This window comes from Streptomyces jumonjinensis (assembly GCF_009600885.1).
In the GTDB taxonomy this organism is placed as follows: domain Bacteria; phylum Actinomycetota; class Actinomycetes; order Streptomycetales; family Streptomycetaceae; genus Streptomyces; species Streptomyces jumonjinensis.
In genome coordinates this window covers 26,275-83,636 of sequence record NZ_VCLA01000140.1, presented here as the reverse complement: position 1 = coordinate 83,636, position 57,362 = coordinate 26,275, and the positions used below count along the sequence as shown (strand labels likewise).

48 protein-coding genes, 2 tRNA genes and 2 pseudogenes are annotated in these 57,362 nt (G+C 70.4%); 35 read left to right on the top strand and 17 right to left on the bottom strand.

Translation table 11 applies throughout. The features are described from left to right. Positions 1–146: 146 nt before the first annotated feature. The 3 genes from FF041_RS17000 to FF041_RS16990 form a co-directional block, all read right to left on the bottom strand. Positions 147–1,565: an FGGY-family carbohydrate kinase gene (locus FF041_RS17000; protein WP_153523584.1), complete on the bottom strand. Its 1,419-nt coding sequence runs from the start codon at positions 1,563–1,565 to the stop codon at positions 147–149. A gap of 111 nt (positions 1,566–1,676) precedes the next feature. After that, complete coding sequence (locus tag FF041_RS16995) at positions 1,677–2,690, bottom strand: 2-hydroxyacid dehydrogenase (protein WP_153523583.1); 1,014 nt, start codon at positions 2,688–2,690, stop codon at positions 1,677–1,679. A gap of 45 nt (positions 2,691–2,735) precedes the next feature. Then, positions 2,736–3,041: a hypothetical protein gene (locus tag FF041_RS16990; RefSeq protein WP_153523582.1), complete on the bottom strand. Its 306-nt coding sequence runs from the start codon at positions 3,039–3,041 to the stop codon at positions 2,736–2,738. Positions 3,042–3,160: 119 nt separating this feature from the next. Here FF041_RS16990 and FF041_RS16985 point away from each other — a divergent pair, with 119 nt between their 5' ends. Both FF041_RS16985 and FF041_RS16980 read left to right on the top strand, forming a co-directional pair. Beyond that, complete coding sequence (locus tag FF041_RS16985; protein WP_153523581.1) at positions 3,161–4,579, top strand: FGGY-family carbohydrate kinase; 1,419 nt, start codon at positions 3,161–3,163, stop codon at positions 4,577–4,579. Further along, positions 4,576–5,199, top strand: coding sequence for a histidine phosphatase family protein (locus FF041_RS16980; RefSeq protein ID WP_153523580.1), 624 nt, complete (start codon positions 4,576–4,578; stop codon positions 5,197–5,199). Before FF041_RS16985 ends, FF041_RS16980 begins: the two co-directional genes overlap by 4 nt. Before the next feature lie 80 nt (positions 5,200–5,279). Here FF041_RS16980 and FF041_RS16975 read toward each other — a convergent pair whose 3' ends face one another. Next, a complete protein-coding gene (locus FF041_RS16975) occupies positions 5,280–6,722 on the bottom strand; it encodes an amino acid permease (RefSeq protein WP_153523579.1) in 1,443 nt (480 codons plus the stop codon). A 384-nt stretch (positions 6,723–7,106) separates the two neighbouring features. On the opposite strand from FF041_RS16975, the gene FF041_RS16970 reads away from it, so the two are divergent. Continuing rightward, positions 7,107–7,691 carry a biotin transporter BioY gene (locus FF041_RS16970; RefSeq protein ID WP_153483295.1) on the top strand — a complete coding sequence of 195 codons (585 nt, stop codon included), beginning with the start codon at positions 7,107–7,109 and terminating at the stop codon, positions 7,689–7,691. 88 nt (positions 7,692–7,779) lie between these two features. On the opposite strand, the gene FF041_RS16965 is transcribed toward FF041_RS16970, so the two are convergent. Continuing rightward, entirely contained in the window at positions 7,780–9,225 is a 1,446-nt protein-coding gene (locus FF041_RS16965) for an amino acid permease (protein ID WP_153523578.1), read from the bottom strand. A gap of 93 nt (positions 9,226–9,318) precedes the next feature. On the opposite strand from FF041_RS16965, the gene FF041_RS16960 reads away from it, so the two are divergent. Both FF041_RS16960 and FF041_RS16955 read left to right on the top strand, forming a co-directional pair. After that, positions 9,319–9,807 (top strand): ribose-5-phosphate isomerase, encoded by a 489-nt coding sequence (locus FF041_RS16960; protein WP_153523577.1) that lies wholly within the window; start codon positions 9,319–9,321, stop codon positions 9,805–9,807. 409 nt (positions 9,808–10,216) lie between these two features. After that, a complete protein-coding gene (locus tag FF041_RS16955) occupies positions 10,217–11,026 on the top strand; it encodes an Fpg/Nei family DNA glycosylase (protein ID WP_323391963.1) in 810 nt (269 codons plus the stop codon). A 58-nt stretch (positions 11,027–11,084) separates the two neighbouring features. On the opposite strand, the gene FF041_RS16950 is transcribed toward FF041_RS16955, so the two are convergent. From FF041_RS16950 to FF041_RS16940, 3 genes are all read right to left on the bottom strand, one after another. Beyond that, entirely contained in the window at positions 11,085–12,077 is a 993-nt protein-coding gene (locus FF041_RS16950) for a terpene synthase family protein (RefSeq protein WP_153523576.1), read from the bottom strand. Continuing rightward, positions 12,074–13,105, bottom strand: a complete 1,032-nt coding sequence (locus FF041_RS16945; RefSeq protein ID WP_153523575.1) for a terpene synthase family protein — start codon at positions 13,103–13,105, stop codon at positions 12,074–12,076. The genes FF041_RS16950 and FF041_RS16945 overlap by 4 nt, the downstream gene beginning before the upstream one ends. A gap of 248 nt (positions 13,106–13,353) precedes the next feature. Further along, positions 13,354–14,583 (bottom strand): GNAT family N-acetyltransferase, encoded by a 1,230-nt coding sequence (locus tag FF041_RS16940; RefSeq protein ID WP_153523574.1) that lies wholly within the window; start codon positions 14,581–14,583, stop codon positions 13,354–13,356. 211 nt (positions 14,584–14,794) lie between these two features. Here FF041_RS16940 and FF041_RS16935 point away from each other — a divergent pair, with 211 nt between their 5' ends. From FF041_RS16935 to FF041_RS16925, 3 genes are all read left to right on the top strand, one after another. Continuing rightward, positions 14,795–15,937: a PP2C family protein-serine/threonine phosphatase gene (locus FF041_RS16935; protein WP_153523573.1), complete on the top strand. Its 1,143-nt coding sequence runs from the start codon at positions 14,795–14,797 to the stop codon at positions 15,935–15,937. Between the two features lie 243 nt (positions 15,938–16,180). Then, positions 16,181–17,089, top strand: coding sequence for a radical SAM/SPASM domain-containing protein (locus tag FF041_RS16930; RefSeq protein WP_153523572.1), 909 nt, complete (start codon positions 16,181–16,183; stop codon positions 17,087–17,089). Between the two features lie 19 nt (positions 17,090–17,108). Continuing rightward, positions 17,109–17,903 (top strand): protein kinase, encoded by a 795-nt coding sequence (locus tag FF041_RS16925; RefSeq protein WP_153523571.1) that lies wholly within the window; start codon positions 17,109–17,111, stop codon positions 17,901–17,903. A 165-nt stretch (positions 17,904–18,068) separates the two neighbouring features. Here FF041_RS16925 and FF041_RS16920 read toward each other — a convergent pair whose 3' ends face one another. Beyond that, a complete protein-coding gene (locus FF041_RS16920) occupies positions 18,069–18,770 on the bottom strand; it encodes a DUF998 domain-containing protein (RefSeq protein WP_153523570.1) in 702 nt (233 codons plus the stop codon). Positions 18,771–18,948: 178 nt separating this feature from the next. Between FF041_RS16920 and FF041_RS16915 the strand changes: the two genes are divergently transcribed. Both FF041_RS16915 and FF041_RS16910 read left to right on the top strand, forming a co-directional pair. After that, positions 18,949–19,278, top strand: coding sequence for a YciI family protein (locus FF041_RS16915; RefSeq protein ID WP_153523569.1), 330 nt, complete (start codon positions 18,949–18,951; stop codon positions 19,276–19,278). After that, a complete protein-coding gene (locus FF041_RS16910; protein ID WP_323391962.1) occupies positions 19,275–21,248 on the top strand; it encodes a DUF6596 domain-containing protein in 1,974 nt (657 codons plus the stop codon). The genes FF041_RS16915 and FF041_RS16910 overlap by 4 nt, the downstream gene beginning before the upstream one ends. 165 nt (positions 21,249–21,413) lie before the next feature. Here FF041_RS16910 and FF041_RS16905 read toward each other — a convergent pair. The 3 genes and pseudogenes from FF041_RS16905 to FF041_RS16895 all read right to left on the bottom strand — a co-directional run. Then, positions 21,414–21,719, bottom strand: a pseudogene (locus FF041_RS16905) (peptidase inhibitor family I36 protein); the annotation flags it as partial. Between the two features lie 136 nt (positions 21,720–21,855). Next, a complete protein-coding gene (locus tag FF041_RS16900) occupies positions 21,856–22,062 on the bottom strand; it encodes a DUF397 domain-containing protein (protein WP_153523568.1) in 207 nt (68 codons plus the stop codon). Beyond that, complete coding sequence (locus FF041_RS16895; RefSeq protein ID WP_323391961.1) at positions 22,022–22,870, bottom strand: helix-turn-helix domain-containing protein; 849 nt, start codon at positions 22,868–22,870, stop codon at positions 22,022–22,024. Before FF041_RS16895 ends, FF041_RS16900 begins: the two co-directional genes overlap by 41 nt. Positions 22,871–23,027: 157 nt before the next feature. On the opposite strand from FF041_RS16895, the gene FF041_RS16890 reads away from it, so the two are divergent. Further along, a complete protein-coding gene (locus FF041_RS16890) occupies positions 23,028–23,414 on the top strand; it encodes an ATP-binding protein (RefSeq protein ID WP_153523566.1) in 387 nt (128 codons plus the stop codon). A 54-nt stretch (positions 23,415–23,468) separates the two neighbouring features. Here the strand turns inward: FF041_RS16890 and FF041_RS16885 are convergent, their stop codons facing one another. Then, complete coding sequence (locus FF041_RS16885) at positions 23,469–24,626, bottom strand: cation:proton antiporter (RefSeq protein WP_153523565.1); 1,158 nt, start codon at positions 24,624–24,626, stop codon at positions 23,469–23,471. A gap of 119 nt (positions 24,627–24,745) precedes the next feature. Here FF041_RS16885 and FF041_RS16880 point away from each other — a divergent pair, with 119 nt between their 5' ends. Then, complete coding sequence (locus FF041_RS16880; protein WP_323391960.1) at positions 24,746–25,030, top strand: DUF4158 domain-containing protein; 285 nt, start codon at positions 24,746–24,748, stop codon at positions 25,028–25,030. Between the two features lie 115 nt (positions 25,031–25,145). On the opposite strand, the gene FF041_RS16875 is transcribed toward FF041_RS16880, so the two are convergent. Further along, the gene (locus FF041_RS16875; protein WP_153523564.1) at positions 25,146–25,433 is read right to left on the bottom strand and encodes a hypothetical protein; all 288 of its coding nucleotides are present in this window, start codon (positions 25,431–25,433) and stop codon (positions 25,146–25,148) included. A gap of 354 nt (positions 25,434–25,787) precedes the next feature. On the opposite strand from FF041_RS16875, the gene FF041_RS16870 reads away from it, so the two are divergent. The 3 genes from FF041_RS16870 (at position 25,788) to FF041_RS16860 (ending at position 29,671) form a co-directional block, all read left to right on the top strand. Next, a complete protein-coding gene (locus FF041_RS16870) occupies positions 25,788–26,612 on the top strand; it encodes an ABC transporter ATP-binding protein (RefSeq protein WP_153523605.1) in 825 nt (274 codons plus the stop codon). After that, a complete protein-coding gene (locus FF041_RS16865) occupies positions 26,612–29,080 on the top strand; it encodes an ABC transporter permease (RefSeq protein ID WP_153523563.1) in 2,469 nt (822 codons plus the stop codon). Before FF041_RS16870 ends, FF041_RS16865 begins: the two co-directional genes overlap by 1 nt. Positions 29,081–29,224: 144 nt before the next feature. Further along, positions 29,225–29,671, top strand: a complete 447-nt coding sequence (locus FF041_RS16860) for an HD domain-containing protein (protein ID WP_153523562.1) — start codon at positions 29,225–29,227, stop codon at positions 29,669–29,671. A 3-nt stretch (positions 29,672–29,674) separates the two neighbouring features. On the opposite strand, the gene FF041_RS16855 is transcribed toward FF041_RS16860, so the two are convergent. After that, entirely contained in the window at positions 29,675–30,781 is a 1,107-nt protein-coding gene (locus FF041_RS16855) for an acyltransferase family protein (protein ID WP_153523561.1), read from the bottom strand. Positions 30,782–31,500: 719 nt separating this feature from the next. On the opposite strand from FF041_RS16855, the gene FF041_RS16850 reads away from it, so the two are divergent. After that, positions 31,501–31,695: a hypothetical protein gene (locus FF041_RS16850; protein WP_194292061.1), complete on the top strand. Its 195-nt coding sequence runs from the start codon at positions 31,501–31,503 to the stop codon at positions 31,693–31,695. Between the two features lie 116 nt (positions 31,696–31,811). On the opposite strand, the gene FF041_RS16845 is transcribed toward FF041_RS16850, so the two are convergent. Then, a tRNA-Gly gene (locus tag FF041_RS16845) sits at positions 31,812–31,882 on the bottom strand. Positions 31,883–32,052: 170 nt separating this feature from the next. On the opposite strand from FF041_RS16845, the gene FF041_RS16840 reads away from it, so the two are divergent. From FF041_RS16840 to clpX, 5 genes are all read left to right on the top strand, one after another. Beyond that, positions 32,053–32,129, top strand: a tRNA-Pro gene (locus FF041_RS16840). Between the two features lie 202 nt (positions 32,130–32,331). Next, positions 32,332–33,738, top strand: coding sequence for a trigger factor (gene tig / locus FF041_RS16835; RefSeq protein ID WP_323391959.1), 1,407 nt, complete (start codon positions 32,332–32,334; stop codon positions 33,736–33,738). A gap of 387 nt (positions 33,739–34,125) precedes the next feature. Beyond that, complete coding sequence (locus FF041_RS16830) at positions 34,126–34,728, top strand: ATP-dependent Clp protease proteolytic subunit (protein WP_153483356.1); 603 nt, start codon at positions 34,126–34,128, stop codon at positions 34,726–34,728. Positions 34,729–34,884: 156 nt separating this feature from the next. Further along, positions 34,885–35,544, top strand: a complete 660-nt coding sequence (locus tag FF041_RS16825; RefSeq protein ID WP_153483324.1) for an ATP-dependent Clp protease proteolytic subunit — start codon at positions 34,885–34,887, stop codon at positions 35,542–35,544. A gap of 169 nt (positions 35,545–35,713) precedes the next feature. After that, positions 35,714–36,997 carry an ATP-dependent Clp protease ATP-binding subunit ClpX gene (gene clpX, locus FF041_RS16820; protein ID WP_323371611.1) on the top strand — a complete coding sequence of 428 codons (1,284 nt, stop codon included), beginning with the start codon at positions 35,714–35,716 and terminating at the stop codon, positions 36,995–36,997. Between the two features lie 80 nt (positions 36,998–37,077). Here the strand turns inward: clpX and FF041_RS16815 are convergent, their stop codons facing one another. After that, the gene (locus FF041_RS16815; protein ID WP_153523559.1) at positions 37,078–38,163 is read right to left on the bottom strand and encodes a hypothetical protein; all 1,086 of its coding nucleotides are present in this window, start codon (positions 38,161–38,163) and stop codon (positions 37,078–37,080) included. Positions 38,164–38,299: 136 nt separating this feature from the next. On the opposite strand from FF041_RS16815, the gene FF041_RS16810 reads away from it, so the two are divergent. The 14 genes and pseudogenes from FF041_RS16810 to FF041_RS39060 form a co-directional block, all read left to right on the top strand. Then, positions 38,300–40,921, top strand: coding sequence for a valine--tRNA ligase (locus FF041_RS16810; protein ID WP_323391958.1), 2,622 nt, complete (start codon positions 38,300–38,302; stop codon positions 40,919–40,921). Positions 40,922–41,131: 210 nt separating this feature from the next. Continuing rightward, positions 41,132–42,313, top strand: coding sequence for a sensor histidine kinase (locus FF041_RS16805; protein ID WP_153523558.1), 1,182 nt, complete (start codon positions 41,132–41,134; stop codon positions 42,311–42,313). A 42-nt stretch (positions 42,314–42,355) separates the two neighbouring features. Then, a complete protein-coding gene (gene folC, locus FF041_RS16800) occupies positions 42,356–43,867 on the top strand; it encodes a bifunctional tetrahydrofolate synthase/dihydrofolate synthase (RefSeq protein ID WP_323391957.1) in 1,512 nt (503 codons plus the stop codon). A 1-nt stretch (position 43,868) separates the two neighbouring features. Further along, positions 43,869–44,213, top strand: coding sequence for a DUF4233 domain-containing protein (locus tag FF041_RS16795; RefSeq protein WP_153523557.1), 345 nt, complete (start codon positions 43,869–43,871; stop codon positions 44,211–44,213). 212 nt (positions 44,214–44,425) lie between these two features. Further along, positions 44,426–44,839 carry a nucleoside-diphosphate kinase gene (ndk, locus tag FF041_RS16790; protein ID WP_153523556.1) on the top strand — a complete coding sequence of 138 codons (414 nt, stop codon included), beginning with the start codon at positions 44,426–44,428 and terminating at the stop codon, positions 44,837–44,839. Positions 44,840–45,091: 252 nt separating this feature from the next. Next, entirely contained in the window at positions 45,092–46,111 is a 1,020-nt protein-coding gene (locus FF041_RS16785; protein WP_153523603.1) for a rod shape-determining protein, read from the top strand. A gap of 170 nt (positions 46,112–46,281) precedes the next feature. After that, on the top strand, positions 46,282–47,340 hold the full coding sequence (gene mreC / locus FF041_RS16780; protein WP_323391956.1) for a rod shape-determining protein MreC: 1,059 nt from the start codon (positions 46,282–46,284) through the stop codon (positions 47,338–47,340). Between the two features lie 13 nt (positions 47,341–47,353). Then, positions 47,354–48,019: a rod shape-determining protein MreD gene (mreD, locus tag FF041_RS16775; RefSeq protein WP_153523555.1), complete on the top strand. Its 666-nt coding sequence runs from the start codon at positions 47,354–47,356 to the stop codon at positions 48,017–48,019. 117 nt (positions 48,020–48,136) lie between these two features. Beyond that, complete coding sequence (mrdA, locus tag FF041_RS16770; RefSeq protein ID WP_153523554.1) at positions 48,137–50,365, top strand: penicillin-binding protein 2; 2,229 nt, start codon at positions 48,137–48,139, stop codon at positions 50,363–50,365. A gap of 3 nt (positions 50,366–50,368) precedes the next feature. Further along, positions 50,369–51,571: a rod shape-determining protein RodA gene (gene rodA, locus FF041_RS16765; protein WP_153483334.1), complete on the top strand. Its 1,203-nt coding sequence runs from the start codon at positions 50,369–50,371 to the stop codon at positions 51,569–51,571. 136 nt (positions 51,572–51,707) lie between these two features. Further along, positions 51,708–53,222, top strand: a complete 1,515-nt coding sequence (locus tag FF041_RS16760) for a CYTH and CHAD domain-containing protein (protein WP_153523553.1) — start codon at positions 51,708–51,710, stop codon at positions 53,220–53,222. A 127-nt stretch (positions 53,223–53,349) separates the two neighbouring features. Further along, positions 53,350–55,278: a TIGR03960 family B12-binding radical SAM protein gene (locus FF041_RS16755; protein ID WP_153523552.1), complete on the top strand. Its 1,929-nt coding sequence runs from the start codon at positions 53,350–53,352 to the stop codon at positions 55,276–55,278. A 437-nt stretch (positions 55,279–55,715) separates the two neighbouring features. Next, positions 55,716–56,471 carry a TIGR03936 family radical SAM-associated protein gene (locus tag FF041_RS16750; protein ID WP_323391955.1) on the top strand — a complete coding sequence of 252 codons (756 nt, stop codon included), beginning with the start codon at positions 55,716–55,718 and terminating at the stop codon, positions 56,469–56,471. Between the two features lie 270 nt (positions 56,472–56,741). Then, a pseudogene (locus FF041_RS39060) lies at positions 56,742–57,362 on the top strand (ribonuclease E/G); the annotation flags it as partial.

The following is a 57,362-nucleotide window of genomic DNA, read 5'->3' as shown; positions in this document are numbered from 1 at the left end:
GGCGCGGCGGCCGGGACCCGTACCGTGCTGGGCTGGACCCGGGCCGTACGTGCCCCGGGCCGCGCGGGATCTCCGGCCGCGCGGTCCCGGGACATGCCGGGCCCAGGACCGCGCCGGGCCCCCGGGCGTACACCCCCCGGGAGCGGTCAGGTCGCGCGGGCCCGGGAGCGGGCCGCCGCCAGGCGCTCCAGATGGTCGTCGTACGCCTTGGCGTAGAACTCCGCCCGCTCGGCGTCCGGCTCCACCACCGACGTGGGCTCCGTCCACACGGCCGTCTCCAGCTCCACCCCGAAGCGCTCCGCCGCCGCCAGCACCGCGCCCCGCGCCCCCACCTCGCCCTCGACGATCCGCAGCGGCCTCCCCAGCACATCCGCGAACAGCCGCATCCACGCGGGAGACCGTGTCCCGCCGCCGCAGATCGCCAGCGACCCCGTGAGCCCGGCCGCCTCCAGACAGTGCCGCGCCGCGAAACCGATGCCCTCGCACGTGGCCCGGATCAGATCCGCCTTGGTGGACTCCAGCGAGACCCCGCTCAGCTCCGCCCGCAGCCGGGGCTCCACAAACGGCGCGCGCTCGCCCGACGAGGCGAAATAGGGCAGCACCCGCACCCCGTGCGCGCCCGGCGGAGTGGCCTCAAGGAGCCCGTTCACCTCCGTATGCGCCACGCCCGTGGTGTTCAGCACCCAGTCCAGCGCCGCCGTGCCCACCATCGCGGGCATGGCCCGCAGCCAGTGCCCCGGGCGGTCCGTGGAGATGTGCAGCCCCGCCGCCTCACCGGCCAGATCGAGCTCGTCGACGGCCACCAGCGCCGCCAGACAGGTGCCGACGATCAACAGCCCGTCGCCCGGCGCGGTGACCCCCGCGCCCAGCGCGCAGGCCGGCAGATCGTAGGGCCCGTTCGCGATCCGCGTCCCCGACTCCGGCAGCTCGCCCACCGCCACCGGATCGCTGATCGGGGGCAGCAGCCGCCGCCGGTGCGAAAGCCCCAGCGTCAGCAGCACCTCGTCCGCGTACGCCCGGGTGCGCGGGTCCAGGAACGGCATCGACGCGTCCGACACATCCGTCGCCCGGATGCCGGTCAGCCGCTGGAACACCATGTCCTTGCAGTAGACGGCGGCCGACGCCGCGTCCAGGGCCGCGGGCTCGTGCCGGTCCAGCCAGGCCAGCACCGGCCCGGGACAGCCGGGGAACATCGCGCTCCCGGAGCGCCGGAAGACCGAGTCCACCACGCCCGACGACTGCCACTCGTCGACCAGTTCATGCGCCCGGCCGTCCATCCAGGAGATCGCCGCCCGCACCGGCCGGCCCTGGTCGTCGACCAGCCAGACCCCGTCCCCCTGCCCCGTCAGACCGATCAGCTCCACCGGATCGTCGAGGACCGCCGTCAGCGAGGTGAGCACCTCCTCCACCGCGCCGTACACCTCCTCCATGTCCTGCTCGGCGTGACCGCCGTGGAGGGAGAGCGAGACCGGCCGCGACTCGACCCCCAGCGGGCGGCCCCGCTCGTCGAAAGCCGCCGCTTTGACCATGGACGTACCTGCGTCGATCCCGATGTATGTCGCCATCGTCAGCGCTCCTGTCGGGCAGAAGGGGCAGTGCGGAAGGTGCAGTGCAGAAGAGTCAGTGCAGAAGAGTCAGTGCAGAAGAGTCAGTGCAGAAGGGTCGGTACAGAAGGGTCAGTTCAGGGTGTGGGCGAGCGGCTCGCTGCGGGCATAGCGGGCCACCTCGGCCGCCGCGATCTGCGCCGCCTTGCGGGCCACCGCCCGGCTCGCGCCCGCGATATGCGGAGTGAGCACCAGATTCGGCGTGGACAGCAGCCGCGACCCCTCGGGCAGCGGCTCCTCGGCATAGGTGTCCAGCGCCGCCGCCGCCAGCCGCCCGCTGTCCAGCGCGTCGCAGAGCGCCTCCGTGTCCAGCAGCCCGCCGCGCGCCGCGTTCACCAGCACCGCGCCGTGCGGCAGCAGCTCCAGCTCGCGCGCCCCGATCAGCCCCCGGGTCTCCGGGGTCAGCCGGGCGTGCAGCGTCAGCACCCGGGAGCGGGTGAGCAGCGCGTCCAGCGACCCGGCGCGCATCCCGAGCACATCGCCGCGCACATACGGGTCGTACACCTCCACCTCCGCGCCGAAGGCGGTCAGCACCCGTGCGACCCGGCTGCCGACCGCGCCGTAGCCGACCAGCCCGACCGGGGTGTCCTCCAGTTCGAGCCCGCTGTGCTCATACGTGTAGTACGAGCCGTCCCAGTCCCCTTCCAGCGCCAGCGAGTGATGGGCCTCGGGAATACGGCGCAGCGCCGACAGCATCAGCCCGATGGTGAACTCGGCGGTCGACGCGGCGTTGCGCCCCGGCGCGAAACAGACCCGTACCCCCCGGGCCCTGGCCGCCTCGGCGTTGACGTTGACCGGGCCGCCCCGGCAGACGGCGATCATCCGCAGCGCGGGGGATGCCTCCAGCACCCGCTCCGTGAACGGGGCCATCTGGGTGACACAGACCTCCACCCCGTCCAGCGCCTTGATCAGCGCGTCCTCGGAGTCGCTCGCCTCCGCCACCTCGGCGACCGGGCCGAAGGGCTCCAGCGGCCAGGGCAGAGTGAGCTCGGTCAGCTCCAGCGAGGTGTCGGCGAGGGCTCGCCGCAGGGCCTCGGCGATCAGGGAGTTGCGGACGAAGTGGTCGCCGGCAGCCAGGACTTTCATTTCGGTTCCTCCGCGTGATCGTCGGCCTGTGGGCCGGGGCGGGGCCTACATCCGGCCCACCGCACAGACCTGATGGGGGATCTTGTGCTCATCGAGTTCGCGCACGGCCCCGACCGGTGCGCCGTCGCCGTCGCCGTCGCTCGCGGCGACCGGACCGGAGCGGGAGAGTCGCGGCACAGCACGGGCGGACGGGGCGGAAAGGGTGCGCATGACGGATATGTGCAGCGGATCGTAGCCGCCGCCCGGCGTCATCGGGCGGATGCCGCGCTCGGCGACGAGCGGAGTCAGCGCGCCGGGGAAGCCGGCGGTCGTCCCCGGCCGGGTGACCGGCCGCGCCCCGGGTCCTCGCATGGCACCAGAGCTTGTGACAGAGACGGTGGCCCGTCAATCCTCCGCGCACGGGTTTCTCCCGCCGGAAGATGAGAACGTCTCAGAGGAGGCCGCGAGCGGCGTGCCCGGGAGGAGCCGGTATGTGGATGGGGATCGATCTGGGCACCCAGAGCGTCCGCGCGGTGGTCGCCGCCGACGACGGCGCGATCCTCGGCAGCGGCTCCGCGCCGCTGACCGGCCGCCGTGACGGCAAGCGCCATGAACAGCTCCCCGCGGACTGGTGGACCGCCGTCCGCGAGGCGGTGCGCGGAGCCCTGGGCGACGGCCACCGCCCCCGGGCCCTCGCGATCTGCGCCACCTCCGGCACGGTCCTGCTCACCGACGACCGTGGCCGGGAGCTGACCCCGGCGGTGATGTACGACGACGGCCGCGCGCCCGGCCGGGGCACGGGCCGCGCCCGCCTCCTTCTCGACGCGTACGGCCCTGGGCGGATCACCCACCAGGCCGATCTGATCGCCGCCCGGCTGGCGGGCCGGCCGCTGCCCACCGACTCCAGCCACGCCCTCAAGACGGGATACGACCCGGAGCGCGGGGAGTTCGCCGACCCCGGGCTGCCCGGGCTGCCCGAAGTGGTCCGCCCCGGAACGGTCATCGGCGAGGTGAGCCGCGCCGCCGGGGAGGAGACGGGCCTCCCCGCCGGGACCGCGATTGTGGCCGGGATGACCGACGGCTGCGCCGCCCAGATCGCCTCCGGCTCGCTCACCGTCGGCTCCTGGAATTCGGTGCTCGGCACCACGCTCGTTCTCAAAGGGGTCACGGCGACCCCGCTGCGCGACCCGTCCGGAGTGGTCTACAGCCATCTCTCCCCGGACGGCGACTGGCTCCCCGGCGGGGCCTCCAACGTCGGCGGCGGCGCGCTGCGCACGGCCTTCCCCGACGCCGACCCGGCCGCCCTCGACGCCCTCGCGGCGGACCGTGACTCGGCCGACCGTGGGGCCGCCGACGGTGGGGCCGCCGACCGCGCGGCGGCGGACCGCGCGGCCGTGGCCCCGGTGGCGTATCCGCTCGGCGCGCGGGGCGAGCGCTTCCCCTTCCTCGCCCCGGACGCGACCGCGTTCGTCCTCGGCACCCCGGCGTCCGACGCCGAGCACTGGGCGGCCCTCCTCCAGGGCGTCGCGCTGACCGAACGCCTCTGCCTGGACTATCTCGATCTGCTGGGCGCGACCGTGGACGGCCCGCTGACCTTCACCGGCGGCGCGGTCCGCAGCGCCTACTGGACCGCTCTGCGGGCGGAGATCCTGGGCCGCCCGATCCGCGTCCCCGAGTACAGCGAACCGGCCCTGGGAATGGCCGTGCTGGCGGCGTACGGGGCGGGCGCGGCCCCCACGCTGGCCGCGGCGGCCGAACGGATGGTCCGGCTGAGCCGCACGGTCCACCCGGCGCGTACCGGCCGCTTCACCGGCCCGTACCTCACACTGGTCGGCGAACTGGAGCGCCGCGGCTGGCTGCCGTCCGAGACCGCCGCGCACGCCCGCGCCCGCACGGAGAGGGACCGATGAGCGCGACACTGCTGCTGGCCCGGCACGGCCAGACCGTCTGGCACGCGGAGAACCGTTACGCGGGGGTCAGCGATGTTCCCCTCACCGAGGAGGGCCGCGCCCAGGCCCGGCGGCTGGGGGAGTGGGCCGGGGCCCATCCGGTGGACGCGATCTGGACCTCGACGCTCTCCCGCGCGATCGAGACGGCGGAGCCCGCGGGCACGGCGCTGGGGCTCCGCCCGCACCGCGACCACGAGCTGCGCGAGTGCGACTTCGGCGTGGTGGAGGGCCGCACCCTCGCCGAGTTCGCCGCCGAGTCCCCCGAGGCGGCCGGAGCCTTCCGGGCCGACCCGGTGGCCCATCCCTTCCCCGGCGCGGAGGACCCGGCGGCGGCGGCGTCCCGGGGCGCGTCCGCCCTCCGCCGCATCGCCGCCGCCCACGACGGCGAACGCGTCCTGGTGGTGGCGCACAACACGTTGCTCCGGCTGGTCCTGTGCGAGCTGCTGGCCATCCCGCTGGGGAACTACCGCCGGGTCTTCCCCCGGCTGCGGAACACGGCCGTCACCGAGCTCCGCCTCACCCCCGCGAGCTGTGCGCTGCTCTCCCTCAACCTCCCGACGGACACGCCGGGGACGGGCTGATCGGGGCGGCGGGAGCCTGGGCGGCTGAGGTCGGGGGCCCGTCCGAATCAGCCGGCCCCCGACCACAGAAGCCCGGGCGACTACCGGTCCTTCTCCGCCCCGGCTCCGTCCTTCTCCGCTCCGGCGCGGGCGAGCACCTGCCGTACGTACCCCACCAGACAGAGCGCCAGCGTCAGCCCGCCGGAGTAGAGGAGCTGCGTACGGGTGTCGTCCTCCCGTGCCATCAGCACGAAGACCGTCGCCATCCCCGCCAGCGCCACCCAGGTCAGCCCCGGGTACAGCCACATCTTCACCACCAGCCGCGAGGGGTCCTCACGCTCGGTCCGCCGCCGCAGGATCAGCTGCGAGACGCCCACGAAGAACCACACGACCAGGATGATCGCGCCGATCATGTTGAGCAGCCACATGAAGACGTCGTCCGGCCGCCAGTAGCTCAGCAGCACACATCCGAACCCGAACGCGGTCGACACCACGACCGCCGTCCTCGGCACCCCCCGATGGGTGCGCCCGAGCGCCTTCGGCCCCTGTCCGCGCGCCACCAGTGACATGGACATCCGCGACGCGGCGTAGATGTTGGCGTTCATCGCGGAGAGCAGGGCGATCAGGATGACCACGTTCATGATCTGCGCGGCGGCCGGGATGCCGAGATGGTCGAGCGTGGCGACGTACGGCCCCTGCGCCACCACCTTCGGGTCGTTCCAGGGGACCAGGGTGACGACGACCGCCATCGACCCGACGTAGAAGATCGCGATCCGCCACATCGCGGTGCGCACGGCCTTGGCGACGCCCTGCACCGGGTGCTCGGACTCGGCCGCCGCGATGGTGACCGTCTCCAGACCGCCGTACGCGAAGACCGACGCGAGCAGACCGAACACCAGCCCCTCGGTGCCGTTGGGCAGGAAGCCGCCCTCGCCGGTCAGATTCGAGACTCCGGGCGCGTCGGTGTCCGGCAGCACGCCGATGATGGCGAGCACCCCGATCCCGAGGAAGAGCACGATCGCGCCGACCTTCAGCGCGGCGAACCAGAACTCGAACTCGCCGAAGTTCTTCACCGCCGCGAGGTTCGCCACGCAGAACGTCACCGTGAAGAGCGCGACCCACGCCCACTCGGGGGTGCCGGGCAGCCACCCGGTCATGATCTTCGCGGCCCCGATCCCTTCGAGGCCGACGACCACGCAGAGCAGAAACCAGAAGATCCAGCCGGAGGCGAATCCGGCCCAGGGGCCGATCGCCCGCTCGGCGTGGACGGAGAAGGTGCCGGACGCGGGGTTCGCCGCCGACATCTCGCCGAGCATCCGCATCACCAGCATGACGAGCAGCCCGGAGAGCGCGTAGGCGATGACGATGGAGGGCCCGGCCTGGGCGATGCCCGCTCCGGACCCGACGAAGAGCCCGGCCCCGATGACGCCGCCGAGGGCGATCATCGACAGATGGCGCTGTTTGAGGCCGTGGGAGAGCCCCTGGCCGCCGGAGCCGCTGTCGGCCGGGAGACCGACCGGCGGCGGCGCGGAAGTCTTGGACATTCGGTGAGCCCTGTTCAGTAGCTGAGGAGAAGCGGACCACCAAAACTGAGCACGCGTGCTGATCACAGGGCAACGGATGTCCATCAAACGATCACAGGAGTCACGGAAAGTGCACATCCGCCTACGGGGCGAAGGCTATGGGTTCCGGCTCATGGTTTTGGTGGAACTCCACAGTCGCTCGCCTCTCGCGAGTGAGGCAATTTCGCTCCTGCCTCAGTGACGAGCATCACGTCCGGGTGTGCATGATCCCCGGGCTTTGTGCGATCTCCATGAAACCGCCGCACCTGCCTTTGTCTGTGGCTGACGGTGTCGTGGCGAGAGCCCGTGGGCTACGGTCACAGCGTCCCTGCCTCCCCCGCCCCACATCGCCCCAGCGGAGTCCCGATGAGCACTGCCACAGTCACCTCCCGTCCGGGCGCGGTCCTCGCGGACCTGCTCCCCGCCTCCCGTACCCGGGACATCGCGCTCGTCGTCGGCGGCGCGGCCCTCACCGGCATCGCGGCACAGCTCGCCGTCCCGATCCCCGGCTCCCCGGTCCCGGTCTCCGGCCAGACCTTCGCCGCCCTGCTCGTCGGCACCGCGCTCGGCGCGCGGCTCGGTCTGCTCTCCCTCGCGCTCTACGCGGTGGCGGGCATGGCGGGCATGCCGTGGTTCGCGGAGGGCACCTCCGGCTGGTCGATGCCGTCCTTCGGCTACATCCTCGGCATGCTGCTGGCGTCGACGGTGGTCGGCGCGCTGGCCCGGCGCGGCGCGGACCGCTCCGTACCGCGCATGGCGGGCACGATGGTGCTGGGCTCGGCGATCATCTACGCGATCGGCGTCCCGTATCTGGCCCTGTCCACGGGCATGACGCTGTCCCAGGCGGTGGCGGCGGGCCTGACCCCGTTCCTGATCGGCGACGCGCTGAAGGCGGCGCTGGCGATGGGCGCGCTGCCCACGGCGTGGAAGCTGCTCGGCCGCCGGGGCTGAGCGGAGACGTAAAGACAGAACAGAGGAGCCTCCCCCGTGCCCCAGGGCACAGGGGAGGCTCCTCTGCTTTGCAGGGCTTCACGACCCTTTACGGTGTCTCGCGCCGGGTCTCCGGCCGCCGGGCCAGCATCTCCCTGGTCACGGCGATGCCCACCACCACGCCCGCGACCAGCAGCGACAACAGCACCTGGTCCCGCCCGGCGTCGTCGAAGAGCATGTAGACGAGGACGAAGGCGATCATTCCGATCGTCGCCCAGGTCAGCCAGGGGAAGAGCCACATCCGCACCACCAGCCGCTCCGGCGCCTCCCGCAGGATGATCCCCCGCATCCGCAGCTGGGTCGCGCAGATCACCAGCCAGACGAAGAGGGCGACCGCGCCGGAGGAGTTCAGCAGAAAGGCGAAGACGGTGTCCGGCCAGCGGTAGTTGAAGAACACGGCGACGAACCCGAAGAGCACCGAGGCGAGAATGGCCGCCCGGGGCACCCCCCGCCCGTCCGTCTGGGCGAAGGACTTCGGGGCGTCGCCGCGCCGCCCCAGCGAGAACGCCATGCGTGAGGCCGTGTAGAGGCCGGAGTTGAGACAGGACAGCACGGCGGTGAGCACGATCACGTTCATGATCTGCCCGGCGTGCGGGATGCCGATGGAGTCGAGCGCGGCGACATAGGAGCCGTCCTCGGTGATCGACTTGTCGTCCCAGGGCAGCAGGGTGAGCACGACGAAGACGGAGCCCAGATAGAAGACGGCGATCCGCCAGATCACGCTGTTGGTCGCCTTGCTCACGGCGCGCTGCGGGTCGGCGGACTCCCCGGCGGCGAGGGTGACGATCTCGCTCCCCATGAAGGAGAAGACGACCATCAGCACCCCGGTGAGGATCGCGCCGTACCCCTCGGGGAAGAAGCCCCCGCTGTCGGTGAGATGGGCGAGCCCCGAGCCGGGGTTGTCGGACCCGGGCAGCAGTCCGAAGACCGCGAGCAGCCCGATGGCGATGAACACGCCGATCGCCACCACCTTGATCCCGGCGAACCAGAACTCGAACTCGCCGTACGCCCCCACGGAGGCGAGATTGGTCGCGGTCAGCACGACCATCACGATCAGCGCCCACGCCCACTGGGGCACCGCCGGAATCCAGCCCTCCAGGATCACGGCCCCGGCGGTCGCCTCCACGGCCAGCACCACGACCCAGAAGAACCAGTAGAGCCAGCCGATCGAGAATCCGGCCCAGCGGCCCAGCGCCCGGTCCGCGTACTCGGAGAAGGAGCCGGACGACGGCTGGGCGGCGGCCATCTCGCCGAGCATCCGCATCACCAGGACGACCATCGTCCCGACCAGCGCGTACGAGACCAGGATCGCGGGCCCGGCGGCGGCGATGCCGGAGGCGGAGCCCACGAAGAGCCCCGCGCCGATCACCCCGCCGATGGCGATCATGGACAGATGGCGGTTCTTCAGGCCGGCCCGCAGACCGTCGCCGTCCTGCGGGTTCACGGGTTCTTCGGGATGCCCGCCTTCTTTCGACAGGGTGTCCTGCGAGGTCATATGGGACTCCTAAGGTCGGGGAGCCGAATCAACCGGGGTCAGGTCCTGACCCCGCTGACTGTTACCCGGCTGCTCCCGTGCCACACTCGGACCATGCGCGTGTACCTCGGTTCCGACCATGCCGGATACGAACTCAAGAACCACCTCGTCGAGTGGCTCAAGGCCCACGGCCACGACCCCGTCGACTGCGGCCCCCATGTCTATGACGCCCAGGACGACTACCCGCCGTTCTGCCTTCGCGCGGCGGAGCGCACGGCGGCGGACGCGGACAGCCTCGGCATCGTGATCGGCGGCTCGGGCAACGGCGAGCAGATCGCGGCGAACAAGGTCAAGGGCGTCCGTGCGGCGCTCGCGTGGAGCGAGCAGACGGCGGCGCTCGGCCGTGAGCACAACAACGCCAACGTCGTGGCCATCGGCGGCCGGATGCACTCGCTGGAGGAGTCCACGAAGTTCGTGGAGATCTTCCTCAGCACCCCGTACTCCGGCGAGGAGCGCCACACCCGCCGCATCGAGATGCTCACGGAGTACGAGACCACGGGCACCCTTCCCCCGATCCCGGCCCACCACCCCCAGCAGCCCTGACCCCGTCGCCCGCTCCTCAAACGAGGCAAATCCAGCTTCTTCGGCGGGTGAAACCCTGCCCTCCGGCGGAGCAAAAATCAGCCCCCCGGCGAGGCATATCCAGCCCCTCCGGCGTTTGAGGAGCGGGGTTCGGGGCAGCGCCCCGACAGGCGCCCGAGCAAAAACTCAGCCGCTCCGGCAGAGCGAAAATCAGCCCCTCCGGCGAGGCAAATCCAGCCCCTCCGGCGTTTGAGGAGCGGGGTTCGGGGCAGGGCCCCGACAGGCGCCCGAGCAAAAACTCAGCCGCTCCGGCAGAGCGAAAATCAGCCCCTCCGGCGATTGAGGAGCGGGGCTCGGGGCAGCGCCCCGACAAGCGCCCGAGCCGGCGGGCTCCCGAGCACCAGGCCCCCGCACAAAGAAGGACCCCCGCGTGCCCGAAGGCCACACCCTCCACCGCCTGGCCCAAGACCACCACGCCCACTTCCATGCGCGCCCGGTCCGCGTCAGCAGCCCGCAGGGCAAGTTCTCCGACTCCGCGGCCCTCCTCGACGGGCAGCTCATGACCTCCGCCGAGGCCCACGGCAAACACCTCTTCCTCGGCTTCGGCCCGCTCGGCTGGGTCCATGTCCACCTCGGCCTCTTCGGCAAGGTCGCCATCGGCGACGCCCCCGCGCCCCCGCCCACGGACACCGTGCGGCTGCGCCTGCTGACCCCCGAGTCGTACTCCGACCTCCGCGGCCCCACCGCCTGCGCCCTGATCACGGACGGCGAGAAGGCGGCGATACACGACCGCCTCGGCCCCGACCCGCTGCGCGCGGACGACGACCCGGGCCGGGCCTGGGAGCGGATCTCCCGCTCCCGTATGACGATCGCCGTGCTGCTGCTGGACCAGAAGATCATCGCGGGCGTGGGCAACGTCTACCGCGCCGAGGCGCTCTTCCGGCACGGCATCGACCCCTACCGCGCGGGCCGGGATCTCGCCCGCGCCGAGTGGGACGCGATCTGGGCGGATCTGGTGGAGCTGATGCGCGAGGGCGTACGGCACAACCGCATCGACACGGTCCGGCCCGAGCACACCCCCGAGGCGATGGGCCGTGCGCCGAGGGTCGACGACCACGGCGGCGAGGTCTACGTCTACCGCCGGGCCCACCAGCCCTGCCATCTCTGCGGCACGGAGATCCGCACGGCGGACCTCGCCGGCCGGAATCTCTTCTGGTGCCCCGTCTGCCAGCGCGGCTGAGCGGTCGCGTTCGGAAGCCCTCCGGGCGTATCTCCGGGCGTATCTCCTCCAACGGCCGTCAGGGCCTGTGGATGGGTTCGGGGATTCCACCGACTACGTAGCGGATCGAGGCTGAGTGGCTGTACCAGCGATCCATTCCGGTGATCTGGAGCTTGAGCCCGTGGACGTATTCTTCGGCCAGGTGCTGGTGTGGGCCGAAGTCGGGGAGATGGTCGCCGATGACGGCCATCTCGTCGGCGTAGGCGGTCATTCTGCGGATGGATTCCTGGATGGCCTCGCCCAGTGAGCAGCCTGTCTCGTGGCGGATGATGGTGACGATGTTGAACATCTCGGAAGGCCGGACGAGCTCTTTGCGGAGCGAGTACAGGTCGTTCTGGATGACTGTGAGGCGGCATTGCAGCATTCGTATGCGCTGGATCGCTCCATGTTCGAAGACATGGACGGGTAGCGCGGCGCCCATGCCCGGCTCCACCATGTCTCCGTAAGGCAGCATGCCGATGGAGTACCCGTGCACGAGCTCATGGATCTCCAGCGGCGGCGGCCCGGCGATCCGGCCTCGTTTGTACGGTTCCTCTGCCATGACGCCGTAGGTGAAGTATTCGTAGAGGGAGTGCGCAAGGCGTTCCAGCCAGAAGTAAGGCATGAACTCCTGGAATTCCTCCCGAACCAGGCCGAGAAAGCGGAGATAGCCGATCTCGTCCGGGCGTGGGTCCGCGCCCAGAAGGATGGCGCACGCTCTGTCCCGTGTGGCGGCGATCTCGTCTGCGGAGAGGAACTCGCAGTGGTCGTCGATGACGGTCAGCCATACAAGGAAGCGGCTCATGGGGCGTAGGTGTGTCTTGTCGGTGGTCGTGGGAGACATATACGCGGCACACTGCGCGAGCTGCTGCCGCCGGTACTTGGCCAGGTCCTCTTCGCGGTGGTGCGAGTAATAGGCGTCGTACCAGGCGGACTCGTCGTGGAAAGAGGGATCGTTCTCGTAGGGGCTGACCACGGTGGGGAACGGATAGATGAATTCGGGCAGGGAGAACTGCGGTTCCTTCTCCATCATTCTGCCTTCTGCTTGAGAGCGGAGTGCTCTGTCCGGTCCGGCCAGAGTGTGACGGTCCCTTGGCCGATCGGATGGTCGATGAAGTCCTGGGTGCCGTGGTAGCGGGGAGCGAATCTCGCTTGGGCGAGGTTGCCGGAGACGACGTATTCGAGCTTTTCGAGATACGCCAGTACGGGCGGAGAGGCGTCGGCGCGGAGAGTGGCCAGGGCTGCGGCCATTTCGTGTTCCCTGGCTGAGAGCAGGCGGACGAGTTCGTCCACCGCGTTCTGGAGGGAGGCGCCGGCGGCTGTCATGACACAGACGGCGTTCAAGTGGTCTCCGCCGAAGTGTTCCGCGCGGAAGGAGAAGAGGTCGTTGGCGAACAGGAGGTGTTCGGCGGAGAGCCAGTGCAGGCCGTCCAGCGCCTCCCGGGATTCGGCGTCCAGGTCGACGGCTGCCGCGTACTCCGTCAGGATGAAGTAGATCCAGGCTGCCAGGCTCTGCTGGATACGGAGCCGTACATAGCTCGGGAAGTCCGGCACGGTCTGGTCGGCTCTCGAAACCATCTCGGTGAAGCAGCCACGGGCGAAGTCCGTGAGGGCGGCGATCAGGCGGTCCCGCTGGCCGGGCGGCATCCGCAGGCCCATGCCGTCCCAGATCCCGTGGAGTGCCTGGCCGTACTCGGTGGAGGGCGGCTCACCCTTCAGGACCCCGAGGCAGTCGGCGAGTGACGACTTCGCCGTGCGCACGCCGGAGTCGGTGTGATCGAGGCACAGGTCGTCGAAGGCGAAGAGGAGGGAGGTCAGCCGGGACAGATCATGGAACCGCACCGGTTCGGTGGTGGGGAAGGTGGCAGCCGTCCACAGCGCACTGCGATGCGACAGGAACCGTTGACGGCCGGCGTTCGTCGCGAACGGGCAGCTCGTACGCAGCCATTGATCGTGGCGGCGTTCCAGCTCTGCCGCATGAGGGTGACGGCCGAAGGCGAGAAGCTGGGGTATCGGGGGCAGCCGGTATCGGGCTCCTGGGAAGAGGTGCATCAGCAGCATGCGCCTTTCGCCTAGCGGGTGACACGGCATCGATATCCGAGACCTCGCACGGCGACAAGCGGAGATGAGCGGTATGGCTTGCTGCCGCCGCACGCTGACTGAACCCGGCCTCTTGACCAGGGGCCGTCGGGCAGCTCCTCACCGGAGTCACGGATCACGGAACTGGACACCGGAGCCGGCCGCCCGAAGCGGCCGGCCCGCACCCGCCCGGTGCGCCCGAAGCGGCCGGCCCGCACCCGCCCAGCGGCTCAGATGTCGTGCGGCCCCCAGGGCGCCGTATCGCTCCCGAAGGCCACGGACGCCTCCGCCAGCGCGCCCCGGCGCAGCTCCCGCACCCGCCCGGCGGCGGCCAGCTCCGCCAGCGAGCTCCCGCCGAGGTAGACCGCGCCCAGCTCGCGTACGGACAGCGACAGATCCGCCGCGTCGGAGGTGCGCTCGCAGGACGCGCCCTTCGCGTCGCCGGTCAGCCGCCACCGGCCCTCGTTCCACGGGCAGAAGGCGTCCGCCACCTCCAGCACCACATCCACCGGAGTGCGGTACGTCCGCGCCTCCAGCGCCGCGCCGACCTCCACCAGCCGTACGTGGAGGCTGTCCTGCACCCGTACGTTGCAGCGCCGGATGTCGGAGATCAGGCTCTGCCAGGGGTCGTCGACCGGCCGGTTGCTCATGCTCACGACCGAGGTGAGGTCGATCGAGAGGACGTACCGGCAGAGCGCGGCGTACGACGCGGGGTCGTCCGCCTGGATGTCCTGAATCTCGACCCTGCCCTTGGGGCCCGCGTCCTCCCAGCCGGGACGGATGCGGAAGAGGGCGTATCCGGTGGTCCGCCCGTCCCGTTCGGCGAGCACGGTCTGAAGATGGGAGGTGCCCTGACGGTCCTCGGGCGCGTCCAGATACTGCAACCGGTCCCAGCCGGGCAGCCGGACGATCATCCCGGGCCGTACGGGGACCTGCCGGGCGTAGACGGGCTCGCACTCCGCCAGCGCGTCCTTCGCCGGGATCTTGCGTATCCGGACGGACTCCGTGCCCTCCGGGAGCTCCAGCCGCACCCGTGCCGTGTCGATGTCGGCCCTGATCAGGCTGGCGGCGGCGCCGTATCCGAACCGGCCGTAGATGACGGGCTCGGACGCCGTCAGCACGGCGAGCGGCTCGCCCCAGGCCCGGATGTCGTCGAGCTGGCGGCGCATCATCGAGGTGAGCACACCGCGCCGCCGATGGGTCGAGGAGACGCTGACCATCGTGACGCCCGCCATGGGCGCGAGACCGCCGCCGGGCACTGTCACCTGCATGCCGAAGGACCCCGCCGAGCCGACGCACTCCGCGCCGTCCCACGCGGCGAGCGAGCGGTCGAAATCGGTGATCTCGCGGATCAGAGCGGCCTTCTCGGGTGACTGGGGGATGCCCCCGAAGGCCAGCGTCAGCCCCTGGTACCACTCGTCCCATTCGGATGGCCGCAGAACTCTCAGCTCGATCGTCATATGCCATCAGTACCAGTGAACCGGGCACGGGGGCGACTGAAATACGGGCCGCCGGGCCAGGGGCGGACACCCGGGGCGGACACCCGGGGCCCCGGGCTGTCATATGCCATAACTATCGAGCTCTACAGCGACAGCGCGACCCGATTTCGAACGCATTGTCGCAGGGGTCCCCCTGCACGAAAGGGCGATGGGTCGATAAGGTCACACGACAATGGCTCATGGTGGTGTGGACTCGTTCAAGGCCCGGTTGCGCAAGGCGGTGCACCGGGCCCGCGTCGCGCTGCGCAAGTCCGCCGTCGACTACTTCCGGGGCGACGGCTCCGACACCCTCGCCCTCTCCGGGCTGCTGCTCACCGTCCCCGCCTTCACCTGGGGCACCATCAAGATCCCCGAGTGGATCTCGCCCGCCGCCCTCGTCCTGCCGATCGTGGCGGGCGCGCTGCTGCTCCGCCCGGCGAGCCTGCTCGGTCTGTACGCGGCCTGCGCCGCCGGACTGATCGTGGAGACCTTCGTCCTCGGCCCCTATACGGACGGCCCGGCCAGGGTCACCCCCGGAACCGTGCTGGTGGTCGCGGCCTGCGGATTCTTCGGCCTGCTGATCGCCCAGTTCCGGGCCCGGGTCGGCGTGCCCTGGCGGCGCGGCGGCACCATGCTCTTCGACCTGCGCGAACGCATCCGCGTCCAGAGCGCCCTGCCCCGCCTCCCCAAGGGCTGGCACCGGGAGATGGCCCTGCGCCCGGCGGGCGGCCAGTCCTTCTCCGGCGACTTCGTCGTGGCGGCCCGCACCAACGGGGGCCGCACCCTGGAAGTCGTCCTCACCGACGTGTCCGGCAAGGGCATGGACGCGGCTTCCCGCGCCCTGCTGCTGTCGGGAGCGTTCGGCGGGCTCCTGGGCTCACTGCCCCCGCACGGCTTTCTGCCCGCCGCCAACGGCTATCTGCTCCGCCAGGACTGGGACGAGGGCTTCGCCACCTCGATCCATCTGGTGCTGGACCTGGAGTCCGGCGACTACGAACTCCTCTCGGCGGGCCACCTCCCCGCCCTCCAGCTCAACGCGGGCACCGGCCGCTGGGAGGAGAAGAGCGGCGAGGGCCCGCTGCTCGGCGTCTACGACGGGGCCCAGTTCGACCCGGTCAAGGGCTCGCTGCGCCCCGGCGATGTGCTGATGCTCTTCACCGACGGCCTGGTGGAGACCCATGAACGGGACCTCGCGGAGGGCATGGACCGGCTGACCGGCGAGGCCGACCGCTATGTCCCCTCGGGTTTCGAGGGCGCGGCCTGGCATCTGATCGAAGCGGTGGCGAAGGACGTGAACGACGACCGGGCGCTGCTGCTGGTCTGCCGCGACGCCTAGCAGTGCTTCGTCACGGACTGTCCCGCGATTGTGCCCGCCGGCGTGAGGCCGGGGCCGGCCCGAAGTACGGGCTGGTCTCCGACCGCTCCGCTGAACACACCACCCGTCGTCGACCGAGCACTGAGCTTGTGCATGTCCGCCCAGCCATCCAGCGACGCCTTCTAGTCTGGATGTCCCCGAGGCCGGCTTCCAAAGGCCCCGGGGGCGTCAATCCCAGCTCCTGGACCAGCGAGGTGGAAGAGCATGACTGCACAGGCGCCGGAAGTCTTACGCACCAAGCGAGTTGAGGGCCTTCTCTGGCTCGACCTGACCCGGAAATGCCAGCTCAACTGTGACCACTGCTACAACGGCTCCGGCCCCGAGGGGGCCCACGGGACGTTGACGCGCGACAACTGGATCACGGTCGTCAACGAGGCTGCGGAGCGGGGCATCGCACGCGTCCAGCTCATCGGCGGCGAACCGACGCTCCACCCCGACGCCCTCACCCTGGCCCGCCACATCCTGAGCATCGGCTTGGAGCTGGAGGTGTTCACCAACCTGGTGCGCGTCACGGACGAGTGGTGGGAGATCTTCCAGTACAAGGCCACCACGCTGGCCACGTCGTACTACTCGGACCAGGCCGGCGAGCACGACGAGATCACCCGGAGGCCGAGCCACGCCCGCACCCGGAGCAACATCGTCAAGGCGCTGGGACTGGGCATCGAGCCCGTGGTCTCGATCATCGAGTGCGACGACGAGCAGCGCGTCAGCGAGACGCGTGCCGAACTCACCGGCCTGGGTGTGGAACGGATCAAGGTCGACCGCGTGCGGCCGTTCGGACGCGCCGCGTGCGGCAGTGGTCAGGCGACGGACCTCTCCGGGCTCTGCGGAAAGTGCGGTACGGACCGGGCGGCGGTCGGGCCCGACGGCAATGTGACGCCGTGCGTCTTCACCCCGTCCCTCGGGGTCGGGAACGTCCTCGACGGCGGCCTGGACAGTATCCTCGACGGTCCCGTCATGGGTGCTACGAAGTCTCTCATCCGCGAGTCCGTACGCATGGGCGACGGAGGGGACGGCGGTGATGATGACGGGGGCAACAAGTGCAATCCGGGAACCGTCCCCGAAGAGTGCAGCCCCGGCCATCCCGGCTCCAGTTGCACTCCGAGGAACTAGTCCGCAAGGAGCCTGACGTATGACCGAACGCCTCCCCGACTCCGACTTCGTGGACCTCGTACGGCCCTTCACGGGGTCCGTGGCGGAGATGCGGCCCACCGAACGCGGATTCATGTCCGATGTCCTGGTGCTGATCGACGGTGACCTCGGTCGCTTCTTCGTCAAGGGGGTCCGGAACCGGGCAGGGGGGCGACGGGATTCGCTCGTCCGTGAGCGGCTGATCAACGACTCCGTCCGATCAGTCTCGCCGCGCCTGTGCTGGCACACGGAGAACGACCGCTGGATGGCCCTGGGCTTTGAACAGGTGGAGGGACGGCCGGGCCGCTTCGAGCCGGGCTCCCCGGACCTCCCGGCCGTGCTGGACCTGCTCAGCAGGGTCCAGGAGATTCCCCTGCCCGCCCTGGTCGAGGACTGGCATGAGACACGGTGGGACGCCTTCGCGGCCGACGAGGCAGAAGCTCAACTGTTCCGGGGCGACAGCCTCATCCACGGAGACGTGGCACCCGGAAATTTCCTTGTCGGCGCGGAAGGCAGTTGGGCGGTCGACTGGTCCTGGCCGACGCGGGGCGCCGGCTTCATCGACCCGTCGTCACTGGTTCTCCAGCTCATCGCCGCCGGCCATACTCCGGAGGCGGCGGAAGATCTGGTGTCCCCATGCCCAGGCTGGGCGAAATCGGACCCCCAGGGCATCGACGCGTTCGCCAGGGCCAACCTCCGCATGTTCCGCCACCGCGCGGAGCGCTTCCCCGAGCAGACGTGGCTCCGCGCCATGGAAGCGACCGCGCAAGCCTGGGTTGACCACCGACGGGCGTAAGGGCGTGGCCGATGCCCGGTCGGCGAGGTCTTCGCGTCTGCTTTCGTTCGCCTAGGCCAGGGCGCTTGTGCCGGAGCCTGCCGGACGAGCACGCCCCGGAACGGGCTGGAACGAGCTGAGCAAGGCGCGAGGCCCGGGGCAGCGCCCCGGACCCCACCCCCTGCTTCACCGGGACCCGCGCCCCAGTCCTCCCCGGCGCACCTGCGCGCCCCAGGCGCACACCGTCGACAGCCACAGCATCGCCCCCATCACCCCGGCCGCCAGCGTCACCGTCCCCCAGGTCCCTCCGCTCATCGCCCACCCGTTGCCCAGCAGCAGCCCGGTCGCCGCGAGCCGTGAGAGCACGGCACGGCCCCGCTGACCCGCCCGGCTGAAGTGACGGCCGAGGACATAGTTCGCGGCGATCAGCGAGAGGAAGGCGATCGACCCGGCCGCCATGTGACCGATGCTCGCCCCGGAGAGCGTCTCCGGGGGCCCCGCCGGGGTGCCGGAGGGGAATCCGTCCGCCGGGTCCATCACGAACAGCCCGCCCGCGATGATCCCGATCCCGCCGGTCAGCGCCAGCCAGGGTGCCCAGGTCCCGCCGGGCGTCCCGCGCAGGGTCCGGCGCAGGCCCATCGCGCCGAGCGCCATCAGGGTTCCCGTGACGACGAAGTTGGCGATCTGGATCCAACCCGGTTCGCCGTTGCTCAGCGCGCTCAGCGGATGCCGGGTGATGTCGAAACCGTCCCGGGCGACGGCCTGCGTCAGCGCCACGACCGTCCACACCGGTGCGGCGGCGGCCCCGGCCCGGAGCAGGGTGCGAGTGGAGAGCACGGGGGCGGCGGTGGCGGCGTGGGCGGCGGGGGACTGCTGAAGCGCGGTCATGTCGGCTGGCCTCTCAGGAGGTGTCGATCGGGGTATCGATCGGGGTGTCGATCTTGGTTCTCGCTGACGCGTCGAGCGGGCCATGTGACAGGTAATGCCGCCATTACCTGTCACATAAGCTGACCGACGCGGAGGCAGCAGCACAACGTCACCACGCAACCGAAGGAGCACCATCCCGATGCGCTACCTGATGATGACCAAGGCGTCCGAGACCCAGAGCGCCCCCGACGAGAAGCTCATGGCCGAGATGGGCCGGTTCGTGGAGGAGCTGACCGCCGCCGGAGTCCTGCTCGCCACCGGCGGACTGGACCCCGCCGGAATCCGGCTGGTCTCCTCCGGCGACGAGATCACCGTCACCGACGGCCCCTTCGCCGAAGCCAAGGAGGCCGTCGCGGGCTTCGCCCTGGTCGAGGTCCGCTCCCGGGAGGAGGCCATCGAGCTGGGCCGCCGCTTCCGCGGCATCGTCGGCGACGGCGAGAGCGTGATGCAGCAGGTCTTCGGACCGTGACCCGGGGAGACGCGCACCGCACGATCGACGCCGTCTGGAAGCTGGAGTCCGCCAGGATCATCGGCGGGCTCACCCGGATGGTGCACGACGTCGGCCTGGCCGAGGAACTCGCCCAGGACGCTCTCGTCTCCGCGCTCGAACAGTGGCCCCGGTCAGGCGTCCCGGACAATCCGGGCGCTTGGCTGATGGCCATCGCCAAACGGCGCGCGGTCGACCACATCCGCCGCGCCCAGCGCCTCGAACACAAGCAGGAACAGCTCGCCCGCGAGCAGGAGCACGCCCCCGAGCCTTCCGGACATCCCGAACAGGACGACGTCCTGAGGCTGATGTTCATCTCCTGCCACCCCGTCCTGCCGACCGGCTCCCGCGTCGCCCTCACCCTCCGCCTCATCGGCGGACTGACGGCCGCCGAGATCGCCCGCGCGTTCCTCGACACCGAGACGGCGACCGCCCGCCTCATCGCCGACGCCAAACGCCGCCTCGCCGAAGCACGGGTCCCCTTCGAACTCCCCGAGGGCGACCGGCTCGCCGAACGCGTCTCCTCCGTCCTGGAGGTCGTCTACCTCATCTTCAACGAGGGGTACTCCGCCACCTCCGGCGACGATCTGCTCCGCCCCGGCCTCACCCTCGAAGCCCTCCGCCTCGGGCGGCTGCTCGCCGCGCTCGCCCCGGACGAGCCCGAAGTGCACGGCCTGGTCGCCCTGATGGAGATCCAGGAGTCCCGCTCCGCCGCCCGCACCGGCCCCCACGGCGAACCCGTCCAGCTCCATGAGCAGAACCGGGGCCGCTGGGACCAGCTCCTCATCCGCCGTGGCTTCACCGCCATGCTCCGCGCCCGCGACCTCGGTGGTCCCCCCGGCCCCTACGTCCTCCAGGCCGCCATCGCCATCACCCACGCCCAGGCCCGCACCGCCGAGGACACCGACTGGGGGCAGATCGCGGCGCTGTACGGGGCGCTGGTCCGGCTGCTGCCCACCCCCGTCGTACGCCTCAACCGCGCCGTCGCCACCGGCATGGCGGACGGCCCCGGGGCCGGTCTCGCCCAGCTCGACGCGCTCAACGCCGATCCCGCGCTCCGGGACTACCATCTGCTCCCGGCGGCCCGTGGAGACCTGCTGGCCCGCCTCGGCCGCTCCGCCGAGGCCCGGCTGGAGTTCGACCGCGCCGCCTCCCTCACCCGGAACGCCGCCGAACGCGCCTTCCTCCTCCGCCGCGCCGACGCCGTCGCAGACACCCTCGCCGACGCGGCGGCCACGGCGTCGGGCCCCACCCTCGCCGAAGCCGCCGAACGCTTCCTCGCCCAGGACGGCCTGGACGCCGCCACGACCAGGGCGTACGGCCAGACGCTGCGCCGTCTCCGGCTGGCCCTGGGCGACCGGCTGCCGCTGGCCCGGCTCTCCGCCGACGACGTGACGCGCGTCTTCACCACGGCCTGGGGCGGGACCGCGCCCGCCACCTGGAACCGGCACCGGTCGGCCGTCCGCTCCTTCGGCGGCTGGGCGGGCCTGGACGGTCTCACCTCCGGCCTGGCCCGCCGGACCGACCGCCGCCCCCGCCCCGAACCCATCGGACCGGCCGCGCTGGACGCCCTCTGGAGCCGCACCGACCTGCCGGTGCGCGAACAGACCTTCTGGCGGCTCCTCCACGAGTCCGGAGCCCCCGTGAAGGCGGTGCTCGCCCTGAACGCCGAGGATCTTGATCTGGACGACCGCCGGGCCCGCTCGGGCGCCGGCTGGATCACCTGGCGCTCCGGGACTGCCCGCCTGCTGCCCCAGCTGCTCGCGGGCCGCACCCGGGGCCCGCTCTTCCTCACCGACCGCCGCCCGGGACCGGCCCGTACCCCCGCCGCGTCGGACCTCGATCCGGAGACGGGCCGCAGCCGCCTCTCCTACGAACGCGCGGAGTACCTCTTCAAACAGGCCACCGGGTCCTGCACCCTGCGCCAGCTCCGGAGCCGGAACCGGACATGACACCGCCCCGCCGGGTTCGGCGGGGCGGTGAGCGGAGCTACGCGACGGGGTGGGCGGCGCGGCCCCGGCGGGCTGCCCGCATTCGACGGACGACGCGGTGTCGTTCTCGTACGCCAGCACATTCACGCGGTAGCGGTCGTACATGGCGTGCGCGTCGCCGCCCTGGTAGGCGTCCGACCACCAGACGCAGGTCTGGCCGGTGTCGTTGGACCACGACGACATCGTGTCGTTGAAGCCGTAGTCCCCGAGCCATCCGGCGTAGGTGTTCGGGGAGAGGGCGATCCCGCCTCCGCTGTAGTTGTAATCCCGGTACAGGCAGAGACTGTCCGCCGGACAGTCCGAGCCCGAGAAGTGGGTGACCGACGCGGCCTTCACGGCGGCTTCCGGCACCGCCGGCCCGGCGACCGCCGGAGCGGCTGCCAGCCCAGCGGCCAGGGTCAGAGCGGCGGTGAAGAGGGCGATACGGCGCATGGCGTTCTCCTTCGGCCATCATGGTTACGCCGCCGGGAACTCCCGGCGCGGGGTGATCCACAACCCGCCCCACGAGCTACCCGCCCCCTCCACCGCCATCCTCCGCCGTGCCCTCGTTCACCCAAATGGGGTGGGGTTACGCCAGGGTGTCCCGGGCGGCGGCCCGGGTGAACGCCGCGAAGGCGGCGGCGTCGACCGTGAAGGCCCCGCCTTCGGGGTTCTTCGAGTCCCGCACGGCGACGGCAGCGGTGCAGGCGGCGACCTCGACGCACTGGCCGCCGGTGCTGCCGCTGTACGACGACTTACGCCACCGTGCGCCCGTCGGAATCTGGGTGGTCTTCATAACGCTCCTCCATTACGCGGGCGATCAGTGCCGCCGAGTCCTCCACGGAGAGAGCGGCGGCCTGAAGGTGATCGTAACGGAGTGAACCCTCCCTGACCGCCTCGGGATTGGCCGTCATATGCCCCTGGACGAAGTCCTCGGTATAGACGATGTCGGGGTCGTCCTCGAACCGCAGAACGTTGAACGAGCCCTCCGTTCCTGAGTGCGCGCCGATCTCGAAGGGCAGGATCTGGAGCTGGACCCACTTCTGGTTCCGCAGGCTCAACAGATGGTCCAGTTGATGGCGCATCACCGCCTTGCCGCCGATCTCCTGATGGAGTACGGCCTCGCTCAGCACCACCCACATCGCGGGCGGGTTCGACTTCTCCAGTATCCGCTGCCGCTCCATCCGGGCCGCTACCTGAGCGTCGAGGTCGTCCTCGGTCCGTACGCCGAGGAGGGCCCGTGCGTACTCCTCGGTTTGGAGCAGCCCGTCCACCAACTGCACCTGGAATGAGGAGATGTATGCGGCCTTCGCCTCCATCTCCGCGTACGGCTGGAACCAGGAGGGCAGCTGACTCCGCAGCACCAGCCCGACCAGCCGCGAGAACATCCCATCCGCGCCCAGTGCAACGTCGATTCGCTCGGAGAAGTCGCGCGTCGGCACTTTTTTCGCGGTCTCGATCTGCCCGATCAGGGACCCCGTACAGAAGATGCAATCGCCTAGCTTCTGCTGACTGAGCTTGGCGGCTTCCCGCTTTCTCCGCAGCTCAGAGCCGTAGTAGTCGAGTGGGGAGGCGCTCGGATCGAGGTCTCGGAGGTTCTTCACGACGGCCTTCCTCCAACGGTTCGCAGCGTTACGAGCTGGATGGTGGCCAAGAGTAATCACTAGACCGCACTCTGGTGGGGAAAAGTAGAGAACTAACCGTGCCGCACCGGGAGTTATCGTGCACTTGAACGACCAGACGTCCGCCGCCAGCTATCGGATGAGCTTTACTGTGGGTGACCATTCGGCCCGTCACCTGCGGCGGATCATCCGCGCTTATCTGAATCTCTGGTCGCTGGACGAGCTGGTCGACGCTGCGGAGCTGGCGCTGACGGAGCTGCTCGCGAACGTTGTCCGCCATGTGCCCGACCGGCGCTGCGCGCTGTTGCTGATGCGGCTGCCGTGGGGCGTACGGGTGGAGGTGACCGATGAGTGGCACCAGCTGCCCGCGACCCCGGCCCCGGCCGAGCCGTACCGGCTGGAGGAGGGCGGGCGGGGGCTGTTGCTGGTGGAGGCGGTGGCCGACCGCTGGGGGGTGGTGCCGCTCTCGCCGCGCGGGAAGACGGTGTGGTTCGAGTGCGAGGCGAAGAAGCCGGCGCACGTGTGAGGGACGCGGTGTGCGGACGCCCGCCCCCTCGGAGGAGGGCGGGCGTCCGGCGCGTCAGAGCCGTACGGGCCGGGGCTCGTTCGAGGGCAGTACGCGCGCCAGCAGCTGCGAGCGCCCGGCGACCAGGGGGCCGAGGACCGCCAGCAGCAGGACGTACCCCGCGATGAACGGGGAGAGCCGCTCGTCGAGACCGGCAGCCGCCGCCATGGTGGCGAGGATCAGCGCGAACTCGCCGCGTGCGAGGAGCGTGGTGGAGATGTTCGCGGCGGGGCCGGGCCCGAAGTCGTAGATCCGGGCGGCTGCCAGGCCCGCCAGGACGTTCATCGCGAGCGTCACGGCGACGGCGGCGAGAACCGGCCAGAGCACGGTGGGCAGATCGCCGGGGTCGATGGAGAGGCCGAACCCGAAGAAGAAGATCGCGCCGAAGGCGTCCCGGAGCGGGTGGACGAGCTTCCGGATGCGTTCGCCCGATGTGGTGCTGCCCAGCATCAGGCCGACCATGAACGCGCCGATGGCGTCCGCGACTCCGAACCACTCCGAGACTCCGGCCAGGAAGACGGCCGCACCCAGGAAGGAGATGACGAGGAGTTCGTCGTCGGGGGTGTTGATGAGCCGTCCGATGACCTTGGTGCCGAAGCGGGCCGCGAGGGCGAGCAGCAGCAGGAAGCCGAAGGCTTTTCCGGCGTCCATGACGGCCGTGGAAAGGCTGTCCGCGCCGGAGAGGATGGGCTGGAGGGCGGCGAGATAGAGCGCGAGGAAGACGTCTTCCACGACGATGATGCCGAGGATCGGCTTGGTCTCGGGGTTCCCGATGCGGCCGAGGTCGACCAGGACCTTGGTCACGATCGCGGAGGAGGAGATCCCGAGCACTCCGGCGAGTACCAGCGCCTCCGAGACCCCCCAGCCGAGGGCGAAGCCGAAGCCGAGCCCGGCCCCGACGTTCAGCAGCAGATAGGCCCCTCCGGCGAGGGCCATCCGACGGCCGCCGGTCTTCAGATCGTCGAGATGGAACTCCAGCCCCAGATAGAAGAGGAGCAGGACCAGCCCGAGGGCGCTGAGCATCTCCAGATCGTGCGGGTCGGAGAGCAGCACGATGCCGGGGGTGTGGGGGCCGAGAAGGATTCCGGCCAGGATGAACAGGGGGATGGTCGGCAGACCTATCCGTCCGCCGAGGCGTGCGAGCAGGGCGGCGGCGAGAAATGCGCCGCCCATGGCGATGAGGGTGTCCGCGTGTCCGATGGGCTCGTCCTCTCCGGGTTGGGGTCAAGAGGGCGTTAAGAAACCGTCAGTAATTAGTTTACCAAATGATTGACGCTTGCAACTATATAGGCGTGCAACAAGCGCGCGGGCGGCATCGGGAGGCGGTGCAGGCCAAGCGGCGTGCGCACAACCGGCGCGGGTTCGCGGTCCAGCCGACGGGCGTGCGGTACCCGGGCCGGCTCATGGCGGACGCGCGGGAGGTGCTGGCGGAGGTCGCCGGGTATCCGGCGGAGCAGTGGGAGATTGCGGACCCGTCGTGTCCGAAGAAGTACGGGGAGCGGGACGGGACGGCTCGTACGCACGCCGGGGAGATCCAGGAGGCCCGGGGCTGGCGGGACTTCGCCGAGGAGGCGTGACTGCGTTTCGGGCGACCAGCACCGCCGGGCTGTCTCGACGGTGCTGTTTCGCCGGTTCTACGCTCGTAGGAGCGGCTGCCCGAGCGCTCCGAGGCTCACTCGAATTGGAAAGGGATCACACGGCATCCATGCCCCCCACCGGCTGAAACAGGGAAGGCTGCCAGACAAAGTCCACCGGCTGGTAAAAGCCGGTACGCAAGAGCGCGTAGGCGCGGGCGAGTTCCGCCAACTGCGCAGACGCCTGGCCAGGGAAGTGCTCCGCGACGTGCTGGGCCTCGGCACCGATGGCGGCCAGGAGCTTGTCGCGGGCGTCGGCGGCGGCGGGCGCGAGCGGCGGCACGGTGATCGGCGCCGGGCCTCGGCTGTTGACGGTGGCCTGTTCCGCTGTCGTGCTGTCTGTCATTTCTCTCCCAGAGGCTTTGATACAGCTGAGTGCTGCTGCCTGGACAGCCTGTCCAGGCAGCAGCACTCTCATGCGGCGTTCAAACCGGGCACCTCTGTACGGCCCTTCAGCGCCGGCTGCCGCCGGGGCGAGCAGGCTGGTGACCTCGGCGATCGCCTCCGGAGAGGTGTGATCGGAGCTGCCCCCTTCCAAGGAGCCGGACCCGTCCCCCACCCCGCCCCGGGGGGTCCCCCCTGGGCCGGGGTGGGGTTCTCCCCACCCCCGATCCGCCAGCAGCCGCCATGGCTGAACCACCCCCGTTCTCCGTAGGTTCAACAGCGTTGACCTGCACAGTTACGGAATACGGAGATCATGATGGGGCTGCGGCGCAGCAAGCGGCAGGACGTTCAGGACATACGGACGGCAGGTGCGTCCGGGGGGTCCAGGGGTCTCGCGGCGGTCGAGCTCCGTGATGTGCGCCGTCAGTACGGGAAGGGCGGGGGCGCGGTGCACGCGCTGCGCGGCATCGATCTCGTACTGCCGCGCGGCAGCTTCACCGCCGTGATGGGGCCCTCCGGCTCGGGCAAGTCCACCTTTCTCCAGTGCGCGGCCGGGCTCGACCGGCCGACCTCCGGGGCCGTGTCCCTCGGCGGGACCGACATCACCGGGATGAAGGAGAACCAGCTGACGGTGTTGCGCCGTACCCGGCTCGGGTTCGTCTTCCAGGCGTTCAATCTGCTGCCGTCGCTGACCGTCGAGCAGAATGTGCTGCTGCCGATGCGGCTCGCGGGCAAGCGGCCCGACCGGCGGCGCGCTCATGAGGTGCTCTCGCAGGTCGGGCTCGGGGACAAGGGCGGACGCAGGCCCGCCGAGCTGTCGGGCGGTCAGCAGCAGCGGGTGGCGCTGGCGCGGGCCCTGGTCACCCGGCCGGATGTGATCTTCGCCGACGAGCCCACGGGCGCGCTGGACACCACGACCGCCGCCGAGGTGCTTGAGCTGCTGCGGTCGGCGGTGGACGGACTGGGCGCGACGGTCGTCATGGTCACCCATGACCCGGTCGCCGCCTCCTGGGCCGACCGGGTGCTCTTCCTCGCGGACGGGTCGATCGCCGACAGCCTCACAGCGGCGGCGCCGGAGCAGATCGCCGACCGGATGCGCACGCTGACCGCGCGCACCTCCTACGCGGGAGCGGCTGCCTGATGTTCCATCCCAATGGGCTGGCCCGCGCGGCCATCCGTTTCAAGCCGTCGTCCTTCGTCGGGACCTTTGTCGCCCTGCTGATGATGGCGGCCATCGTCTCCGCCTGCGGAATCATGCTGGAGTCCGGAATCCGGGCCTCCGCGCCCCCGCAGCGCTATGCGAACGCGCCAGTCGTGATCGAGGCCGACCAGACCTCGCATCTGATGGTCGGCAGCGATGAGGGGCGGTACGACGCCGGCGCCGAGGTGCCGGACCGGGCGTGGCTGGACCACGCGCTGGTGAAGAAGACGGCGGCGGTGGACGGCGTCGCGGCGGCCATCGCGGACGTCAGCTACCCCGTGCGGCCCGCCGGGGACGGCGGGGACGGCGGGTCGCCGCTGACGGCGTACGGCTGGGGGTCGACGGCCTTCACGGGCACCGAGCTCACCTCCGGTTCCGCACCCCGCGCGGGTGAGGCGGTGCTCGGCGGCGGGGCCCGGATCGGCGACCGGATCGCGCTGGAGACCCCGGGCGGCAAGCGTGAGTTCACCGTCTCGGGGCTGACCGGCGGCGCGGGCGCGGTCTGGTTCACGGACGCGGAGGCCGTGGCCCTCTCCGGACACCCGGGGAAAATCGACGCGATCGCGGTGCTGACGGAGCCCGGGACGGCCACGGGCACGGTGAAGGACCGGCTGACCGAGGTCCTCGGCAGCGGACACGACAAGCCGAAGGCACGGACCGGGGACGCGCGGGCCGTCATCGAGGACTCCGGGATCACCATGGCGAAGGAGACGCTCGGCGGGATCGGCGGCTCCTTCGGCGGCATCGCCGCCATGGTCGCGGTCTTCACGGCAGCCGGGACGGTGGCCCTCTCGGTCGGACTGCGGCGGCGCGAGTTCGCCCTGCTGCGGGCGATCGGCGCGACCCCGCGCCAGGTACGGCGCTCGATCGCGACCGAGGCACTGCTGGTCGCGCCGCTCGCCGGGGCGCTGGGCTGTGTGCCCGGAGCGGCGCTGGCCGTCTGGTGGTTCGGGCAGCTGGAGGAGAAGGGCGCGATCCCGGAGGCGGTCGATCTGACCGTGTCCTGGCTGCCGCCGGCCGTCGCGGTCGGGGCCGCGCTGGTGACCGCGCTCTTCGCCGGATTCATGGCCGCGCGCAAGCCGTCGCGGATCAAGCCGGGGCAGGCGCTGGCGGACGCCTCGGTCGAACCCGTCGGCTTCGGCTGGATCCGTACGCCCCTGGGGGTCGCTGCGGTGATCGGCGGGCTGGTGCTGTCGGGGGTCGCCGCGGAGACCGGCGGGGACGACGCGGCGAACGCGGCGCTCGGCGTGGTGATGCTCTTCATGCTCGCGGTCGCGCTGCTCGGGCCGCTGGTCGCCAGGGCGTGCGCGGAACTCTTCGGGCTGCCGCTGCGGGCGGCGGGCGCGGCGGCGTCGCTGGCGGTCGCCAACTCGCGGACCAACGCCCGGCGGCTGGCCTCCGCGATCACCCCGATCGTGCTGGCGATGGCGTTCTCGTCGGTGCTGCTGTTCCTTCAGACCAGCACCGACCGGGTGACGGAGCGCCAGCAGCGGGACGGGATCACCGCCGACCATGTGGTGACGGGCCGGGACGGGCTGCTGCCGCTGGACGCGGCCGAGCGGGCGTCACGGACGCCGGGGGTCTCGGCGGCGGTCTCCCTGCTCCGTACCTCCGTACTGGTCAAGTCGGAGGGCGTGGAGGACATGATGGTGTACGCCTCGGCGCAGGGGATCGGCGGCCGGGCGGCGGATCTGCCGAAGGTGCAGAACCTGGACGTACGGGAGGGATCGCTCAAGGGCCTCGCGCCGGGCAAGGTCGCGATCGACGCGGCGCTCGCGAAGTCGGCGGAGGTGTCGGTGGGGGAGCGGCTGGGGTTCCGGCTGCCGGACGGGAAGAAGTCGTCGGCCGAGGTGATCGCGCTCTACGGACGCGGCCTGGGGCTCGCCCAGGTGACGCTCCCGGAGCAGTCACTGGCCGGGCACGTCACCGCTCCGTACCCGGGTGACCTGCTGGTACGGGCGGACCGGGAGGCGGCCGAATCGCTGAACGCGCTGGGCACGGTCCACGACCGGGACGGGTTCGCGGCGACGCGGAGCCTGGACCGTGAGATCGGCGCCTGGGCGAACACGGTCATGGCGGCGATCCTCGGCGGATTCGCGGCGGTGGCGGCGGCGAACACGCTGGTGATGACGGTGCTGGACCGGCGGCGCGAGCTGGGGATGCTGCGGCTGATCGGGTCGACGCGCCGTCAGGTGATGGGGATGATCCGCTGGGAGGCCCTGCTCGTCACCGTCGCCGGGGTCGTGCTGGGGACGGCCATCGCGCTGGCGACGCTGATCCCGATGACGAAGGGCATGACGGGAGAGGCTCCCTACATCCCGCCGGTGCTGTACGGGTCGCTGGTGGCGGCGACCCTGGGACTGGGCCTGGTGGCCACCGGCCTCCCGGCGCGCGCGGCACTGCGCTGAGCCGAGCCGAGCCGAGCTATAGGGGACCCATGGGGCCCGCAGGTCCTACGGGGCCTGCGGGCCCTGTGGGTTCTACGGGATCTGTGGGTCCCATGGGCCCCACGGGTTCTGCGGGTTCCACGGGGCGGTCGTACAGTCGGAGACATGTCACAGGTGCTCACCCTGGCCGAGGTCGAGTCGATCGCCCGGCACGCCCACTCCGGGCAGACCGATAAATCCGGCCGCCCCTACACCGAGCATCTCGCCGCCGTCGCGGACGGGGTCGCCGCCCGGGGCGGCAGCGACGAGCAGATCGCCGCCGGATGGCTCCACGACGCGGTGGAGGACCATGTCCTCTCCCTGGAGTGGCTCCAGACCGCCCCGCTCGCCCAGTCCGTCAAGGACATGGTCCTCGCCCTCACCAGAGGCGAGGACGAGGCCCTGGAGTCCTACACCCGGCGCATTCTCGCCACACCGGGCGCGCTGCTCGTCAAAGAGGCCGACCTCGCGAGCAACAGCGACCCGGCGCGGCTCGCCGCCCTCGACGAGGAGACCCGGGGACGGCTGACCGCGAAGTACGCCAGGACCCGGACGCTGCTGGGGCTGTCCTGACAGCTAGCGCGGCGGCCCGGGCTCGGAGGCGTCCCGGCGGAACGCCCACCGCATCTCCGGCTCGGTGGCCCAGCGCAGCGCCCGCCGCACCGGGGGAGTGCAGAACAGGGTCACCATGACCGCCGTCACCACGGTGACGAGGATCTCGCCGGACGGGTCGCTCAACCAGGCGTACGTCTCGAAGACACCCGCGTACTCCGTGGCCTGGAGCGGCACCCCGTGCAGCAGATACCCGCAGATCGTGCCGAGCCCCAGCGCCGTGAACCAGGTTCTGCGGCGCGGCACCCACGCCAGGAACGCGCCGGTGAGCAGCGCCCCGAAGCCGAAGAGGGTGAGAGTCATCACCATCCCGGTCCACCAGGGCATGTCCAGCTCCTGGGCGCTGGAGTTCCGGTAGAACCACTCCAGGGTCACGTGGGGGGCGATCCAGTACGCGAGGGCGAGCGTGCCCGCGAAGACCGGCACCGCCAGCAGCCGCGCCTCTCTCCGCCGTACCAGCCGGAAATGCTCGGGTCTCAGGACCAGCCCCAGCACGAAGAACGGCAGGAACTGGAGGACCCGCTGAAGGTTCAGATCGTCCCCGATGTCCGGGGTCACCGACGCCAGCGCGGCGATCACGATCGAGACCGGCAGCGGATGGCGTATCTGCCGCCAGATCGGGGTCGTCAGCCGCCAGATGAAGAGCGCGGCCAGGAACCAGGTCAGGTAATAGGGGTCGAGCAGGCTGATCTGCTGCTCGGGCGCGTCGTCGGCGTACCGGTGGAAGAGCGAGTAGAAGATCTCGAAGACGACATAGGGGACGGCTATCCCCGTCACCAGGCGTCTGACCTGGTGCGGCTTCCCGGTGTAACCACGGGAGAAGTAGCCGGAGATGACGATGAACGCCGGCATATGGAAGGTGTAGACGACGAGATACAGCGCTCTGGTGACGCTGTTCCCGTCCATGACGGGTTCCCAGGCGTGGGCTATCGCGACGAGCACGATCGCGACGTACTTCGCGTTGTCGAAGAACGGGTCCCGCCCGGCGGGGCCTGCCGCGCCCGCCTCTGTCATCCGCTCTGTCGTCCGCGCGGGCAGCGGTGACGCTCTTACGGCCGTCTTCGTTGTCATGGGCACTGCCTCCGGGCTCTTGGGGCCAGCACGGTCGACGCTGTCCTGGCGGTCCTCTCGGCGGCGGCGGGCTCCCGGGCTTCAGGGCCTGGCCGATGGATCTTGCTGGGCTCGCGTGCCCTGGCACCGCACCTCGCCGCGTTGTCGTCAGTCGCCAATGCTCCGCAGTGGCTCCCTCCTCCGCCTTGCGATGCACGGCACCAGACCCCGCTCCCTGATCCAGCCTGATCCATCGGCCAGGCCCTAGGTCCCGGGGCCCTGCGATATCCATGCGGAGCGTGGAACATTCGAAGCACCTTAGTCGCGGATATTGGAATTCGTAAAACCGCTCCGCATGCTCCCCCGGGAATCTAAAGAATGCATAAGCTGCCCAGTATGCCCAAGTTAATCCACCTTAAACAGGGCATATCGGCACGATTAGTTAAGCCTGTGAATTACCTGTGCGACCGGGGTTCGAACTTCCGGTGACCGCTCTGTGTCCGCATGGCGACGATCGAGCCGAATTTCTTTCCGTATTCACCTCGCGGGGCCGCCGCTGTGACGGGCGGCCCTGCGGCGATGGCGGTCGCCGCCGGGCGGATGGCGTGATTCCGCCCCAGACGATCTGTCAGCAGGCCGCATGGAACGCGTCGTTGGTGGCACGATGTTCCTCAGGCGGGGGAGTGCAGTGCCGCATGTCCCCGGCCGGCGAGACGGACCGACCGAGGGTGTGATCAGTTGTGGCCATTTCACTGTCTGTGGTGCTGCTGTTGGGAATCATCCTCGTCATCATGATTCGCTCCGGGCAGATCAAGGGCGGCCCGTCCATCGTCCCGATACTGTTCGGCTTCTTCCTCGCGTCGTCGGGCATGGCCCCGTCCATCGAGAGGTTCCTCAACTCGATAGCGGAGACGATCAACGACATCAGCTTCTGAGCTCATGGTGAAGGCCGACCGGATCACGTCCGGTCGGCCTTCGTCATGCAAGGGCTATACGGGAAACGCCTCGGGCCCGGCCGGAGCGAGTCCGGCCGGGCCCGAGGCCAAGCGAGAGCGGGCGACGGGAATCGAACCCGCGTAGCTAGTTTGGAAGACTAGGGCTCTACCATTGAGCTACGCCCGCAAGCACCGCAGGTCAGAACGGCTGTCGCCGACCGCGGTACGAAGAGCATCGTAGCGGGTCCCGGGCGGGAATCGCACACCCCATTCGGCCGCCACGGGGGCGACGGACCGTGGCCCCCGTAATCCGGCAGCCGACCGGTCGGCGAACATGTACCCTACGTGTCGCACCGACGGGGTGTGGCGCAGCTTGGTAGCGCGTCCGCTTTGGGAGCGGAAGGTCGTCGGTTCGAATCCGGCCACCCCGACCACGATCCACCATCGCCCCTCGCAAGATCGCATTGTGGGGCTCATCCTGCGTGCGGCTACTATGCAGACTGCGTGCCCGTGTGTCCGAAGATGAGTCCGACCGAGTGAGACGACTGAGACGACGATCCGGGCCGATCAGCTGAGCCGCTGCCTGTGCGGCGGATGCGGCAGAACCCCAGAATCAGCCATCAAGGAGACCGAACCGTGAAGAGCGCCGTGGAGACCCTGAACCCGACCCGGGTTCGGCTCACTGTCGAGGTGCCCTTCGAGGAGCTCAAGGACAGCCTCGACGCGGCGTACAAGAAGATCAACCAGCAGGTCACGGTCAAGGGCTTCCGTAAGGGCAAGATCCCTGCCCGGGTCATCGACCAGCGGTTCGGCCGTGGTGCGGTGCTGGAGGAGGCCGTCAACGACGCGCTTCCGAAGTTCTACACCGCGGCGGTCAACGAGGCGGAGATCAACCCCCTCGGCCAGCCCGAGGTCGACATCACCGAGCTGAAGGACGGCGAGACGCTGAACTTCACCGCCGAGGTCGACATCCGCCCGGTCATCGAGATCCCGGACTACTCCGGCATCGAGGTCACCGTGGACGCGATCGAGGTCAGCGACGAGGACGTCGAGAAGGCCGTGCAGGAGCTGCGCGAGCGCTTCGCCACCACCACCCCGGTCGAGCGCGCCGCCGAGGACGCCGACGTCGTCACCATCGACCTTGAGGCCAAGGTCGACGGCGAGGTCCTGGAGGACGGCGTCGCCGAGGGCGTCTCGTACACCATCGGCTCCGGCGAGCTGCTCGACGGCATCGACGACGCCGTGAAGGGCCTGGAGGCCGGTGGCGAGGCCACCTTCACCTCCCAGCTCAAGGGCGGCTCCGCCGAGGGCAAGGACGCCGAGGTCACCGTGAAGGTCACCGCCGTCGCCAAGCGTGAGCTTCCCGAGCTGGACGACGACTTCGCTCAGCTCGCGAGCGAGTTCGACACGCTGGAGGAGCTGAAGGCGGACAGCCTCAAGCGCCTGACCAACATGAAGCAGTACGACCAGGCCACGCAGGCTCAGGAGCGCGTGCTGGAAGAGCTGCTGAAGATCACCGAGGTCCCGATCCCCGAGAAGCTTCTCGAGGACGAGATCAACACCCGCACCCACAACCTTGAGCACCACCAGCTCGGGCAGATGGGCATCGACCTCGCGAAGTACCTGGAGATCCAGGGCAAGACCGAGGAAGAGTTCAAGGCGGAGACCGAGGAAGCCGCGGTCAAGGGCATCAAGACCCAGTTCGTCCTGGACGAGCTCGTCAACAAGGAGAAGCTCAACGTCAACCAGGAGGAGCTCACCGAGCACCTCATGCGGCGTGCGGCCTCCTCCGGCATGAGCCCGGACCAGTTCGCCCAGGCCGTCGTCGAGGGCAACCAGGTGCCGATGCTCGTGGGTGAGGTCGCTCGCGGCAAGGCGCTCGCGCTGGTCGTCGAGTCCGTGAAGGTCGTCGACACCAACGGTGAGACGGTCGACCTGGACGACGAGGACGAGACCGAGACCACCGAGGCCGCCGCCGAGACGGCCGAGGCCGTCACCGGTGAGACCGAGGTCGAGGAGAAGGGCGAGAAGTCGGGGGCCTGAGCCCCCGCCTGACCGCTCGCACTCAGTAAGCCGCCACAGGGCCCGGACGCACCCGCGTCCGGGCCCTGTGCCGTACCCGGGGCCCGTCCCTCACGCACAGGGCCGGGAGCCGCCCGCAGGGCCTTCCCGGGCGCGGGCGCACCCGCCCCGAGGGCCGCCCCCGCACCCCGGTGCATTCCGCTCGACCCGGGTCGCGTACCTTGCGCTCCGAGCGAACAGTTCGGGAACCGGGATGGCGTTGTCCGACCTGCGCGTTAGGGTCCATGAATACGAGGGCAGGGGAGTACCCGGGCCCCAGCCCCGGGGAGTACGAAGGACCCCGGCGCCAAAGACGCTGAGACGGCTGGCAGCCGTCAGAGACGAGCAGGTGGATACGTGACGAATCCGATGCCTTACGCCGCCGGTGAGCCGTCCCTCGGTGGACTCGGCGACCAGGTCTACAGCCGACTGCTCGGAGAGCGCATCATCTTCCTCGGCCAGCAGGTCGACGACGACATCGCCAACAAGATCACCGCGCAGATGCTGCTTCTCGCCGCGGACCCCGAGAAGGACATCTACCTCTACATCAACAGCCCCGGCGGCTCGGTGACGGCAGGCATGGCGGTCTACGACACCATGCAGTACATCCCGAACGACGTGGTGACCATCGGCATGGGCATGTCGGCCTCGATGGGTCAGTTCCTGCTGACCGGCGGCGCGGCCGGCAAGCGCTTCGCGCTGCCGCACACCGACATCCTCATGCACCAGGGCTCGGCCGGACTCGGCGGCACCGCCTCCGACATCAAGATCCAGGCCGAGTACCTGCTGCGTACCAAGCGCCGCATGGCGGAGATCACCGCCCACCATTCGGGCCAGACCGTCGAGACGATCATCCGCGACGGTGACCGCGACCGCTGGTTCACCGCCGATGAGGCCAAGGAGTACGGCCTCATCGACGAGATCATCACCGCCGCTTCGGGCGTTCCGGGCGGCGGCGGCACCGGAGCCTGAGCCGCCCGCCGGGGCCCTTCCCGTACGCGCGCCGTCCCGCGGCGCGGCCCGTACCCGAAGCGCCCCGGACGCCGGCAGCGCCACTCCAGCCACCCCGGTTCGCGAATTCGCCCGCGAAACGATACGCAGAACGCCATCAGGACGGTGAACACCCACATGAGCAACATCTCCGCGAGCGGCCTCTACACCGGCCCCCAGCTGGACAACCGCTATGTCGTCCCGCGCTTCGTCGAGCGCACCTCCCAGGGCGTGCGCGAGTACGACCCGTACGCGAAGCTCTTCGAAGAGCGCGTGATCTTCCTGGGCGTGCAGATCGACGACGCCTCCGCCAACGACGTCATGGCGCAGCTGCTGTGCCTGGAGTCGATGGACCCCGACCGGGACATCTCCATCTACATCAACAGCCCCGGTGGTTCCTTCACCGCGCTGACGGCCATCTACGACACGATGCAGTTCGTGAAGCCCGACATCCAGACGGTCTGCATGGGCCAGGCGGCCTCCGCCGCGGCCGTGCTGCTCGCCGCCGGCACCCCCGGCAAGCGGATGGCGCTGCCGCACGCGCGGGTGCTGATCCACCAGCCGTCCTCGCAGACCGGCCGTGAGCAGCTCTCCGACCTGGAGATCGCCGCCAATGAAATCCTGCGGATGCGGGTGCAGCTGGAGGAGATGCTGGCCAAGCACTCCACCACGCCCATCGAGAAGGTGCGCGACGACATCGAGCGCGACAAGATCCTGACGGCCGAGGACGCTCTGGCGTACGGTCTTGTCGACCAGATCGTCTCCACCCGCAAGACCACGGCCGCCGAGGCGGCCTGACCGGCGCACAGCCCTTGGCGCGGAGCACGGCGATGGTCACGACGGGAGTCACGACCATGTGAACCGCGCCAAGGGGGGCCCGAAGCAGGGCCTCGGCAAGGTACCGTCGGATATGAGGCACCAGGAGTCGGCTGAACCAAGCCGCTCCCAGGCGAAGGGGAAGCACCTCGTGGCACGCATCGGTGATGGCGGCGACCTGCTCAAGTGCTCGTTCTGCGGAAAGAGCCAGAAGCAGGTGAAGAAGCTCATCGCAGGCCCGGGTGTGTACATCTGCGACGAGTGCATCGATCTCTGCAATGAGATCATCGAGGAAGAGCTCGCGGAGACCTCCGAGGTGCGCTGGGAGGAGCTGCCCAAGCCGCGCGAGATCTACGAGTTCCTCGAAGGCTATGTCGTCGGGCAGGAGCCCGCGAAGAAGGCGCTCTCCGTCGCGGTGTACAACCACTACAAGCGCGTCCAGGCCGGGGAGACCGGCGGTGCGCAGGGCCGGGACGACGGCATCGAGCTGTCGAAGTCCAACATCCTTCTGCTGGGCCCCACCGGCTCGGGCAAGACCCTGCTGGCCCAGACGCTCGCCCGGATGCTGAATGTCCCCTTCGCGATCGCGGACGCCACCGCGCTGACCGAGGCGGGATATGTCGGCGAGGACGTCGAGAACATTCTGCTGAAGCTCATTCAGGCGGCGGACTACGACGTCAAGAAGGCCGAGACCGGGATCATCTACATCGATGAGATCGACAAGGTCGCCCGGAAGAGCGAGAACCCCTCCATCACCCGCGATGTGTCGGGCGAGGGAGTGCAGCAGGCGCTGCTGAAGATCCTGGAGGGCACCACCGCCTCCGTGCCGCCGCAGGGCGGACGGAAGCATCCGCACCAGGAGTTCATCCAGATCGACACGACGAACGTGCTGTTCATCGTGGGCGGCGCCTTCGCCGGTCTGGAGAAGATCATCGAGTCGCGCGCGGGCGCCAAGGGCATCGGCTTCGGCGCGACGATCCGCTCCAAGCGCGAGATCGAGGCGAGCGACCAGTTCCAGGAGGTCATGCCGGAGGACCTGGTGAAGTTCGGGATGATCCCCGAGTTCATCGGCCGGCTCCCCGTCATCACCTCCGTGCACAACCTGGACCGCGAGGCCCTGCTGAAGATCCTGGTGGAGCCGCGCAACGCGCTGGTGAAGCAGTACCAGCGGCTCTTCGAACTCGACGGTGTGGAGCTGGACTTCGACCGCCCGGCCCTGGAGGCCATCGCCGACCAGGCCATCCTGCGCGGCACGGGCGCTCGGGGACTGCGCGCCATCATGGAGGAGGTCCTCCAGTCGGTGATGTACGAAGTGCCGTCCCGCAAGGATGTGGCCCGGGTCGTCATCACGGCGGACGTGGTCCGCAACAACGTGAACCCGACGCTGGTTCCGAGGATCGTGAAGAACGACGGGCGGCACGAGAAGTCCGCGTAGCCGCTGAGACATGAGAGAAGGGGCGTCCGGCCTGCGGACGCCCCTTCTCCCATGTCTGCCCTGGAAACCCTGACTCGTGGTCAGACCTTCGTACGTGAGGTCTTGTACAGCTTGGCGGCCAGCTCGGCGAGCTCCTCCTGGGTCATGCTCTTGTTGCCCTCCGAACCGGTGCCGAACATCAGCCCCACGTCCATGGCCATGACCACGCCGACGGTGCTGTAGTCGGCCCAGATGCAGATGGGCAGCTCGAACTCCTTCATCGTCACGCCCACCGAGCTGCTCGCGCTGTTGTCGGGCTTGAAGGTGGCGTTCTGGCACTTCATCAGCGCGCCCTCGAACCCGGCGGGCTTGTGCACCGTGGGCGAGCCGTTGAAATCGATGCCCGCCTCGCCGTCCTTCATGCTCTTCTCGCCGTTCTCGAAGGAGGCGTCGATGGCCTTCGAGGGGTCGGCGATCTTGCCCCACGCTCCGGAGAGGACCAGGCCCTTCTGGCTCATCGGGTCGCTCTCGGCCCCGGAGCGGTACTCGACGCTGACCTCCATCGGGTCGGTGACGCCCATCTCCTCGGCCTCGCGGAGATCGTCGCCGGTCATCTTCTCCGACTTGGGCTCGCCGTCCCGCTCGTACTCGCCCACCGAGGCGGCCGGGGTGAGCTTGTAGCCCTTGGTGCCGTCCGCGACATCGCCGCTGCCGTCGCCGTCGCCGGTGAAGAGGAACCAGCCGCCGGCGGCGATGACGGCGAGCGCCACCACGGACGCGCCGATGATCAGCGCGGTCTTCTTCTTCGGCGCGGGCGGCGGGGGCGGCACCTGGCCGGGGTACTGGGGAACCTGCCCGTAGGGGCCGGGCTGCTGCGGCGGGCCCCACTGGCCGGGCTGCTGGGGCTGGCCGGGCTGCGGGTAGCCGTACCCGGCCGGCGGCGGGGCCTGCTGCGGATAGCCGTACCCGGGCTGCGGCTGCTGCTGCGGGGGCGGCGGCGCCTGCTGCGGGAAGCCGTAGCCGGGCTGCTGCGGTGCTTGCTGGGGGGACCCGTACCCGGGCTGCTGCGGAGGCTGCTGGGGGGACCCGTAGCCGGGCTGCTGGGGAGACCCGTAGGGGCCCGGCTGACCGTACGGGCCCGGCTGCTGGGGCTGTGCGTCGTACGGTCCCGGCTGGTTATGGCTCATTTCTGGGTTCCCCTCCAGGCACTTACATGTTTCGAACATCCTCACCCAGAAGGGGGCCCACCGGAGCGGCGGGGGTCACACCGTTACCGAACTTTCCCGTTTCAGTACGGGCCCGTGACACCTCTAAACTGGGCCCGTGACCGAGAACTCTCAGCAGACGCCAGCCAGCAACCCCGAACTGCCGACCCAGTACGCGCCGGCCGAGGTAGAGGGGAAGCTGTACGAGCGCTGGGTAGAGCGCGGTTACTTCCATGCGGACGCGAAGAGCGAGAAGCCTCCGTACACCATCGTCATCCCGCCGCCGAATGTGACCGGAGCGCTCCACCTGGGCCATGCCTTCCAGGTCACGCTGATGGACGCCCTCACCCGCCGTAAGCGGATGCAGGGGTACGAGGCCCTCTGGCTGCCCGGTATGGACCACGCGGGCATCGCCACCCAGAACAAGGTGGAGCAGCAGCTCGCCGAGGAGGGCAAATCCCGCCATGACCTCGGCCGGGACGAGTTCACCGAGCGGGTGTGGCAGTGGAAGGACGAGTACGGCGGCCGGATCCTCGGCCAGCTCCGCCGGCTCGGCGCCGGTCTCGACTGGCAGCGTGAGCGCTTCACCATGGACGAGGGACTCTCCCGGGCCGTCCAGACCATCTTCAAGAACCTCTACGACGACCAGCTGATCTACCGCGCCGAGCGCATCATCAACTGGTGCCCCCGCTGTCTCACCGCGATCTCCGACATCGAGGTCGAATACCAGGACGACCCGGGCGAGCTGGTCTCCCTCAAGTACGGCGAGGGCGATGACACGATCGTCGTGGCGACCACCCGCGCCGAGACGATGCTGGGCGACACCGCCGTCGCGGTCCACCCCGACGACCCCCGGTACGCGCACCTCATCGGCAAGCGGATCAAGCTCCCGCTGACCAACCGTACGATCCCGGTCGTCGCGGACACCCATGTCGACCCGGAGTTCGGCACCGGCGCGGTCAAGGTGACCCCGGCCCACGACCCCAACGACTTCGCCATCGGCCAGCGCCACGGCCTGGAGTCGATCACGGTGATGGACGAGCGGGGCGTCATCACGGTCCCCGGCCCCTTCCAGGGTCTGGACCGCTTCGAGGCGCGTTCGACGATCGTGGGCGCGCTCAAGGAGCAGGGCCGGATCGTCGCCGAGAAGCGTCCGTACATGCACTCCGTCGGGCACTGCTCGCGCTGCAAGACCACCGTCGAGCCCCGGCTCTCCATGCAGTGGTGGGTCAAGGTCGGCCCGCTGGCGAAGTCCGCCGGGGACGCGGTGCGCGAGGGCAAGGTCGCCATCCACCCCGAGGACATGTCGAAGCGCTACTTCGACTGGGTCGACAACATGCACGACTGGTGCATCTCGCGCCAGCTGTGGTGGGGCCACCGCATCCCGATCTGGTACGGCCCGGACGGCGAGGTCGTCTGCGTCGGACCCGACGACGAGCCGCCCACCGGCGAGGGCTGGACGCAGGACCCCGATGTCCTCGACACCTGGTTCTCCTCCGGGCTGTGGCCGTTCTCCACCCTCGGCTGGCCCGAGAAGACCGATGACCTCGCGAAGTTCTACTCCACGGACGTGCTGGTCACCGGGCACGACATCATCTTCTTCTGGGTCGCCCGGATGATGATGTTCAGCCTGTACGCGATGGACGGCGAGGCCCCCTTCAAGACCGTCGCCCTGACCGGACTGGTCCGCGACGAGTTCGGCAAGAAGATGTCGAAGTCCAACCCGAACGCGGTGGACCCGCTGGACTGGATGGACGCGTACGGCTCCGACGCCGTCCGCTTCACCCTGGCCAACGGCGCCAACCCGGGCGCGGACGTGCCGATCGGCGAGGACTGGGTCAAGGCGTCCCGTAACTTCGCCAACAAGATCTGGAACGCCACCCGCTTCGCGCTGATGAACGGCGCGACGGTGGAGGGCGAGCTGCCGCCGGCCGAGCGGATGTCGGCGGCCGACCGCTGGATCCTCTCCCGGCTGAACAAGGTCGTGGCCGAGGTCGACGCGTACTACGACGACTACCAGTTCGCCAAGCTGGCGGACGCCCTCTACCACTTCGCGTGGGACGAGGTCTTCGACTGGTACGTCGAGCTGTCGAAGACGACGTACTTCGCGGGCGGCGAGCAGGCCAAGGTCTCGGCGCGGGTCCTGGGCGAGGTCCTGGACGTGACGCTGCGGCTGCTCCACCCGGTGGTGCCGTTCGTCACCGAGACGCTGTGGACCACGCTGACCGGCAAGGAGTCGCTCGTCATCGCCGAGTGGCCCGCCGACAGCGGCTTCCGCGACGAGGCGGCCGAGCGGGAGATCGAGCTCGTCCAGCAGGTGGTGACCGAGGTCCGCCGCTTCCGCAGCGACCAGGGCCTTCAGCCGGGCCAGAAGGTCCCGGCCCGCCTCGGCCTGGACGGCACGGCGCTCGCGCCGCACGAGGCGGCGATCCGTCAGCTGCTCCGCCTCCAGCCGGAGGGCGACGCCTTCAGCGCGACGGCGACGCTGCCGGTGGCGGGGGCGACGGTCGCGCTCGACCTGTCCGGGACGATCGACGTCGCGGCCGAGCGGAAGCGGCTGGCCAAGGATCTGGCCGCCGCGCAGAAGGAGAAGCAGCAGGCCGAGGGCAAGCTCGGGAACGAGGCGTTCCTGGCGAAGGCCCCCGACCAGGTGGTGGACAAGATCCGGACCCGGCTCGCCAAGGCCGACGAGGACATCGCCCGTATCGCCGCCCAGCTGGAGCGCCTCCCCGAGGCGTGACGCACTGGCGTGATGGAAGGCCCCGGGAGTTCAAACGACTCCCGGGGCCTTCCGGCGTTTCTGGGCTGCGCGCCGCGAGGGCGGGATCGGGCCGGGCGCCGCGAGGGCGAGAAGCCGTGCGCCGTCGGGCGAGAAGCCTATAAATCCAGCCGAATGGCTGAAAATAAGCCCCCCTCCATTCCCGGTTCCACCCCCCTGCATGATGGACCCATGCTCACCGCCGCCTCCTACGCCCGGCGACGCCTCGCCACGGCCGTCCGCCGGCGGATACGGCACTGGACCGCCTCGGCACGGGCGCTCGACGTCGTCATCGCGCTGAGCTGCTTCTCGCTCATGCTGCTCGACGTACCCGGGCTCGCCGCCGCCGACAACCGGCTCACCGGGCTCACCGCCAGCCTCGTCCTCGCCGCCGGCGCGGCCACCCTCGTCGTACGGCGGCGGCTCCCCTGGCTCCCCTATCTCGTCGCGCTGCTGCTCCTCAGCCGGCTGCACGAGCTGACCCTCATCCAGTTCGCCCTCTACTCCATCGGGCGCTACCGGGGCCGCGCCGCCGCCGTGCTCGCCACCCTCGGCTATCTCGCCGTCGCCTACATCTGCTTCAGCCTGTTCGACCCGCCAGACCTCCAGAGCTCGCTGAGCGACTTCCTCAGCGTCGTGGTCCCCATCGGCGTGCTCGCCTCGGGCGTCGGCGTCGCCGCCTACCGGCAGGACCTCGTCCACGAGCTGGCGGCCCAGCGCGCCGGGACCGCCGCGCTCCAGGCCGTCCAGGCCGAGCGCATCTCCGTCGCCCGCGATGTCCACGACCTGGTCGGCCGGGAGCTGACCGTGCTCGCCGTACGCGCCGAGGTGCTCTCCGCGCGCTCCCGGGGCACCGACCGGCACAAGGACTTCGAGGAGCTCGCCGACACCGCCCGCCGCGCCCATCTCATGCTCAACGACACCATCGTCCACCGCGCCGACGAACGCACCGCGACCCCCGGTCTGGAAGGGCTCCCCGCGCTCGCCCTGGAGAGCGAGCGCATGGGCAGCCCGGTCCATCTGAAGATCGAGACGGCCGCCCGCGGCCTCTCCCCGCTCCGCCAGACGGCCGTCTACCGGGTCGTCCAGGAGTGCCTGACCAACGCCGCCAAACACGCCCCCGGCGAGCTCGTCACCGTCACCATCGCCCTGACGGGCGACCGGCTGCGGGTGGTGGCCCGCAACGCGCTCCCCGCGTCCGAGCCGCTCACCGAGCCCGTCTCCAGCGGCACCGGCACCTTCTCCATGCGCGAACGGGTGAGCTCCATGGGCGGCACCCTCACCGCGGGCGCGGAGTCCGGCGCGTACCAGGTCATCGCCCTGCTCCCGGCGGGCTGCATCCCCGATCCGGCGCCCCGGCGCGCTCCCCGGTGAGCCCGGGGCGGCGCGCGGCCCCCCGGACTCTAGACTGGACCCGTGAGTGAGCATCCCGCCGACCATCCTGCCGAGCCCGACCCCTTCGAAGAGATCGTGGACGCGGAGACCGATCGCGACCCCGACCTCGCGGTGATCGAGGCGGGCAGCCGCACCCTCCGCACCCAGGGAGGCCGCCCGCAGGCCGACGCCGTACCCGCCAGGCCCGCCGACCCCGAGGTCGACAAGGCGCTGCGCGCGGTCGAGGCGGATCTGGCCACCCGATGGGGCGAGACCAAGCTCGACCCCTCGGTGACCAGGATCGCGGCGCTGATGGACGTGCTGGGCGAGCCCCAGCGGGCGTACCCCTCCATCCACATCACCGGCACCAACGGCAAGACCTCCACGGCCCGCATGATCGAGTCCCTGCTCTCCGGCTTCGACCTGCGCACCGGCCGCTACACCTCCCCGCATGTGCAGTCGATCACCGAGCGGATCAGCCTGGACGGCGTGCCGATCGACCCCGAGCGCTTCATCTCCGTCTACGACGACATCAAGCCCTATGTGGAGATGGTCGACGAGGCGCAGGAGTTCCGGCTCTCCTTCTTCGAGGTGCTCACCGGGATGGCGTACGCGGCGTTCGCGGACGCGCCGGTGGACGTGGCCGTGGTCGAGGTCGGCATGGGCGGCGCCTGGGACGCGACCAACGTCATCGACGCGTCGGTGGCCGTGGTCACCCCGATAGCGCTGGACCACACCGACCGGCTCGGCTCCACCCCCGGCGAGATCGCGGCCGAGAAGGCCGGGATCATCAAGCAGGGCGCGACCGTGATCCTGGCGCAGCAGCCGGTGGACGCGGCGCAGGTGATGCTGAAGAAGGCCGTCGAGGTCGATGCCACCGTGGCCCGTGAGGGCATGGAGTTCGGGGTGGTCTCCCGTGAGATCGCGGTCGGCGGCCAGCTGCTGACCCTGCGCGGGCTCGGCGGCGAGTACGACAACATCTTCCTTCCGCTGCACGGGGCCTACCAGGCGCATAACGCGGCGGTGGCGCTGGCGGCGGTCGAGGCGTTCTTCGGCATCGGCGCGGAGCACGCGCGGACGCTGGACAAGGACGTCATCCGCACCGCGTTCGCCGGGGTGTCGTCGCCGGGACGGCTCGAAGTCGTCCGGAGCAGCCCCTCGGTGGTGCTGGACGCCGCGCACAATCCGGCGGGCGCTCGGGCGACGGCCGAGGCGGTCACCGAGGCGTTCGGGTTCTCCCGGCTGATCGGTGTGGTCGGCACCAGCGCGGAGAAGGATGTGCGGGGGCTGCTCGAAGCCTTCGAGCCGGTCTTCGCCGAGATCGTCGTCACCCAGAATTCCAGCCATCGCGCCATGGACGTGGACGCGCTGGCGGCGGTGGCGGTGGAGGTCTTCGGCGATGAGCGGGTGGTGGTCGAGCCCCGGCTGGACGAGGCCCTGGAGGCGGCCGTCACCCTCGCGGAGGAAGAGGCGGAGTACGCGGGCGCGGGAGTGCTGGTGACCGGCTCGGTGATCACGGTCGGGGAAGCCCGGCTGCTGCTGGGGAAGGGCTGATATGCGTACTCTCTGCGCGTCCACTCTGATCGGCGAGTTCTTCGTCATCGGCTTCGCCGGGCTGGTGGCCATGAAGGACCCGGATCTCTCCATGGGCACGGTGTGGACGGTCTGCGGCGTCGCCATGGCCCTGTCGGTGCTGCTGTGCGGGATGCTCGGCAGGCCCGGCGGGATACAGCTGGGCTGGGCGCTCCAGATCGGGCTGGTGCTGAGCGGGTTCGTGGTGCCGATGATGTTCTTCCTGGGCGCGTGCTTCGCCGGCCTGTGGTGGGCGTCGGTGCACTTCGGCGGCAAGATCGACGCGACGAAGGCGCGCTGGGCGGCGGAGGCCGAGGCGCAGGCGTAGCAGTGCGGGCAGGGGCGGGTCGGCCGGGGCAGGTGCGGGCGGGTCGCGGTCCGGGTCCGGTACGGGAGGTTCAGGCGCGGGTCGACGGTTCAGCCGCCCCGGCGCGGCGCCGGGCCCCCGGCTGACCGGGGATCAGGTCCGGGTGCCGTCCCCCGTACGGCCCCCTGTAGCCTCAGCTCACCGCACACGTATGTCTGCAAGGAGCCGTCACCATGACCCAGCGCACCCTCGTCCTGCTCAAGCCCGACGCGGTCAGGCGCGGCCTGATCGGTGAGATCATCGGCCGTATCGAGGCGAAGGCCGGCTGGACCATCGGCGCGCTGGAGCTGCGCACGCTCGACCAGGAGACCCTGGAGCAGCACTACGGCGAGCACCGGGGCAAGCCGTTCTACGAGCCGCTGGTGGCGTTCATGTCCTCCGGGCCGGTCGTCGCCCTGGTGGTGGAGGGCGAGCGGGTCATCGAGGGCGTACGGCAGCTGGCCGGGCCCACCGACCCCATCGCCGCCGCGCCGGGCTCCATCCGTGGTGACTTCGGCACCATCGTCCGCGAGAACCTGATCCACGCCTCGGACTCCGAGGCGTCCGCCATTCGGGAGCTGAAGATTTTCTTTCCGGGACTTTCCTGACCTGGCATCAGCCATACAGCGCTCATGACCTGGGGCGACCGAAGGAATTCGGTCGCCCTTCGGCATATGCGAACGCAATGCGGGAACGGATCGACCCGACGCCACGTCACCTATATAGAGGTGGACCACCGCGCCGTGTCCCGGGACGCGGCATTACGATGGGAGCCTCACGCCACAGCACCCACCTCGCCATCCTGAAAAGCCGTCAACGCTCGATTTGGGAAGGCCAGACGCATCCTCATGGGGAACAAAATGTCGTTCATCGGCCGTGACATGGCTGTCGACCTCGGGACCGCCAACACGCTGGTGTACGTCAGGGGCCGGGGGATCGTCCTCAACGAGCCGTCCGTCGTCGCCATCAACACCAACACGGGCGGCATTCTCGCGGTCGGCTCCGAGGCGAAGAAGATGATCGGCCGGACACCGGGCAATATCGTCGCCGTCCGGCCGCTGAAGGACGGCGTCATCGCCGACTTCGAGATCACCGAGCGGATGCTCCGCTACTTCATTCTGAAGATCCATAAGCGCCGTTACCTCGCCCGCCCGCGTGTCGTCGTCTGCGTCCCCTCGGGGATCACGGGCGTCGAGCGCCGCGCGGTCATCGAGGCGTCGACGCAGGCGGGCGCCCGTCAGGTGCACATCATCGAGGAGCCCATGGCCGCGGCCATCGGCTCCGGACTCCCGGTCCATGAGGCCACCGGCAATATGGTCGTCGACATCGGCGGCGGCACCACCGAAGTCGCCGTCATCTCGCTCGGCGGAATCGTGACGGCGCAGTCCATCCGCGTCGCCGGCGACGAGCTGGACAACGCGATCATTCAGCACGTCAAGAAGGAGTACTCGCTTCTCCTCGGTGAGCGGACCGCGGAACAGATCAAGATCACCATTGGCTCCGCGTTTGACATGGACCAGGACGAGCACACCGAGATCCGGGGCCGTGACCTCGTATCCGGACTGCCGAAGACCGTGGTCATCTCCGCCGCCGAAGTCCGCAAGGCGATCGAGGAGCCGGTCAACTCGATCGTCGACGCCGTCAAGACCACCCTCGACAAATGCCCGCCCGAGCTCTCGGGCGATGTGATGGACCGGGGCATCGTGCTCACCGGCGGCGGCGCGCTGCTGCGCGGGCTCGACGAGCGGCTGCGCCACGAGACCGGGATGCCCATCCACATCGCCGAGGACCCGCTGGACTCGGTGGCGCTCGGCTCCGGCAAGTGCGTGGAGGAGTTCGAGGCGCTTCAGCAGGTGCTGGACGCCCAGCCCCGCCGCTGACCCGCGCCCCGCCGCTGACCCGCGCCGCGCCGGGGAGCGATCAGCCGTGTCGTCCCCCTGGGCCCGAGAGGGCGCAGGGGGAACCCCTGTATGGGTGCCTGCCAACTCGTACAGCCGATCGTTGATATACAGACATCTCCATTCCTACGAGGAAGGCACGGCCGCCGCACGTGAGGGACACACGAGAGAGCCGGCTGCTCCTGGTGCTGCTGATCGTCATCGCGTTCGCTCTGATCACGGTGGACATCCGCGGGGGCGAGGACTCACCGATCGACGGCGCCCGGCAGGCCGCCGCGACGGTCTTCGGCCCGGTGCAGAACGGCGTCGCGTCAGCGGTCGACCCGGTCGGCAACGCGATCGGGGCCGTACGGGACTCCGGCAGGCGTCATGACCGCATCAGCACACTGGAGCGGGAGAACGCCGAGCTCAAGGCCAGACTCGGCAGCGACGACCGCAACCGCAGCCGCGCCCGCGAGCTGGACAGCATGCTCAGAACGGCGGGAGCCGGACAGTACGGCATCAAGGGCGCCCAGGTCATCGCCATAGGAGCGGCCCAGGGCTTCTCCTGGACCGTCACCATCGACATCGGCTCCGAAGACGGCATCAAGCGCGATATGACCGTGCTGAACGGAGCGGGGCTGGTCGGCCGGGTCACCACCGTCGGCCCCCGGACCTCCACCGTGCTGCTCGCCAACGACCCGGACTTCACCGTCGGCACCCGGATGGAGAAGACCGACGAGCTCGGCTTCGCCACCGGGCAGGGCGACCGTCCGCTCTCCGTGCAGCTCCTCAACGGCAAGCACAAGGTCAAGAAGGGCGACCGGCTGGTCACCTTCGGCTCGCAGGCCGACCGGCCGTTCGTGCCCGGCGTCCCCATCGGCGAGGTGGTCCGCGTCGACCCCTCCGGCGGCGATCTGACCCGCACCGTCTATGTGGAGCCGTACGCGGGCTTCAGCAAGCTGGACATCGTCGGCGTGGTCGTGGACGCGCCCCGCACCGACCCCCGGGACACCGTGCTGCCGCCCAAGCCCGCGGGCCCCAAGCCGACTCCGACCGTCACCGTCACGGTCAACCCCAGCGCATCCACCGGCCAGGGCCCCGACCAGGGCACTGGTCAGAGCACTGGGCAGGACACCGTCCAGGGCCAGACCGGCGGCCGGCTGCCGGACGGCGCACAGCCCAGCGCCGGGGGCGGCGCGAGCCCCCGGAACAACGATGAGCAGCGATAGGAGCTGATCCGTCATGCGTGTCAACCGGACGCTTCTGTCCACGGCCCTGGTCGTGGTCGCACTCGTCATCCAGGTCTCCGTCCTCGCCCGCCTCCAGCTCCCCGGCGCGGTCCCCGATCTGCTGCTGCTCACCGTCCTCGGACTGGCTCTCGTCTACGGCCATGTGGCGGGCGCGTTCATCGGCTTCGGGGCCGGACTGCTCGCCGACCTCGCCCCGCCCGCCGCCCACGCGGCCGGGCGGTACGCCCTGGTGCTCTGCGTGATCGGCTATCTCGCCGGTCTCGCCCGCCCGGAGAACGGCAAGCTCAAGTCCGCCACCGGCCCGATGGCCGTGGTCGTCGCCGCCGCGATCGGCTCCACCCTGCTGTACGCGGGCGTCGGGGCGCTCGTCGGGGACACCGCCGCCCGCGATGTGGGCATCGTCAGCCTGCTCTTCACCGCCGCCGTCTACGATCTGCTGCTCGCGCCGTTCACCGTGCCGCTCATCATGGCGCTCGCCCGGCGCACCGACCACGATCCGCTGGCCGAGAGCCAGAACGCCTCGGGAGACGTCTCCTCCGGCTGGCTCGCCTCCGGCACCGGACTGCGCATCGGCTCCCAGCGCGGGGGCCTGCGGGTGCGAGCCGCCCGTAACCGGGCCTCCCGCGCGGGACGCGTCAAGGGGGTCAAGCGGCTGTGACCGGACAGGCGACCGCGGCCCGCCGGGCCCTGACCGAGAGGGCTCGGACGGCATGAGCGACATCCCGGAGACCTCGACCGAGGCCCGCCGGGCCCTGACCGAGGGGGCTCGGACGGCATGAGCAACATCCCCGAGACCGGGCGGACCCCACGGGTCCAGATCCGGCTCGTCGTCATCCAGGTGCTGGTCTTCTCCCTGCTGCTCACCCTCGGCGGGCGGCTCTGGTACCTCCAGATCCGCAATGGCGACGAGTACACCGACGAGGCGAAGAACAACGGAGTCCAGCGGGTCGTCCAGCCCGCCGTGCGCGGCTCCATCCTCGACGCCCGGGGCGTCGCCCTCGCCGACAACGAGACCCGGCTCGTGGTCTCCGCGTCCCGTACCGAGCTGATGAAGATGAAGGACGACGGCAAGGCCGTCCTCGCCCGGCTCGCGGACGTCCTCGGCATGAAGCCGAAGGAAGTCCAGGCCAAGGTCCGGCTCTGCGACTCCGAGACCCCCAAACCCTGCTGGAACGGCTCGCCCTATCAGCCGATCCCGGTCACCGACGACGCCACCACCCAGCAGGCGCTCCAGATCCGTGAGCGCGTGGAGGACTTCCCCGGCATCACCGCCGAGCCCACCGCCGTACGCCGCTACACCGCGCCCGGCAAGTCCAACACCGCCCAGGTGCTCGGCTATCTCTCCCCCGTCACCGACGAGGAGATCGAGAAGGCCAAGGACTCCGACTCCCCCTTCCTCCGCTCCGACCAGGTCGGCCGCTCCGGACTGGAGCGCACCTACGACAAGGCGCTGCGCGGCAAGGCCGGCGTCACCCGCTACGAGGTCGACAACCTCGGCAGGGTCATCGGCGAGGCCGAGCGCGACGAGGCCGTGCCCGGCGCGAACGTCGTCACCTCCATCGACGCCCGGGTCCAGGCCGTGGCGGAGTACGAGCTCGACGCGGCGATGAAGAACGCCCGCAAGGAGATCGACAAGAACGTCACCGGCCGCAACTACAAGGCCGACGCGGGCGCGGTCGTCGTCATGGAGAACAAGACCGGCCGGATCATCTCCATGGCGTCGCTGCCGACCTACGACCCCAACGCCTGGGTCGGCGGCATCTCCGCCAAGGACTACGCGCGACTCACCGGCAAGAACTCCAACAACCCGCTGCTGAACCGGGCGATCCAGGGCCAGGCCGCGCCCGGCTCCATCTTCAAGGTGATCTCCTCGACCGCCGCCGTCAACGCGGGCTACGACTTCGACGGCAACTACCCGTGCCCCTCCTCGCTCTCCTTCGGCGGCCGGGAGTTCAAGAACTTCGAGTCCAGGGGGTACGGCAGCATCAGCCTGGGCCGGGCCCTGGAGGTCTCCTGCGACACCGTGTACTACGGTCTCGCCCACCGCGAGTGGCTCAAGGACGGCGGCATCACGCCGAAGAAGAACCCCAACGACTGGTTCTACAAGACCGCCCATCAGTTCGGCCTCGGCAAGGAGACCGGCATCGACCTCCCCAACGAGGTCACGGGCCGGGTCCCCGACCGCCAGTGGAAGCAGTCCTACTGGGAGCAGCTGAAGGACTCCTGGTGCCGGCAGGGCAAGAAGGGCGGCAGCTATATCCAGCAGGTCGCCTATGAGAACTGCATCGAAGGCAACCGGATGCGCGCCGGTGACTCCGTCAACTACTCCATCGGGCAGGGCGACACCCTCGTCACGCCGATACAGATGGCGTCCATCTACTCGGCCATCGCCAACGGCGGCACGCTCTACAACCCCACCGTCGGCAAGGCGGTCATCAGCGCGGACGGCAAGCGGATCGAGGAGATCAAGCCCAAGGCGCACGGCAGGCTCCCCATGGACCAGACCACCTCGCGGAAGATGAACGCGGCCCTCGCGGGAGTCGCGACCCGTGGTTCGGCCGCCTGGCGCTTCGGCGGCTGGCCGCATGACAAGATCCCGATGCACGCCAAGACGGGCACCGCCGAGGTGTACGGAAAGCAGACCACCTCCTGGTTCGCCTCGTACACCCGCGACTACACGATCGTGATGACGATCTCCCAGGGCGGCACCGGATCGGGCGCCTCCGGACCGCATGTCCGCAAGATCTACGAGGCGATGTACGGGCTGGACGAGAAGGGCGGCCAGGACCTCAAGCGGGCTCTGCTGCCCGCCCCGCAGCAGGCCCTGCCGAAGATCGGGTCCGACGGCACGATCGACTCGCCGAAGATCAAGCCGTACCAGCCGCGGAAGCCGCTCGACGAACTCCAGCAGCCGGCGGGCTGGACCCGGCCGGGCGGCGACCGGGAGAGCACCCGCCCGCCCGGAGACCAGCAGCTCGCGGGCCCGCCCGCCGGAAGGGACTGAGGCATGGCCGGCACCAATGGCTTCTCCGTCTCCGGATACGGGCCCCGGCGCGGCGGGATCTGGTCCCAGCTCTGGGCCCGTGACTCGGTGACGCGGCGGCTCGACTGGCCGCTGCTCTGCTCCGCCGTCGCGCTCTCCGGCATCGGCGCGCTGCTGGTCTGGTCCGCCACCCGGGGCCGCACCGAGCTCAACCAGGGCGACCCCTACTACTTCCTCTTCCGCCATCTGCTCAACACCGGCATCGGCATCGCCCTGATGATCGGCACCATCTGGCTCGGCCACCGCACCCTGCGCGGCGCGGTGCCGGTGCTCTACGGCATCTCCGTCCTGCTCATTCTGCTGGTGCTCACCCCGCTCGGCGCGACCATCAACGGCGCGCACGCGTGGATCGTCATCGGCGGCGGCTTCTCCCTCCAGCCCTCCGAATTCGTGAAGATCACGATCATTCTGGGGATGGCGATGCTGCTCGCATCGCGGGTCGACGCGGGCGATCTCGCCCATCCGGACCATCGCACCGTCGCCAAATCGCTCGGCATCGCCGTACTGCCCATGGTGATCGTCATGCTGATGCCGGACCTCGGCTCGGTGATGGTCATGGTCGTGATCATGCTGGGGGTGCTGCTCGCCTCCGGTGCGCCCAACCGCTGGGTCCTCGGACTGATCGGCAGCGGAGTGGTGGGGGCCGTGCTCGTCACCGCGCTCGGACTGCTCGACGAGTACCAGATCAACCGGTTCGCGGCCTTCGCCAACCCCGAGCTCGACCCGGCGGGCGTCGGCTACAACACCAACCAGGCCCGGATCGCCATCGGCTCGGGCGGACTGCTGGGCACCGGGCTCTTCAAGGGCTCCCAGACCACCGGCCAGTTCGTCCCCGAACAGCAGACGGACTTCGTCTTCACCGTCGCGGGCGAGGAGCTGGGCTTCGTCGGGGCCGCGCTGATCCTGGTGCTGCTCGGCGTGGTGCTCTGGCGGGCCTGCCGGATCGCCCGCGAGACCACCGAGCTCTACGGAACGATCGTGGCCGCCGGGATCATCGCCTGGTTCGCCTTCCAGTCCTTCGAGAACATCGGCATGACGCTGGGCATCATGCCGGTGGCCGGGCTTCCGCTGCCGTTCGTGTCGTACGGAGGCTCGTCCATGTTCGCGGTCTGGGTGGCGATTGGGCTGCTCCAGTCCATCCGGGTGCAGCGGCCGATGTCGGCTTGAGCGGCCGGGCGGCAGCCTGGGATCAGCTCCCGAAGGGTCCTCGACCACCCCGGAGACCGCCCGGACACCGCCCGGTGACTGCCCGGACACCGCCCGGTGACTGCCGCGGATCGCTTTCGCGAACTAGATTCGGTTCATGGTGGATACGAAGCGCGAAATCGAGCGGAAGTACGAAGCCACCCCCGGGACCCGGCTGCCGGATCTCACCCGGACGGCCGGGGTCGCGGCCGTCGTCGACCAGGGCACGGCCGAGCTGGACGCGGTCTACTACGACACGGCCGATCTCCGGCTCGCCGCGGCCTCCATCACGCTCCGCAGGCGCACCGGCGGCGGCGACGAGGGCTGGCACCTCAAACTGCCCGTCGCCCCGGACGTACGGGACGAGATCCGGGCCCCCCTGTCCGAGCGGCTCCCGCGCACCCTCCGAAGGCTGGTCAGGGCCCGCACCCGGGGCGCCGAGCTCACCCCCGTGATGCGGCTGCTCTCCGCCCGGCGCACCCTGCTGCTGGTCGACGCGGACCGCGCCCCGCTGGCCGAGCTCAGCCGGGACGCGGTCCGCGCCGAGCGGCTCTCCGGCCCGGCGGACGGCGCCTCCTGGGACGAGATCGAGGCCGAGCTCGCGGACGGCGTCGACCCCGCGTTCCTGGACCGGATCGACAAGAAGCTGCGGAAGGCGGGGCTGCGGCCGTCCCGGTCCCCGTCCAAGCTGGCCAGAGCCCTCCAGGAGACCGGCCTGGACGCCCCCCGGACCACCTCCCCCGAACCGGTGAACGCGGGCGATCACATCCTCGCCTATCTGCGCGAACAGGCCGAAGCCCTGCTGGCGTACGACCCCGGGGTACGGCAGGACCTGCCCGACGCCGTCCACCAGATGAGGGTCTCCACCCGGCGGCTGCGCAGCGCCTTCCGCAGCTACCGCGGCATCCTGGACCGGGCGGTGACCGATCCGGTCGGCGAAGAGCTGAAATGGCTGGCCGGAGAGCTGGGGGCGGCCCGTGACCAGGAGGTCCTCGCCGAACGGCTGCGCGAGCGGATCGACGCGCTGCCGAAGCCGCTGCTGCTCGGCCCGGTGCGCGGACGGCTCCGTATCTGGTCCGCCGCCCAGGGCTCCGGCGCGCGCCGCAGGGCCGTCGCCGCCCTCGACGGCAAGCGGTATCTCGCGCTGCTCCGGTCCCTGGACGCGCTGCTCGCCGATCCGCCGCTGCTGAAGGCGGCGTCCGGCCCGGCGGACACGGTGATCCCCCGGGCGGTGCTGAGGGACTGGGAGCGGCTCGCGGAGCGGATCGGGCACGCGCTGGCGCTCCCGGCGGGGACCGAACGCGATCTGGCCCTGCACGACGCCCGCAAGGCGGCGAAGCGCGCCCGGTACGCGGGGGAGGCCGCGACGCCCGCGCTCGGCAAGCCGGCCAGACGGTTCGCCCAGCGGATGAAGGCCGTGCAGACGGTGCTCGGCGACCACCAGGACAGCGTGGTCGCGCGGGACACCCTGCGTGAGCTGGCGATCCAGGCGCACGCGGCGGGGGAGTCGGCCTTCACCTGGGGGCTGCTCTACGGCCAGGAGCAGCGCTCGGCGGACGCCCGGGAGCGGGAGCTGCCGGGCGTCTGGGCCGGGGCGTCGCCCGACGAGGTGCGGCGGCTGCCGGGGCGCTGACCGTGCGGGTGCGGGGTGCTGACCGTGCGTGGGGCGGTGGCTGCGGGGGCCGCTGGCCGTGCGGGGGGCGGCCCTCCAGCGGTTACGCTAGAGAGTCACCCCCCTGCCAGCCCACGAAAGCCCTGAGATGTCTGCTGCTGAGTCGGTGTTCCCCCAGCTCGAAGCGCTCCTTCCGCATGTGCAGAAGCCCATCCAGTACGTCGGCGGTGAGCTGAACTCCACCGTCAAGGACTGGGACGAGTGCGATGTGACCTGGGCGCTGATGTACCCGGACGCCTACGAGGTCGGGCTGCCCAACCAGGGCGTCATGATCCTCTATGAGGTACTGAACGAACGCCCGGGCGTTCTGGCCGAGCGCACCTACAGCGTCTGGCCGGACCTGGAGGAGCTGATGCGTGAGCACGGCGTCCCCCAGTTCACGGTCGACTCGCACCGCCCGGTCGGCGCCTTCGACGTCTTCGGGCTGAGCTTCTCCACCGAGCTGGGCTACACCAATATGCTCACGGCCCTCGATCTGGCGGGCATTCCGCTGGCGGCCGGGGACCGGACGGTCGACGACCCGATCGTGCTCGCGGGCGGCCACGCGGCCTTCAACCCCGAGCCGATCGCCGAGTTCATCGACTGCGCCGTCATCGGCGACGGTGAGCAGGCCGTTCTCGACATCACCGAGATCGTCCGCGCCTGGAAGGCGGAGGGCCGCCCCGGCGGCCGTGAGGAGGTGCTCTTCCGGCTGGCGAAGACCGGCGGGGTGTACGTCCCGCGCTTCTACGACGTGGAGTATCTGCCGGACGGCCGGATCGGCCGGGTCGTGCCCAACAAGTCCGGTGTGCCGTGGCGCGTCTCCAAGCACACCGTCATGGACCTGGACGAGTGGCCCTACCCCAAGCAGCCGCTCGTCCCCCTCGCCGAGACCGTCCATGAGCGGATGTCCGTCGAGATCTTCCGCGGCTGCACCCGTGGCTGCCGTTTCTGCCAGGCCGGCATGATCACGCGTCCCGTACGGGAGCGAAGCATCACCGGCATCGGCGAGATGGTCGAGAAGGGTCTCAAGGCCACCGGCTTCGAGGAGGTCGGTCTTCTCTCGCTGTCCAGCGCCGACCACTCCGAGATCGGCGACATCGCCAAGGGACTGGCGGACCGGTACGAAGAGGACAAGGTCGGTCTCTCCCTCCCCTCCACCCGGGTCGACGCCTTCAACGTCGACCTCGCCAACGAGCTCACCCGCAACGGCCGCCGCTCGGGTCTCACCTTCGCCCCCGAGGGCGGCTCCGAGCGGCTGCGCAAGGTCATCAACAAGATGGTCTCGGAGGAGGACCTGATCCGTACGGTCTCCACGGCGTACGGCAACGGCTGGCGGCAGGTGAAGCTGTACTTCATGTGCGGTCTGCCGACCGAGACCGATGACGATGTGCTCCAGATCGGCGACATGGCGGTCAACGTGATCGCCAAGGGCCGTGAGGTCTCGGGCTCCCAGGACATCCGCTGCACCGTCTCCATCGGCGGATTCGTGCCCAAGCCGCACACCCCCTTCCAGTGGGCCCCGCAGCTGAGCGCCGAGGACACCGACGCCCGTCTCACCAAGCTCCGCGACAAGATCCGCGGCGACAAGAAGTACGGCCGCTCCATCGGCTTCCGCTACCACGACGGCAAGCCCGGCATCGTCGAGGGACTGCTCTCGCGCGGCGACCGCCGCGTCGGCTCCGTGATCCGCGCCGTCTACGAGGACGGCGGTCGCTTCGACGGCTGGCGCGAGCACTTCTCGTACGACCGCTGGATGGCCTGCGCCGAGAAGACGCTGCCCGGCTTCGGCGTGGACGTCGACTGGTACACCACCCGTGAGCGCACCTACGAGGAGGTCCTGCCCTGGGACCACCTGGACTCCGGCCTGGACAAGGACTGGCTCTGGGAGGACTGGCAGGACGCCCTCGACGAGACCGAGGTCGAGGACTGCCGCTGGACGCCGTGTTTCGACTGCGGCGTCTGCCCCCAGCTCGGGCTCGACATCCAGATCGGCCCCACGGGCAAGAAGCTGCTGCCGCTGACCGTCGTCAAGTAGCGCGGACCGGGAGGACCCGGCCGCTGGGGGGAGACCTCCGGTGGCCGGGTCTTTCGCCGTCCTGGCTCCGGGGCGCTCGTACGGGTGCCGGGGCGGGCGCCGGGCGGGCACCGGGCGGGGTGTCGCTGAGGCGGTACCGGGGGCCGTACCGCGGCCGTATCGGGGCTGGGGAGCGCCGGCGCGGCGGGCGGTGCGGCGGCGGTGTGCGACGCCGGGGGAACCGGGCGCGGTCGTGAAGCGTACTCTGGGTAGTACAACGACTGTCTCCGGCGCGGCGGCCGGGCCCGAGATCTCCCTCCATCAGCGGGGGTGAGCCGGGCAGGCCCGCCCGGGGTAGCCCCGCATTCCGAGGGCGGGCGCCATCCGCGCCCGCTCCGCACCGAGGAGAAGAACCACTGGGCAAGCGACAGCCCGAAGGCCCGCCGCCCGCACCCGCGGTGCAGCGCATCAGATTGCGCTACACCAAGCGTGGCCGCCTCCGGTTCACCAGCCACCGTGACTTCCAGCGAGCCTTCGAGCGGGCCCTGAGGCGTGCCGAGGTGCCCATGGCGTACTCGGCGGGCTTCACCCCGCACCCGAAGGTGTCGTATGCCAATGCCGCACCCACCGGCACGGGCAGCGAGGCCGAGTATCTGGAGATCGCCCTCACCGAGCACCGCGACCCGGCCAAGCTGGCGGAGCTGCTCGATGAGTCGCTGCCGGCCGGGCTGGACATCACCGACGCCGTCGAGGCCCGTACCCCGGGTCTCGCCGACCGGCTCACCGCATCCGTGTGGGAGCTGCGGCTCGACGGGGTGGCGGTCGAGGACGCGGAGCGGGCCGTCTCGGCCTTCCTCGCGGCCGACGCCGTCGATGTCCAGCGCAGGACGAAGAACGGGATGCGGACGTTCGACGCGCGCGGCGCGGTCGCCGAACTTCAGGCGCTCCCTCCACAGGCCGATAGGTCTCTGGACGGGCGCTGTGCGATACTGCGGCTGGTTGTTCGGCACGTAACGCCTGCCGTGCGACCCGACGACGTCCTGTCCGGTCTCCGCGCTGTGACCGACCTGGCGCCGCCGGTCCCCGCAGCGGTGACCAGGCTGGCGCAGGGGCTCTTCGACGAGGAGTCCGGCACGGTGACCGACCCGCTCGCGCTCGACCGCGAGGCAGTTCCGGCCGCTCCACCCACGGCCGTCGGAACCGTCTCCCCCTAGCTCAGCCAGGGGGACCCCCGCGACGGCGCCGGATGGTCCCGCCGCGCGTACAGGCAGTCGTTGAGAGCGGCCACTCGGGAGCCACCTGGGTCGGGCCGCTGACACCACAAGAGACTTTCGCCAGGCCGTGCGTATATCGCGTACGGAACCGGCGGGCCAGACATACAGCTCCCGTGCGGCGCCCGCGCCCCGGGCCGTAGGCACCGTGCGATCGCGCGGCGATGCGGCCGGGCTGCCGGCGCCCGGGAGCGCGACGGGAGAACCGCCCGCATGCACGAGCTGAACGAATCCGGCAGCGCCGGAGACAGCAAGGAAGAGAACAACAGCCCCAGCGACACGCTGCCGCCGCGCCGCCGTCGCCGGGCCGCGTCCCGTCCGGCGGGACCGCCGGTCGCCGAGGGCGCCGGATCGGCCGAGCAGACCGCGTCTGCCGAGCCTGCCGCGTCCGCCGCATCCGCTGAGGAGGCGGCCCCGGTGGAGGCTGCCGCGCCGCGTGCGCGCCGCCGTGCCACGCGTAAGGCGACGGCTCCGGCCGGGGCCCCGCAGGCCGCTGAGCCGGTAGCCGTGGAGGCTGAGGCTGAGGCTGTGGTGGAGGAGGCTCCCGCGCCGCGTGCGCGTCGCCGGGCCACTCGCGCCGTGTCCGCGCCTGAGCCGGTGGCCGAGGCCGCTGAGACGGTTGAGGTCGTTGAGGAGGCTGAGGTCGCCGCGCCGCGTGCGCGTCGCCGTGCCACGCGTAAGGCGACGGCTCCGGCCGGGGCCCCGCAGGCCGCTGAGCCGGTAGCCGTGGAGGCTGAGGCTGTGGTGGAGGAGGCTGCCGCGCCGCGTGCGCGTCGTCGTGCCACGCGTAAGGCGACGGAGTCCGCTGAGCCGGTGGCCGTGGAGGCCGAGGTC

Excerpts from the sequence above, each read along its gene's own strand:
- FF041_RS17000 (WP_153523584.1), bottom strand. The coding sequence starts at position 1,565 with ATGGCGACATACATCGGGATCGACGCAGGTACGTCCATGGTCAAAGCG.
- FF041_RS16995 (WP_153523583.1), bottom strand. The coding sequence starts at position 2,690 with ATGAAAGTCCTGGCTGCCGGCGACCACTTCGTCCGCAACTCCCTGATC.
- FF041_RS16990 (WP_153523582.1), bottom strand. The coding sequence starts at position 3,041 with ATGCGAGGACCCGGGGCGCGGCCGGTCACCCGGCCGGGGACGACCGCC.
- FF041_RS16985 (WP_153523581.1), top strand. The coding sequence starts at position 3,161 with ATGTGGATGGGGATCGATCTGGGCACCCAGAGCGTCCGCGCGGTGGTC.
- FF041_RS16980 (WP_153523580.1), top strand. The coding sequence starts at position 4,576 with ATGAGCGCGACACTGCTGCTGGCCCGGCACGGCCAGACCGTCTGGCAC.
- FF041_RS16975 (WP_153523579.1), bottom strand. The coding sequence starts at position 6,722 with ATGTCCAAGACTTCCGCGCCGCCGCCGGTCGGTCTCCCGGCCGACAGC.
- FF041_RS16970 (WP_153483295.1), top strand. The coding sequence starts at position 7,107 with ATGAGCACTGCCACAGTCACCTCCCGTCCGGGCGCGGTCCTCGCGGAC.
- FF041_RS16965 (WP_153523578.1), bottom strand. The coding sequence starts at position 9,225 with ATGACCTCGCAGGACACCCTGTCGAAAGAAGGCGGGCATCCCGAAGAA.
- FF041_RS16960 (WP_153523577.1), top strand. The coding sequence starts at position 9,319 with ATGCGCGTGTACCTCGGTTCCGACCATGCCGGATACGAACTCAAGAAC.
- FF041_RS16950 (WP_153523576.1), bottom strand. The coding sequence starts at position 12,077 with ATGATGGAGAAGGAACCGCAGTTCTCCCTGCCCGAATTCATCTATCCG.
- FF041_RS16945 (WP_153523575.1), bottom strand. The coding sequence starts at position 13,105 with ATGCTGCTGATGCACCTCTTCCCAGGAGCCCGATACCGGCTGCCCCCG.
- FF041_RS16940 (WP_153523574.1), bottom strand. The coding sequence starts at position 14,583 with ATGACGATCGAGCTGAGAGTTCTGCGGCCATCCGAATGGGACGAGTGG.
- FF041_RS16935 (WP_153523573.1), top strand. The coding sequence starts at position 14,795 with ATGGCTCATGGTGGTGTGGACTCGTTCAAGGCCCGGTTGCGCAAGGCG.
- FF041_RS16930 (WP_153523572.1), top strand. The coding sequence starts at position 16,181 with ATGACTGCACAGGCGCCGGAAGTCTTACGCACCAAGCGAGTTGAGGGC.
- FF041_RS16925 (WP_153523571.1), top strand. The coding sequence starts at position 17,109 with ATGACCGAACGCCTCCCCGACTCCGACTTCGTGGACCTCGTACGGCCC.
- FF041_RS16920 (WP_153523570.1), bottom strand. The coding sequence starts at position 18,770 with ATGACCGCGCTTCAGCAGTCCCCCGCCGCCCACGCCGCCACCGCCGCC.
- FF041_RS16915 (WP_153523569.1), top strand. The coding sequence starts at position 18,949 with ATGCGCTACCTGATGATGACCAAGGCGTCCGAGACCCAGAGCGCCCCC.
- FF041_RS16900 (WP_153523568.1), bottom strand. The coding sequence starts at position 22,062 with ATGAAGACCACCCAGATTCCGACGGGCGCACGGTGGCGTAAGTCGTCG.
- FF041_RS16890 (WP_153523566.1), top strand. The coding sequence starts at position 23,028 with ATGAGCTTTACTGTGGGTGACCATTCGGCCCGTCACCTGCGGCGGATC.
- FF041_RS16885 (WP_153523565.1), bottom strand. The coding sequence starts at position 24,626 with ATGGGCGGCGCATTTCTCGCCGCCGCCCTGCTCGCACGCCTCGGCGGA.
- FF041_RS16875 (WP_153523564.1), bottom strand. The coding sequence starts at position 25,433 with ATGACAGACAGCACGACAGCGGAACAGGCCACCGTCAACAGCCGAGGC.
- FF041_RS16870 (WP_153523605.1), top strand. The coding sequence starts at position 25,788 with ATGGGGCTGCGGCGCAGCAAGCGGCAGGACGTTCAGGACATACGGACG.
- FF041_RS16865 (WP_153523563.1), top strand. The coding sequence starts at position 26,612 with ATGTTCCATCCCAATGGGCTGGCCCGCGCGGCCATCCGTTTCAAGCCG.
- FF041_RS16860 (WP_153523562.1), top strand. The coding sequence starts at position 29,225 with ATGTCACAGGTGCTCACCCTGGCCGAGGTCGAGTCGATCGCCCGGCAC.
- FF041_RS16855 (WP_153523561.1), bottom strand. The coding sequence starts at position 30,781 with ATGACAACGAAGACGGCCGTAAGAGCGTCACCGCTGCCCGCGCGGACG.
- FF041_RS16830 (WP_153483356.1), top strand. The coding sequence starts at position 34,126 with ATGCCTTACGCCGCCGGTGAGCCGTCCCTCGGTGGACTCGGCGACCAG.
- FF041_RS16825 (WP_153483324.1), top strand. The coding sequence starts at position 34,885 with ATGAGCAACATCTCCGCGAGCGGCCTCTACACCGGCCCCCAGCTGGAC.
- FF041_RS16815 (WP_153523559.1), bottom strand. The coding sequence starts at position 38,163 with ATGAGCCATAACCAGCCGGGACCGTACGACGCACAGCCCCAGCAGCCG.
- FF041_RS16805 (WP_153523558.1), top strand. The coding sequence starts at position 41,132 with ATGCTCACCGCCGCCTCCTACGCCCGGCGACGCCTCGCCACGGCCGTC.
- FF041_RS16795 (WP_153523557.1), top strand. The coding sequence starts at position 43,869 with ATGCGTACTCTCTGCGCGTCCACTCTGATCGGCGAGTTCTTCGTCATC.
- ndk (WP_153523556.1), top strand. The coding sequence starts at position 44,426 with ATGACCCAGCGCACCCTCGTCCTGCTCAAGCCCGACGCGGTCAGGCGC.
- FF041_RS16785 (WP_153523603.1), top strand. The coding sequence starts at position 45,092 with ATGTCGTTCATCGGCCGTGACATGGCTGTCGACCTCGGGACCGCCAAC.
- mreD (WP_153523555.1), top strand. The coding sequence starts at position 47,354 with ATGCGTGTCAACCGGACGCTTCTGTCCACGGCCCTGGTCGTGGTCGCA.
- mrdA (WP_153523554.1), top strand. The coding sequence starts at position 48,137 with ATGAGCAACATCCCCGAGACCGGGCGGACCCCACGGGTCCAGATCCGG.
- rodA (WP_153483334.1), top strand. The coding sequence starts at position 50,369 with ATGGCCGGCACCAATGGCTTCTCCGTCTCCGGATACGGGCCCCGGCGC.
- FF041_RS16760 (WP_153523553.1), top strand. The coding sequence starts at position 51,708 with ATGGTGGATACGAAGCGCGAAATCGAGCGGAAGTACGAAGCCACCCCC.
- FF041_RS16755 (WP_153523552.1), top strand. The coding sequence starts at position 53,350 with ATGTCTGCTGCTGAGTCGGTGTTCCCCCAGCTCGAAGCGCTCCTTCCG.